This window comes from Herbaspirillum sp. BH-1 (assembly GCF_002870055.1).
In the GTDB taxonomy this organism is placed as follows: domain Bacteria; phylum Pseudomonadota; class Gammaproteobacteria; order Burkholderiales; family Burkholderiaceae_D; genus Herbaspirillum; species Herbaspirillum frisingense.
Map to the genome: position 1 here is coordinate 172,442 of NZ_PKOI01000001.1, position 57,333 is coordinate 229,774.

Here is a 57,333-nt window from a genome sequence, read left to right on the forward strand (position 1 = left end):
GACCGTGCAGCCCATCTCGCGCAGGGCATCGGCCAACACGCCCGGCCCCTGTACCACGGCGACCACCGGCATGACTTCCAGCAGCGCCGCTGCGCTGGCGGTGGCGACCATGCCGGGGCGGCCGTCGTGATGGACGAAGGGCTGCAGCAGCTTTTCCTCGCGGTCGTTGAAACGGCTGCCACGGCCGGCGGCCAGCAGTACGGCGATGGGGGAGCTTGATGGAATCATGCCGGCAGGGCCTTGGGAAATCGGATGGAGCCGCTATTGTGCCCAGGTTTGTCCTGCCGTTGCTGCAGTGATGCAGAAGCTGCCGGGGGAGGGGGAATTTACGTGATCCGAATGACAAGCTTGCCACGGGCCGGTCCTATGCCTTTCATGCTGGCCGCCACTTTGCGTCAGATCGTTGCCGTATCGGCATGGCAGGATTCTTAATTTTGATATGGTCGGCAACGCAGTGCGCTCCTAGAATCGGTTGCATGTCAGTAACGCAGGTACCGTACAGGGACGGTGTTGCGAAGTCGGCATCAGGGGGCAAGCCGGCTGGGATGGGGCGCAGCGAGGGTCCATCATCCGGGGCGCCGAGAACAACGCGCAGGGATGGAAACAAGAATGATCAAGAACAAACGTATCGGCTCACGCCTGGGTGCAGGCTTTGCCGTGGTGCTGGTATTTTCGATGCTGGTGGCGGCGGTGGGCATCTGGCGCCTGAAGACCGTGGCCCAGCAGACCCAACAGATGATGGACGTGCCGCTGCGCACCGAACGCCTGGTGTCGCAATGGAATACCTTGCTGCTGATCGCCATCCAGCGCACCACTACCGTCGTCAAGAGCCGCGATCCTGAACTCGAGGCCTTCCTCGCCAAGGAGGCGGCCGCGTCCAGCAAGGAATCGGCGCAGACCCTGAAGGACGTCGAAGCACTCCTGACCAGTGACGATGAAAAGAAGCTGTTCGCCGCCATCAATGTCGCCCGCAAGCAGTTCCTGACGGTGCGCGATGAAATCTACGCGGCCAAGAAGCAGGGTGATGCCGCCAAGGTGGAGCAGCTCTATCAGCAGCAGTACATGGGCATTGCCACCGGAACCCAGAACGCCATGCGGGCCTTGCTCGACTTCGAACGCGCCCGCATCGACGACATTTCCGCGCAGATCCAGCAGGATGCGGCCAGCAGCCAATGGCAGATCGCCGTGCTGGAAGGGGTGATCCTGCTGTGCGGCGTGGCTTTCGCGGTGCTGCTCACGCGCAGCATCACCCGACCTGTACATGCGGCGCTGGCGATCTCGCAGCGCGTGGCGGCCGGCGACCTGACTTCGCGCGCCGTGAGCGTGGGACAAGACGAACTGGGGCAACTGGTGGCCTCGCTGCAGGGCATGAGCGAGCGCCTGCACGGTGTGGTGTCCACGGTGCGCCACGGGGCCGACAGCATTGCGATCGCCTCCGGTGAAATCGCCAACGGCAACCTCGACCTATCGGCCCGTACCGAGGAACAGGCCGGTGCACTGGAAGAGACCGCCGCCTCCATCGAACAGCTGACCTCCAGCGTGCGTACCAATTCCGAGAACGCCGGCCAGGCCGACAATCTGGTGCGTTCGGCAGCATCGATCGCCGGTCAGGGCGGGGTGGTGATGGACGAACTGATCGCCACCATGGGCAACATCAACGAATCCTCGCGCAAGATCGTGGACATCATCGGTGTGATCGATGGCATCGCCTTCCAGACCAATATCCTGGCCTTGAATGCTGCTGTGGAAGCGGCTCGCGCCGGCGAGCAGGGACGCGGTTTCGCGGTGGTGGCCTCGGAAGTGCGCGCCCTGGCGCAACGTTCGGCCTCGGCGGCCAAGGAAATCAAGCAACTCATCGATGATTCGGTGGAGAAGGTCGGTGCCGGTAGCCAGCTGGTGGAGAAAGCCGGCAAGACCATGCAGGAAGTGGTGGACAGCGTGCGCGGCACGCACGCGCTGGTGGGCGAGATCAGCACCGCCAGCCGCGAACAGGCCGAAGGCATCCACCAGGTCAACCAGGCAGTGGGCCAGATGGATGGCGTGACCCAGCAGAATGCGGCGCTGGTGGAACAGGCCGCGGCCGCAGCCAAGTCGCTGGAAGACCAGGCGGCGCAATTGAAACGCGCGGTGGCCTTCTTCGCCCTGCAGGCGGCCTGACAAAAGATGGTCATCGCTGGCGGGTTCACGCCAGCGGTGAGTCTTTTACGCGGTAGTTCAGATCAATTTCAGATCATTCAGGGAGGCTCAGGCCGCCTTGAGAAATTCCGGCCCGAAATCCATCAGTACGTCGCGCACCAGCGTGGCAGTGCTCTGACAGCCCAGCTTGTCCTTGACGCTGGCGCGATGCACGTCCACCGTCTTGACACTGATGTTGAGGTCGCGCGCGATGAGCTTGCTGGATTGGCCCATGATGACCTTCTCCAGAATCTCGCGCTCACGCACGGTCAGGGTCTTCAGGCGCGCCTTCAGTTGCTGGCGGCGACCACGGGCCTGCATGTTGCCGGCCACGTTCTTCAGGGTGACCTGGATGCGTTCGAGCATCTGCTGGGAGTTGTAGGGCTTTTCCAGGAAATCGACGGCGCCATTGTGCAAGGCGCGCACCGACATGGGAATGTCGCCATGTCCGGATACGAAGATCACGGGAATGTCGGCACCGATTTCCTTCAGCCGATCCTGCAGCTGGAAGCCGCTGATCTCCGGCATGCGCACATCCAGGATCAGGCAGGACAGGCTATTGGCGTCGTAGGCCTTGAGAAAGGCTTCCGGACCATCGAAGCATTCGGTACGGATATTGACCGAGCTCAGCAGCCAGGCCAGCGACGTGCGAACGGCTTCGTCATCATCAACGATGTAGACCACCGGCGGGTTGGTTTCCATCATTACTCCTCGTCTCGTCAAAATGGTGCCGGCTTGCACCGGCGCTATTTCCGACCCTCTCGATTTCTTGCTGGGCTGGTCGGCACAAATCAAAACAGCACGCTTTGACTTATGCAAAAAACAGGCCTGAAATTCTTGGGATCAGCGACACTTTAACACCCCCTCCAGGGTGGCGATCTAGGTATTTTTACCTAGATGCTTAGCCGCAATCCCCTGTGGCGCGGGCATGTGGCACGAATTGTGTGCAACCGGGGCATGTCTTAACCTGCTGTCATAGAGCGCCGTGCATCATCGGCGTGCAAACCAGGGAGTTTCCATGAGCGCCAATGCTGTCCAACAAGAACCTTCGACCCCACCCACGTCCGCACCGACGGCCGCGACCCGTCCCGCGCTTGCGCCGGAGCAACTGGAATTCCGCAATGCCATGGCCCATCTGCCGGCAGCGGTGTCCATCATCACCACCGATGGCGAGGGCGGCCGTTGCGGCATCACTGCCAGCGCGGTCTGCTCGGTCACCGACACGCCACCGACCATCCTGGTCTGCATCAACCGCGGCAGTGCCATGCATGAGGTGTTCAGGAAGAACGGCCGGCTGTGCGTGAACGTGCTCTCGGATGAGCTGGAACAACTGGCCATGCATTTCTCGGGCGCCACCAAGGTGCCGATGGAGGAGCGCTTCGCCTGGGACATCTGGGAAGAGCAGGGTGAACTGGGGCAGCCGGTGCTGGCCGATGCGCTGGTGAAGCTGCAGGGCCGCATCCGCGAGTTCAAGGAGGTTGGCACCCACTCGGTGATGTTCGTCGAGCTGGCCGAGGTCAAGGTCAATGAAAAGAAGGACAGCCTGATCTATTTCAACCGGCTGTTCCACAAGGTCAAGCGCACGGCCTTGTAGGCCCGTCTTTTTGTCCCCGCCCACGAAATGATGCCGTCCGTGTTTGCACCGGACGGCATTTGTCTTTTCGGGGACCATGAAAAAAACCGTTCGGACTGAGTAGCCGCGTAGCGGCGTATCGAAGGCACGACTACCTCTGCGTCTTCGATACGCGGCGCTGCCGCTACTCAGTCCGAACGGGTGGAGGTGGTGTTAGGGCCTGTTCACAGCCCTAGTCCCGTCTCAAAGGTCGAGCACCGGCATTCCCGATTTGGCGCGTGAGACGCAGGTACATATCTGGTCGTTGGTAGCATTCTCTTCGGCATTCGTTTCTCCGGAAACCATAAGAAAACCGTTCGGACTGAGTAGCCGCGTAGCGGCGTATCGAAGGCGCGGCTACCTCTGCGTCTTCGATACGCGGCGCTGCCGCTACTCAGTCCGAACGGGTGGAGGTGGTGTTAGTCCCGTCTCAAAGGTCGAGCACCAGCATTCCCGATTTGGCGCGTGAGACGCAGGTACAGATCTGGTCATTGGCCGCCTTCTCCTTCTTGGAGAGGCAATTGTCGCGGTGATCCGGTTCGCCCTCCAGCAGCGGCACCACGCACGTCCCGCAGATGCCTTCGCGGCAGGAGGTATCGATGCTGATGCCTTCGCGCGCCAGGATGTCGACGATGGGGATGCCCACCGGAATCTGCACCACCTTGCCCGAGCTGGCCAGCTTCACCTCGAAGGCGCCATCGCCACCGGCAGCCGAGGCCGTGCCGGAGACCGGCGCGGCTACCGCCTGGAAGTGCTCCAGGTGGATCGCGTCGTCGCTGCGGCTGGCGGCGGCGCACTTGACCACCGCGTCCATGAAGGGTGCCGGGCCGCAGGTGTAGACGTGGGCTTGCGGGCTGCCGGCGTCCAGGCAGGCCTTGAGGTAGTGCTCCATCTGCGCCGGCATGACCGCGTAGTGGAAGCGCACGCGTGCCGCAAAGGGTGCTGTCTCCAGCAGATCGGCGAAGGCCGCATGCTCGCGGGCGCGCACGAAGTAGTGCAGGGTGAAGGGCTTTTGTTCTGCCCACAGGCGATAGGCCATCGCCAGCAGGGGGGTGACGCCGATGCCGGCGCCGAAGAGCAGGTGTTCGGGGGCGCCGGCATCCAGCGCGAAGAGGTTGCGCGGCGTACCCACTTCCAGTTCCATGCCCACTTGCACGGTATCGTGCAGGGCGGCCGAACCGCCCCGTGATGCCGGCTCGCGCTTGACGGCGATGGTGTAGCCGCACTGGTCTTCCAGGGGGCCGCACAGCGAGTATTGGCGCATGATCCCGGTCGGCCCGGTGATGTCGATGTGGGCCCCCGGCTCGTAGGACGGCAGCGGGGCGCCATCGGCACGCACCAGGCGGAAGGAACGGATATCACCGGTTTCATCGGTGAGACGGTCAACGATCAGTTTCATGTTTCAGTGCCAATACTCGGTTACCTGGAGACGATGTGCAATATGCGATATGCGATGCCTGCCCGGACTTACAGCAGGAAGCCCAGGGCGTTCAGGCTGTCCATCGAGTTGATCAGGCGGATCACCTTCTGCTCGATCTTCGGTCCCTGGGGCGTGAAGCGCAGCCGGTGCGTGACGTTGGCCACGAACAGGGTGTGCTGCTGGCGCTTGTAGCCCACCAGCACCTGGGCCGAGGTGATTTCCACCAGCTCGTCCGAGAGGTGCACCGGCACGAAGCGCGAGACCGTGCGCACGGTGGCGGCCGCATCCACCGCCGACATCGCGTGGCCCGAGGTCAGGCGCTCGATGCGGATCTTGCGCATGTGGGCATTGTCGTAGGCGTAGTTCAGCGTGGCCGCGAAATCGGTGGTCTCCTGGTCGATCGGCACCACGTAGTAGCCGTCGTCGGTCCACAGGGTCTGCCAGGTGGCGTAGTCCTTGCGGTCCAGCAGTTCGGCCTCTTTCCAGATGAAGGCGATGGCCCGGGCCATTTGCGCGGGGATGCCTTGCAGGTTGTCTTGTTGGCTCATGTTGATCACTTCTCCATCATCTTTTTCCACATGGCATAGGCTTCGCGCATGCCGGTTTCATCGGTCGAGTGCGACACCTTGTCGCCGTTGTCGTCCACCCATTCGCGGTTCAGGCCACGGTTGACCAGGATCGGTGCATTGCGACCGGCGTACGAGCCGCTCTGCACGCGCTCCCAGGCTTCGGCGTCGTCGGGGCTGCCGAAACCGAACGGGCCCTGGAAGTGTTCGTGGATGCGCAGGCGTTCGCGGTTGGCAATCTCGGGGCCGCCGTCCATGCCCAGGGCCACGTGGCGGATCTGGGTCTCGCCCACCGACACCGGATGCAGCACGCGGAAGAAGGACATCGACATCGCCACATTGGGGAACAGATTCAGGTTGAAGCCGGCGCCGTGCAGCGAACGCACGATGCGGCGCACCTGTTCCGGCGGCATGGTCCTGGACAGTTCCTCGACGACATGGGCGAAGCGCTCCTGCAGCTGTTCGCTGCCATCGTCGACATCCAGGTCCACGTGTTCCGGCACCATGATCATGACGCTGTGGCCATTGCCCAGCGAGCGGGTGATGGACTGATCGTCGGTCATGAAGGAGAGCATCTCGGAAGTCTCTTCATCCACCGAGGACAGGAAGGTCTTGTGCACCACCGGGAAGTGATAGCCGTCGGTGGTGTTTTCCAGCTGGATCTTCCAGTTGCCCTTGAAGCTGAACTTGTGCTCACCCTGCACCTTGATGGGGAAGCCGGCACCCTGCTTCATGAACAGGTCGATCCACTTCTTGGCATGGCCCAGGAAGTCCGACAGCGGTTCCACTTCCTGGTTGAAGGAGGCGAAGATCATGCCGTTGTAGCTGTCCACGCGCAGGCTCTGCAGCGGCAGGTCGGCCTTCTCGATGACGTCTTCATAGCCTTCCGGATAGGGCAGGCCGCGCAGCTTGCCGTCCAGGGCATAGGACCAGCTGTGATAGGGGCAGGTGAAGCCGGTGGCATTGCCCTTGTGCTTTTCGCAGACGGTGGCGCCGCGATGGCGGCAGCGGTTTTCCAGCACGTTGATCTTGCCGGTCTTGTCGCGCACCACGATCACCGGCTGGCGGCCGATCTGTGCGGTCTTGAAGTCGCCCGGGTTCTTGATCTCGCTTTCATGGCCGACCCAGATCCAGGTCTTGTAGAAGATCTTGTCCATCTCGGCTTCGAAGATGGCGGGGTCGGTATAGAGCGCCGGATCGACCATCGCATCCTGTACCAGATCGGCATGGGATGACTCGGTCTTGCGCGGGTGGAAGCGTAGTGGTGCGTTCATTGCGTTCTCCAGTGGCTTGCTTGCAGTCGTTGTCGGTGTTGATCGTCGCGGGCGCGGGTCTTGCTGCTCATGGTGTGTTCATGCGGTGACATGTCGTCGCAATACCTGTTCCAGGTGCAGGCCGAGGGCACAGATGCGTTCGTCCTCGCCCTTGCGGCCGACCAGTTGCAGGCCGGCCTTGAGCGGGCTGCCGGCAATCGGGACGGGAATCGTCAGTGCCGGATGGCCGGACAGGTTGAACGGGCGCACCAGCGAGGACAGCGTCAGCACCGAGGCACCTTGCGCAATGGCCTCCAGCGTCGGTGGCAGGGCCGGCAGGGTGGGCAGCAGCAGGGCGTCGGCATCGGCCAGGGCGGCGTCGACTTCGGTGCTGAAGGCGGCACGCACTTCTTCGGCATGGGCCACTGCGGCATCGCTGGTGGTGGCGGCGGCCGACAGGCGTTTCTCGATATCGGCCCCCAGTTTGCCGCGGCCCAGCAGGTGGCCGAAGGCGGCATGGGTCTCGCGGTTGATGAGGGTCATGCCGGCCTCGAAGGCGGCCTGCATATGCTGCGACGTCCAGGGTGTGCCGCGCCAGCCGCTGGCGGCAAAGGCGGCCTGCACGGCGGCGGCGATGTCGGCATCGGCCTGTACCGTCACCAGTCTCACGCGGGCATCGGCGGCCGGCGCCTGTGCCGCTTCACGGTCGAAGCCGGGGGCGATGCTGGCCATGGCGCTGATGATCAGGTCCATGCTGCGGGCAAATGGTCCCACGCAATCCAGGGTGCTGTGGACGGGATAGGCGCCGGCGCGGCTGACGCGGCCGAAGCTGGGTTTGAAACCGGTCACGCCGCAGCAGGCAGCGGGCAGGCGGATCGAGCCACCGGTGTCGCTACCGATGGACAGGTCCACCAGGCCGGCGCCGACCGCCGAGGCCGAACCGCTGGAAGAACCACCGGTCATGCGGGTCGCATCCTGCGGATTGACCGCTGTGCCGTTCCAGTCATTGATGCCGGTCATGCCATAGGCCAGCTCATGCATGTTGGCGCGGGCCGTGATCTGCCAGCCGTCGTCCAGCAGTCGCTGCACGACCTCGGCGTGGCGCGCCGCCGGCGGTGCGTCGGCCAGGGCGGCACTGCCGCCACAGGTGGGCTGGCCGGCGATGTCGATGCAATCCTTGATGGCGACCGTGGGGCCGCTGCCGCCCAGATGAAAGCGCGAGAGCAGGGCGTGGCCGGTGCCGGGTACGGTGCGCTCGCTCATCCCGCCGCTCCCAGGCAGGCAATGGCGGCCTGCTGCTGCAGGACCGCCAGGGCGGCATTGCCGGTGCGCTTGCGCAGGGGCTGGCATGCGGGCTGAGAAGCGGGCTGAGAAGCGGCTGGCTGAGGTGTCATGGTGCATCCATTCAAATGGTGCCGTGCAGGCTGACGATGGTCGTCGGGCGCTGGATGCAGGCGGTTTCCTTGGCTGATGCGATGCATTTTAAAAGTCGCCTTAAAATAGATCAAATTGATGTAAAATATTTTTCACATAAGTGGCATGGATATTTGTCGGTCGCCTGCCACTGCACGTTCATTCGCGTTTTTCTGCCCTCACGGGCTACACCGGAGACTGCCATGGCTACCTTCAACAACATGGACCTGAACCTGCTGCGGGTCTTCCAGGCCATCGCCGATGAGCGCAGCCTGACCCTGGCCGGCAATCGCCTGCACCTGTCGCAGCCGGCCGTGAGCTATGCGCTGGGGCGGCTGCGGCAGATCTTCGATGACCCGCTGTTCATCCGCACCAAGGAGGGCATGCAACCCACCCCGGCCGCGGTGGAACTGTCCAAGCCCATCAATCGCGCCCTGCAGGCGGTGCAGGATGCGCTGCGTTATACCGAGCGCTTCGATCCCGCCGCCAGCACCCGGGTGTTTCGCGCCTCCATGACCGACGTCGCCGAAATGATGTTCCTGCCGCAACTGTGCGAACTGTTGACGGCCCAGGCACCGCATACCCGGCTGCAGGTGGAGCAGGTGCCCCCGGCCCATCTGGAAGAGGCACTGCGTACCGGTCAGCTCGACTTCGCCTTCGGCAACCTGCCGGCCCTGAAGGCGGTGACCTGCCATGAACTGCTGTTCCGCGAAACCTATGTCTGCATGATGCGTCGGCGTGAAGGCCTGCCCGCACGCGATCATCTGGAGCTGGACGAATTCCTGGCGCTCTCGCACGTGCTGGTGGAGTCGGCCGAAAGCAGCCACCATCAGGTCGAGAATTCCTTCCGCACCCTGGGCGTGCAGCGCAAGATCAACCTGTCCATTCCGCACTTCACGGTGCTGCCGCGCATCCTCGGCAAATCCGATCTGGTGGCCACCGTGCCGGCGCGCATCGCCAAGCTGTTCCATAGCGAACATCCGGACGTCTTCCTCTCCTACGAACTGCCGGTGAAGCTGCCCACCGTGGACATCACCCTGCACTGGCACCAGGCCTTCGACGCCGATGCCGGCAACGGCTGGCTGCGCCAGATCGTCATCGACATGCTGCAGAGCTACGGCCGCAGCAGCTGAAGCTGCCGATACCGCGGATACCTCGGCATAACGCCGTAATGCAGAAGGCCCGCCAGAGCGACGGGCCGTTCTCTCCTGCGTGCGGGAGGACCGCCGGATGTCGGCAGCGGCCCTCCCTTCCTCAAGCCATCAATAGCGTGGCGTGACTCAGAAGCGATGACGCATGCCCAGTCGCACGCCGGTCTGGTTGCCGGTCGAGGACTGGATGCCGCCGCCGAAGACCGGATAGGCGTTGTAGCCCTTGTCGCGGTCATAGACAGCGCCCAGGTACAGGTCGGTACGCTTGGAGATCTTGTAGTCGACCGTGGCCACCAGCGCCTGGGCATTGCCCACGCCTTGGTTGCGTTTCTGGAACTGGTAGGCAGCCGCCAGGTCCCACAGCGCCGTCAATGCATAGACCGTACCCAGTTCATAGGTAGTGGCCTTGGCGTTGGTACCGGTGTTCTTGACCTGGGTGATCACGCCGAAGGGCGTGAAGGCGCCGATCTGGTAGCGCGCGCCGAGACCGTACATGCGAGTCGAGGCGGTGCCGGTGGCGTTCTTGATGTCGGTGTAGGCCAGGGCGCTGCTGAAGGGACCGTTGTCGTACTGGCCGGTGGCGCTCAGGGTGCGGTTGGCGGTGTTGTCGCCCGCCACTTCGCCGAAGCCGTACATGGCACCGAAGCTGAAGCCGCTGTACTTGGCGCTGTTGTACTTGATCGAGTTGTTGGTACGGTCACCGGCATAGATGTGGTTGTTCAATGCCGTGCCGTGCGCCGCATCGGCGTGCAGGCCCCAGCCGAAGGAACCGGCCGGCGACAGTGCGCCCATGGCGTACTGGCCGCCGAGGTTGGCCATGAAGTCGTATTGGCGACCCACGCTGACCGAGCCCCAGTCCTTGCTGCCCAGGCCGACGAAGGACTGGCGACCGAACAGCAGGCCGCCCTGGCCCAGGCTACCGTCATCGGCGCCGAAGCCGGTTTCCAGGGTGAAGAAGGCGTTGAGGCCACCACCCAGGTCTTCGGTCCCCTTGAAGCCGATGCGGCTGCCCTGGGCGATGCCGCTATCCATGCGCAGCAGCGAAGCGCCACCGCCGCCGGTCTTGACCGCGTTGGAGTAATAGGTCAGACCCAGATCGATCAGGCCGTAGATGGAGACGCTGCTCTGCGCATGCGCCATCCCCGTGCCGGCCGCGAGCATGGCGGCGACCAGTAGTTTCTTCTTCATGTGACAAGGCTCCCTGTGGTGTTGCTGTGTGATGTCGCGGTCTCGTCCCTGAACGAGGACCGGTGGAGTGCATGACATTTCGTCATGTGCCCCCATCATAGGAAGCGCTTTTGCGCGAGATCAAATTGATGCGCCGGATAGATGGAATAAGCCCGATTCATGCATGGCGCCGATAAGCGGTGCACTCTCGAATCCGGTGCATGAAATACCACTTTCATGGCCGATTCATGCATGGCCTCCCCATGCAAGTGCGCCCGATCACCAATGCGGCGCGCCGGTGGGCGGGCATAAAGGAATCTTTAGTTGTGGTGTTCGGCCAACGGAAGCGTGAAACAGAAGCGCGTCCCGCGCACTTCGCCGTCGACTTCCCCGGGCTGCGCCCAGATATCGCCGCGATGGCGGGCAATGATGTTCTTGCACAGCGCCAGGCCGATGCCATTGCCGCTGACCTTGGAGGAGAAGAAGCCATCGAACAGCCGCTCGCGATGGCCGGCATCGATGCCGCGCCCTTCGTCGGCCACCGTCAGCAGCGCATTGCCGGCGCTGCGCCGGGTACTGATGCGCACGTGCCTGGCACCTTCCGGAAACTCGACCATTTCTTCGATGGCATTGAAGGCCAGGTTCAGGACCACCTGGCCGATCAGGACCTTTTCGCAGCTGACCATCAGCGGCTCCTCGCAGGGCGCGAATTGCAGATGCACCTTGCCCTCGGCGGCCTTCATCTCGATGAACCAGCGCACTTCCTCCAGCACCGCGTTGAGGTCGATCAGGGCTTCGCTCTGTTCCAGCCGTACCACGTATTCGCGCACGCTCTTGATGATGGTGGCGGCGTGATCGACCTGGCGGCCGGCGCTCTCCAGGCCCCAGACGATCTGCCCGGCATGCGGGCGCAGGGCCTCGTTCTGCTGCAGGCGCAGCACCGAACCTTCGAGGAAGTTGCGGATCGCCGCCAGCGGCTGCGACAGTTCGTGGGCAATCGCGGTGGCCATCTCGCCCATGGCATTGTGCCGGGCCAGGTATTCCAGGGCGGCCTGGTCGCGCCGCCGGGCCTCCTCGGCCTCGACCTGCTCGGTGATGTCGCGAAAGTGCAGCAGATGGCCTTTGAGGTCGTTCTCGATCTCGATATAGCGGCATACCGCATGGTGCCAGCGCACCAGCCCATCCTTGCGCACCACCTGGTAGCGCAGCGGGAAGCTGATCGCGTCCGGCAGCGCCAGGGTCAGCAGTTCCAGCAGTTCATCGCGTGATTCCGGCAGGCACTGCTCGACAAAATTCTTGGGCGGGTTCTGGCCCGGTCGCACCCCCAGCAGCTTGCGCCCGGCATCGCTCAGGTATTCGATGCCACCATCGGCGCGCAGTACCGCCACCCCCTCGTCGGAATCCTGCATGAATTCCTTGAGACGGCTCTCCAGCTTCTTCATCTCGCGCCGTATCTGTTCCTCGCGGGCGATATCGCGGAACTGCACCATGATCACGTCACGCTCGTTCAGCGGCACCAGGGTGGCGATGGCCTCCGACATGATCTCGTCACCGTTCTTGGCGCGATAGCACCACTCGACCATGTTGCTGCCGTGGAGCACGGCGTCGTGCAGCCACTTGCGGCCGATCTCGCGGCGGTATTCGTGCGACTGGCGACTCATGTCGGGTGCCTTCAGCGGCAGCAGCTCTTCCAGCGTGAAGCCCAGCACCTTGCAGGCCGAGGGATTGGCCCAGAGGATGGACTTGGTCTGGGCGTCGTGCAGGATGATGCACATGGGCAGCGCATCCATCATGCGACGGAAGTCATCCAGGCCGAAGCGGATGGCGTCGTCCTGTGCGCTGTCCTGTGGCGTGGGAGCAGGGTGGTCTGGCATCGTTCTCTCGCTGGTCATCGGGGTGATCTCTAGGGGTTTTCTTTAGCGGCCTTCTCCTCATCCCCTAAAAAAGCTGCAGCGGTCCCGATTGAACCGGGAAACGCCGCTCCCTACACTCGACTTCATTCTGATGCAAGCCACCTGGAGAATGCAATGTCCGTGATGGAAAACCCGGCCGCGCTGGCGGCCCGTGAAGAAGACGCGCTCACGCCGCTGCTGGCGGAGATCCGCGCACGCCGCGATGAGTTCGCGGCCCAGCGTTTCGTGCCCAAGGATTTCATCGCGCAGTTGAAGAAGGTCGGTGTCTATCGCGCCGCCACCCCGCAATGCTTCGGTGGCAGCGGCATGACGCCGATGGCCTTCCTGCAGCTGGTGGAACGTATTTCCGAAGCCGATGGCTCGGTCGGCTGGGTCGCCAGCTTCGGCTCGGCCTCGGTCTATCTGGCGGCCCTGCCCAAGGACACCCAGGCCAAGCTCTACGCCAACAGCCCCGACCTGACCTTTGCCGGTGGCCTGTTTCCGATCCAGCCGGCGACCCAGGTCGAGGGCGGCTGGATGGTCAACGGCACCTGGAAGTTCGCCAGCGGCAGCAAGGGCGCCGACATGCTGGGCGTGGGCATCGGCGCGGCCGTCCCCGGCCAGGCCGGCTCCAAGCCGCGCACCGCGGTGCTGCCGCCGGACCAGGTCGAGATCGTCGACAACTGGGACGTCATGGGCCTGCTCGGCACCGGCAGCCACGACCTCAAGGTCAGCCAGCAATTCGTGCCGGAAGAGTGGACCTTCATCCGTGGCGGCGTGCCCACCATCGACGAGCCGCTGTACCGCTATCCCACCATCGCCTATGCCGCACAGGTGCTGGCAGTGGTCAACCTCGGCGTGGGCCGTGCCGCCATCGACGAGATCAACCAGATGTCCGGTGGCCGCGTGGCCATCACCGGCGCGCCCAAGCTGGCCGACCGTTCCTATGTGCGCATCGAGGTGGCCAAGGCCGAAGCCAGGCTGCGTTCGGCACGTGCCTTCCTGTATGACGCCACCAGCGAGGTGTGGGAATCCATCCTCGCCGGCAATCCCGTCACGCCCGAACAGGTGAGCCTGCTGCGCCTGACCGCAGTAGAGATCGCCAGGGTCGGCAATGAAGTGGTGCAAGCCATGTTCGGGCTGGCCGGGACCACCGCCATCTACAGCAACCATCCCTTGCAGCGTTACCTGCGCGACGCCGCCGTGGTCAAGCAGCACGCCTTCCTGGGCGAGGGCATCTATGACGGCGCCGGTGCGGTCACGCTGGGCGTGCCGCCGATGCCGGGTTTCCTGTGAAGCCCACCCTTGCCCCTGTTGCATACGCCATTTTTTGATCGCCAAGTTTTCAGCCCGGAGCCTCCATGAGCCAAATCCCAAGCAATGATAAAGAACCGCTGCGCGTCCTCTTCTGCGTCGGCGTGACGCAGAACTTCTTCGACCTGCCCGCCACCGATACCGGTCCGGTCTGGCAAGCCTATGGCCAGATGATGACCGCGCTGGCCACCATGGAGGGCATCAAGGTATTGGGCACCATGGATGACGACCGCCTCATGGTCGGCAAGTCCGACGACGCGCCCTGGACCTTCTACATCATGGCCGACGTGGCCGACCTGGATACGGTGGTGGCCGCCTGCAACCTGTTCCGCACCACCATGGTGGGTGAACATCGCCTCTGGAAGTACGGCAAGATCGAAGCCCGCGTGGGCCGTGCACTGATCATCCAGGGCGCCTGAGCATGGACAAGAAGATTGCCCTGGTCACCGGTGCCGCGCGCGGCCTCGGTGAAAGCATCGCCCGCAAGATGCACGCCGCCGGCTACAAGGTGGCGCTGTCGGATATCGATCTGGAGCACGTCTCGGCCGTGGCTGCCAGCCTGGACGCCAGCGGTGCCACGGCCATGCCGCTGGCGCTGGACGTGCGGCGCAAGCCCGACTTCATCGCTGCCTGCGACGCCATCGAATTGCGCTGGGGCGGCGCGGCGGTGCTGGTCAACAATGCCGGCCGCTCGCGCGTGGCGGCACTGATGGAGATCACTCCCGAGGAGTGGGACGAGGTCACCGCCATCAACATGAAGGGCACATTTCTTGCATGCCAGGTGTTCGGCAAGCGCTTCGCCGAGCGTGGCTACGGTCGCATCATCAACATCGCCTCGCTGGCCGGGCAGAACGGCGGTACCGCCACCGGCGCGCACTATGCGGCCGCCAAGGGCGCCGTGCTCACGCTGACCAAGGTGTTTGCACGTGAGCTGGCCGGGGCCGGCGTGACGGTGAACGCCATCTCGCCCGGTCCGCTGGACCTGCCCATCGTGCGTGAAATCGTCCCGGCCGACAAACTGGCTGCGACCATCGCCACCATCCCGGTCAAGACCCTCGGCGAACCGGATTTCATTGCCGATGCGGTGCTGCTGCTGGCCTCGCCCGAAGCAGGATCGGCCACCGGTGCCTGCCTCGATATCAACGGCGGTCTGTACATGCGTTGACAGACGTCGCCCCTGCTTTGATGTCACATTGCTGTCCTCAGATCGATGGCGGAGTGGGGAAGCCCGCCATCATCTCAACCACCAAGGGAGAAACACATGCTGCACAAACGCTTGATTGCCACGGCCGCGCTGGCCGCCTTCGGTACCATCGCCAGCCTCGCCGGCAATCCCGCTTTCGCACAGGTCAAGATCGGGGTCGTGACCTCCTCCACCGGGCCGGTCTCGCTGGTGGGTATTCCGCAGAAGAACACGGTGCCGCTGCTGCCCACCAAGATCGGCGACCTCAAGGTCGAGTACATCTCGCTGGACGACGCCAGTGATCCGACCAAGTCGGTCACCGAAATCAAGAAGCTCATTTCCGAATACAACGTCGATGCCATCATCGGCCCCAGCGGTTCGCCCAATGCCATGGGCGTGATCTCGTTTGTCGCCGAAGCCGGGGTGCCGATGCTGGCGCCGGTCGGCACGGCCGCCGTGGTGCTGCCGATGACCGAACCGAAGAAGTGGGTCTTCAAGACCACCCAGAACGATGACCTGATCGCCAAGGCCCTGGTGGACCAGATGGTCAAGACCAAGGTCAAGACCGCCGGCTTCATCGCCGTCAACGATCCCTTCGGCGAGAACTGGGCCAAGGTCTTCACCGAACTGGCCGGCAAGAATGGCATCAAGATCGTCGCCAACGAGCGCTACCAGCGCACCGACACCTCGGTCACCGCGCAGACCCTGAAGATCATCGCCGCCAATCCGGATGCCGTGCTGGTGGCCGCCCCGGGCGCTGCCACCGTGCTGCCGCAGACCACGCTGTTCGACCAGGGCTACAAGGGCCGGCTGTACCAGACCCACGGCGCGGCGCTGCCGGCCTTCCTGCAACTGGGCAAGAACAAGGTGGAAGGCACCATCCTCGCCGCCAGCCTGATGCTGGTGCTGCCGGAGATCGCCGACAGCAACCCGTCCAAGAAGGTCGCCACCGAATACATCGAGGCCTACAAGAAGATGTACAACACGGTACCCGCCACCTTCGGCGCCAACGTCTATGACGCCGGCCTGCTGCTGGAAAAGGCCATCCCCGTGGCCGCCAAGAAAGCCAAGCCGGGCAGCAAGGAATTCCGCGCCGCCCTGCGTGATGCACTGGAAAACACCAAGGAAGTGGTGGGTACCCAGGGCGTCTACAACATGAGCCCGGCCGACCATAGCGGCTTCGACGAACGCGGCCGCGAGCTGATCACCGTCAAGGGCGGCAACTGGACCCTGCTCAAATAATAATCACGTCGTACCTCCGCCTTCTGCCGCAAGCAGGAGGCGGAGTGCTCCACCTCCACACGCATCCCGAACCCGGCGCTTCATCCCTGGCCTGACCCCCACGCGCGCGCCGGCTCCACAAGGAAGTCGCAATGAATCTCCAAATCGTGGCGCTCCTGGGACAGGACGGCATCACCAACGGCGCCATCTATGCGCTGCTGGCGCTGTCCATCGTCCTGGTCTTCACCGTCACCCGCATCCTGCTGATACCGCAGGGCGAATTCGTCTCCTTCGGCGCGCTCACCATGGGCATGATGCAGAACGGCCAACCGCTGACGGTGGCCTGGCTGCTGGTGGCCATGTGCCTGGGCGCCTGTGTCTTCGATCTGTACGACATGTGGCGCAGCAGCCGTCGCCGCCCCAGCCTGTGGCTGCCGGCCAAGCTGGTCTATGCGGCCGTGGTGGCCGGCGTGGCGCTGTCGGTCAACTTCACCACCCTGCCCATGCTGGTGCAGGTCCTGATGACCCTGCTGCTGCTGGTACCGATGGGGCCGCTGATGTACCGCATGGCCTTCCAGCCCATCGCCAGCGCTTCGCCGCTGGTGTTGCTGATCGTCTCCATCGCCGTGCACGTGGCGCTGGTGGGCGTGGCGCTGCTGGTGTTCGGCCCCGAGGGTGCGCGTACAGCGCCCTTCACCGAGGCCGCGCTGGAGGTCGGCAGCTTCCGCTTCTCCAGCCAGGCGCTGTGGGTGATCTGCGTGTCGCTGCTGTTGATCGTGGGCCTGTTCCTGATGTTCGAACGCACCCTGTATGGCAAGGCCCTGCGCGCAGCCGCCCTCAATCGCATGGGCGCGCGGCTCATGGGCATCTCGCCGGTCTTCGCCGGCAAGGCCATGTTCCTGCTGGCCTCCTTGATCGGGGTGATGTCGGGCGTGCTGATCGCGCCCATCACCACGATCTACTATGACTCCGGTTTCCTGATCAGCCTCAAGGGCTTCGTCGGTTCCATCATCGGCGGACTGGTCAGCTATCCGGTCGCCGCGGTGGGTGCGCTGGCCATCGGCCTGATCGAATCCTTCTCCACCTTCTGGGCCAGCGCCTACAAGGAAATCATCGTCTTCGTGCTGATCATCCCCATCCTGTTATGGCGTTCCCTGTCCACCCGTCATGTGGAGGAAGAAGAATGAAAGCGACTTCCTCCCGCCTCTCTTCCAGGGCCGCATTGGCGATCTTCGTGGTCCTGATGGCAGTGGCGCCGTTCGTACTGCCACCGTTCTACATGACCCTGCTCAACAACATCGGCCTGGCCTCGCTGGTGGTGCTGGGACTGGTGCTGCTGACCGGCGTGGCCGGCCTGACCAGCTTCGGCCAGGCCGCCTTTGTCGGCCTGGGTGCCTATATCTCGGCTGCGTTGTCGGCCAAGGTGCTGCCGCTGCCTGATGCGCTGCTGTGGATGCAATCGCCCTGGGTGGCGCTGGTGGTGGCCCTGGTCCTGACGGCGCTGCTGGCGCTGGCGGTGGGCAGCGTCACGCTCAAGCTGTCCGGCCACTACCTGCCGCTGGGTACCATCGCCTGGGGTATCAGCCTGTACTTCATCTTCGGCACGCTGGAGAGCATGGGGGGGCAGACCGGCATGTCCGGCATCCCCTCCATCGCCCTGTTCGGTGTACCGCTGGCCTCGGACCGCGCCATGTTCGGCCTGATCTGGGTGGCCGTGCTGCTGGGCGTGGCGGCCCTGAACAACCTGCTGGATTCGCGCGAGGGACGCGCCATCCGTGCCCTCAAGGGCGGCATCGTCATGGCCGAAGCCATGGGCGTCAATACGGCCCGCATGCGCATCGTGGTGTTCGTCATCGCGGCCGTGCTGGCAGCACTCTCGGGCTGGCTGTACGTGCACATGCAGCGCTTCGTGAACCCGTCGCCGTTCGGTCTGGGCTTCGGCATCGATTACCTGTTCATGGCCGTGCTCGGTGGTGCCAGCCATGTGTGGGGCGCGGTGCTGGGTTCGGCCCTGATCGTAGTCCTCAAGGAATGGCTGCAGGGCATCCTGCCGGTGCTGCTGGGTCGCTCGGGCAACTTCGAGACCATCGTCTTCGGCCTCCTGATCGTGGTGCTGCTGCAGCGCTCGCGTGATGGCGTCTGGCCTTACCTGGCGCGCCTGGTGCCGGTGCGTACGCGCCGCCTGCAGATCGATCCCCAGGCCGAGGCGCTGCCGCGTCGTGCCATGCCGGCCACCCACGAGGTGGTGCTGGACGTGCGCAACGTCACCCGCAAGTTCGGCGGACTGGTGGCCAACAACGACATGAGCCTCAAGGTCATGGCCGGTGAAGTGCTGGCCCTGATCGGCCCCAATGGCGCCGGCAAATCGACCCTGTTCAACCAGATTTCCGGCGTGGATACGCCGACCTCGGGCAGCGTGCAGTTCCGTGGTCATGAAGTGACCGGTCGTGGCTCGCGCCACATCGCCGGGCTGGGCATGAGCCGCAGCTTCCAGCACGTACGACTGATGTCGCGCATGACGGTGCTGGAGAACGTGGCCATCGGTGCCTACCTGCGCGGCCAGCGCGGCGTGCTGGCCTCGATGCTGCGCCTGGACCGCCAGGAAGAAGCGCGCATCCTGGCCGAGGCGGCGCGCCAGATCGAACGCGTCGGTCTGAAGGCGCAGATGTACGAGCAGGCCGGCTCGCTCTCGCTGGGCCAGCAACGCATCCTCGAAATCGCCCGTGCCCTGGCGGCCGACCCTTGCCTGTTGCTGCTGGACGAACCGGCTGCCGGCCTGCGTCTGGGCGAGAAGCAGGCCCTGGGTGACCTGTTGCGCAAGCTGCGCAGCGAGGGCATGGCCATCCTGCTGGTGGAACACGACATGGACTTCGTCATGGAACTGGTGGACCGCATCGTGGTGATGGACTTCGGCCAGAAGATCGCCGAAGGCCTGCCCGAAGAGATCCAGAACAACCCCGCCGTGCTGGAAGCCTACCTGGGCGCGGCCGATGAAGAAGCGATTCCCGACACCGCGCTGGCGGCAGGAGCACACCATGGGCAATAAGGTATTGGAAGTCCGCGACCTGTCGGCCGCCTACGGGCGGGTGCAGGTCCTCTCCGGCATCGACCTGTCGGTGGAGCAGGGCAAGATCGTCACCGTCATCGGTCCCAATGGCGCCGGCAAGACCACGCTGCTTTCGGCCATCATGGGCGTGCTGCCTTCGCGCGGGGCGATGGCCTTCGATGGCGTGATCCGTCATTCTCCAGAAGTGGAGGACATGGTCGCTGCCGGCATGACCCTGGTACCGGAGAAGCGCGAACTCTTCGCCGAGATGAACATCGAGGACAACCTCATGCTGGGCGCCTTCCAGCGCTACCGCACGGGGCAGCGCGACCACGCGGCCACCCTGGAAGAGGTCTACACGCTCTTCCCCCGGCTGCGCGAACGGCGCACCCAGCACGCCGGCACGCTCTCCGGTGGCGAACGCCAGATGCTGGCGGTGGGCCGCGCCCTGATGGCCAAGCCGCGCCTGCTGATGCTGGATGAACCCAGCCTGGGACTGGCGCCACTGATCGTGCGCGAGATCTTCCGCATCATCGCCGAACTGCGCCGGCGCGGCGTTTCCATCCTGCTGGTGGAGCAGAACGCCCGCGCCGCCTTGCAGGTGGCCGACTATGGTTACGTGCTGGAAAACGGCGAAATCCGCATGCACGGCCCGGCCAGCCAGCTGGCCCATGACCGCCGTGTGATCGAGGCTTACCTGGGCTTGTCCGGCAAGCACCAGGACAAGCTGGCCGGTTGAAAATTCTTGTTGAGCCCATGCCATGAGTAACGACCCTGCAGACACCCCCGTTTCCACTTCCCCCGCGCCGCTGCGCATCTGCATCGCCGGTGCCGGCGCCATCGGCGGCACGCTGGCGGTGCGCCTGTCGGCGGCCGGCCACCAGGTCAGCGTGCTGGCCCGTGGCCAGACGCTGCAGGCCATCCGCGAGGGCGGTTTGACCCTGCACGACCTGCACGGCACTGCGCATGCCCGTCCGGCGGCCGATGATCAGCCGTCCTTCGGTATCCAGGACGTGATTTTCTTGTGCGCCAAGAGTCAGGACATGTCAGCCCTGTTGCCGCAGATCGCGCCGCTGGTCGGCAGCCAGACGATGGTGATCCCTACCAACAATGGCGTGCCGTGGTGGTATTTCCACCGCGAGGGCGGGCGTTTCGATGGCGAGACCGTCAAGGCGGTCGATCCGGATGGTGCGCTGTCCCGCGCCGTGCCGCTGGCACAACTGATCGGCAGCGTGCTCTTCATCACGGCCGAGGTGGAGAGCCCGGGCGTGATCCGTTCGGTCAACCCCCACCTGATGGTGTTGGGCGAGCCCTCCGGCGAGATGAGCGAGCGCCTGCTGCGGGTAAGGGCGGCCGTCGAGGCAGCCGGCATCGAGGCCCGCGCCACCGACCGCATCCGCGACAAGCTGTGGACCAAGATCATCGCCAATATCAGTACCAATCCGCTGTCGGTCATCACACAAGGCACGCTGGAGCAGTTGTATGGCCTGCCGGAGCTACGCGAGGTGGTCAGCCAGATCATGCGCGAGACGCTGCTGGTGGCCTCCAGTTACGGAGCGCGGGTGGATATCGATCCGCTCACCTTCCTGCAACTGGGCGAAGCCATGGGCGCCTTCCGCACCTCCATGCTGCAGGACCTGGAACGCGGCCGACCGCTGGAACTGGCGGCCATCGGCGATGCGGTGCTGGAGATGGCCGATCGTTTTGCCATCCCCATGCCGATCACCAGCGCCATCGTGTCGCTGGCGCGGTTCCGGGGCGAGGCGGCGCGGCGGCAGAGAGAGCACAAAGAGCAGAAAGAACAGAGAGAGCAGCAGACACAACAAACGCAGCCGGCGGCGCGGGCCGCCTGAGCGCGATTACCTCATCCACAGGATTCAGGAGTCAGATCGATGAATATCATGCAATACAGCTACGGCGCAGATAAGCCGGCCCACTGCAGCGACCAGGAATGGGCGCTGCGCATCCAGCTAGCCCACTGCTATCGCCTGGTCGATTACCTGGGCTGGACCGAGATGATCTTCAACCACATCTCGGTGCGGGTACCGGGGCCGGAGCATCACTACCTGGTCAACCCCTTCGCCCTGAACTACAACGAAGTCACCCCGGCCAACCTGTTGAAGGTCGGTCTGGACGGGCAACTGGCCGAGCCCTCCGACTACAAGGCCAATCCGGCCGGATTCGCCCTGCACAGCGCCATCCACGGTGCGCGCGACGACCTGCGCTGCGTGATCCACACGCACACCACACCGATCTCGGCGGTGACCATGAAGAAGAGCGCCTTTGAGCACAACGACTTCTACGGCGCGCAATTGTTCGGCCGCATCGGTTATCACGAGTTCGAAGGCATCACGCTCTTCGCGGAAGAGAAGGAGCGCATGCTGCAAAGCCTGGGCCAGAAGCACATCCTGGTCTTGCGCAACCACGGCGTGGCAGTGTGCGAGAGCGATATCGAACGCGCCTTCTTCCTGCTGTGGACGGTGCAGCGCGCCGCCGAAATCCAGGTGGCGGGCCGTGCCATGAGCGGCGAAGACCAGCAGTTGCCGGACGACGTACGCCAGAAGTGCGCCGACCTGACCCAGCAACTGATCCGCAATGACGGGTTTGCGGTGATCTTCTTCGAGGCTATCGTGCGCAAGATGTTGAAGGCGGTCTATGCGGTGAAGTGACGGCAGCCTGAACATTCATCAATGCGATCGATCAATGAAAATCGCGCCGGTCCGGGAGGACGGCGCGATTTTTTTACAGCGACAACAGGGCAGGGATCAGCGCGTGCCGGTCTTGTCCCAGTCGGCGGCACGGTCGGCGGCCGCACCTGCTACCGAATACAGCGCCCCCGGCGCATTGCGGGTCTTCTGGAAGTCTTCCAGCGACTGGCCGCGCATGGCCGCATAGATGTGCAGGTTGGACACGCCCACCACCGCACCCAACTTCTCCAGCAGGAAGAAGATCACGCCATAGCGGATCATGGCCCGCCAGTCGCGGCGGCCGATCATGTCCCGTTCCTCGACCGACAGGCCGGCCTCTTCGAAGGTGGCCTCAGGATCGGCCAGGAAGCGTTCACGGAAGGCCGGCTGGATCAACTGGTGCAGATAGCGGTTGATGCGATAGCGCCGGTTGCTGGTCTCCAGGGTGAAGGGATAGGTGCCGGCCAGTTTCTCGATGCCGTCCAGCTGGGTGGCGATATGACTGCGGTGGCGCTCCATCTCGGCAGCTTGCAGGGCGGCGTCGGCCGTCACGGCGGGCTCATAGACTGCGACGGCGATGCCGGTCATCGAGGGCAGGTAGTACTCACGGTGCAGGCAGTTCACACCAGCCGGCATGGCGCCGCGCATGATGAGCCACATGATGACTTCGGCGCTTTCCAGTCCGCCCAGGGTGGCCAGTTCGGCGTGGGTCAGGCGGGTCAGTGCCTCGGGATCGTGCTGCAGCAGGTCCAGGAACTGGTGGTCCCAGGGCGTGTTGTTGAAGCCGGCACGTTCGCCATGCACCTGGTGCGACAAGCCACCGGTGGCAACGATGACCACGTCCAGGTCTTCCGGATAGCTTTCGATGGCGCGACGCAGGCCCTGGCCCAGCTTGTAGCAGCGACGCGCGGTCGGTACCGGGAACTGCAGCACGCCCACCTGCAGCGGGATGATCTGGCCGGGCCAGCCGTCCTGGTGTTCCCACAGCATCGACAGCGGCGAGAAGCAGCCATGATCCAGCGGCTTTTGCTGGAAGAAGGACATGTCGAATTCATCGGCCATGAGCGAGCTGCCGATGTGGCGTGCCAGTGCCGCATGGCCGCCCACTGGTGGCAGCTTGCGGGCGCCGCCGCCTTCATCGGCGACCTGATACTGGTCGCCCACGCCCAGTGCAAAGGCCGAATAGTGGTCGAAGAAGAAGGAGGTCACATGGTCGTTGTAGACCACCAGCAACACATCCGGCTGCTTTTCCTTGAGCCACTGCTGTACCGGTTCGTAGGCCTTGAAGATGGGTGCCCAGACCTGATCGTGCTGCTTGTTGGCATCGAGCGCGAAGCCGATGGTGGGGGTATGCGAGGTGGCGATGGCGCCGACGATGTTGGCCATGAAATCTCTTCCTGTTTCAGATGAATCCGGTATGTCTTGTCGAGCAAACTGATCAGACTGCGGCGGCCGGGCGCTGGCCCAGCTGGATGAACACGATGATGAGCGCCGCCAGCGTGGCCGGCACCGCCAGGATGGCGATCACCGCACCGAAGCCCCAACCCATGGACAGCAGCACGCCGCCGGCAAACGAGCCCAGGATGCTGCCGAAGCGACCCACGCCCAGCATCCACGACACCCCGGTGGCCCGCACCACGGTCGGGTAGCAGGAAGGGGCGAAGGCGTTCAGGCCGGTCTGCGCACCGCTCATGCAAAAGCCCGCCAGCAACACATAGGCCGCGAACATGCCTGACTGCACGCTGCCCGACGCCAGCAGCAGGATGAACACCGCGCCCGAGATGTAGGCCGCCGCGATGGCACGACTGGGCGACCAGCGGTCCATGAGGTAGCCTACCACCAGCGCGCCGACGGTGCCGCCGAGCTGGAACAGGGCGGTGATGCTGGCGGCCTTCTCGATGGGCAGGCCGGCGTCCTTGATCAGGGTGGGCAGCCAGCCGGACAGCAGATAGATCACCAGCAGGCCCATGAAGTAGGTACCCCACAGCGACAGTGTGGTCTTGCGATAATGATCCGAGAGCAGCACCTTGCCCGGCTGGGTGCTCTTGACCTGCGGTTCGCTCACGCAGAAGCTCTGGCCGGCGGCGAACTCACCGCCGCAGACACGCGCCAGGGTGCGGGCGATGCGATCAGCGGGGTAGTTGCGGACCACCATGAAGCGCGCCGACTCCGGCACCAGCCACAGGTAGAAGGGCAGGCACACCAGCGGGATGGCGCCGCCCACCATGAGTACGGTGCGCCAGCCATGGTCGGGCAGCAAGGCCGCCGCCAGGAAGCCGACCAGGGCCGAACCCAGGTTGAAGCCGGTGAACATGATCGCCAGCAAGGTGCTGCGCGAGCGCTCCGGGACGTATTCCGAGAGCAGGGTGGTGGCATTGGGCATGGCCGCACCCAGACCCAGTCCGGTCAGGAAGCGCAGCGCCGACAGCGTCACCACATCCTGCGCGGCGGCACAGGCCAGGCTGCACACGCCGAACCAGGCCACCGCCGTCATCAACAGCTTCTTGCGGCCGTAGCGGTCCGACAGCGGACCCACCAGCAGCGCGCCGATGGCCAGGCCAATGGGCGCGGCACTCATGACCACACCGAAGGCGGCTCGCGAGATGCCCCATTCCTTGGTGATGCCCGGGGCCAGGAACCCCATGATGGCCACGTCCATGCCGTCGGTGGCCACGATCAGGAAGCAAAGCACCAGCAAGAGCCATTGGTAGCCGGACATCTTGCGTGCATTGATGTGCGAACGCACGTCCAGCGATTGTGCTGTATTCATTAAGTCTCCGTCGTAATGTCAAATTATTGGAAAGTGCCGGTTTATGGTTACGCGGCTGGAATGAGGCGGGTCGAAGCGCAACAAGCCTGCCTCGACATGGCAAGCAGTGTACGGCCGGGCGTTTGTACGAGTATTGCTTTCGGCTACCTGAGCGTTGCCATTTGCTAATCGCGGTGGATTACCACGGAATCAGCGCCAGGCTGCCGCCACTGCCTCGATCTCCTGTTGCAGAGCGCGTGAGCCGGGAGAGAGGTGGGTGCCACGGCGTTGCATCAGTCCGATCTGGCGCTGCATGCCTTGCATGGTCAGGGGCAGGGTGGTCAGCTGGCCGGTGGCGATTTCATGGTGCAGCTGCTTGGCCGAGATCACGGTGAGCATGTCGCTGCCCACCAGCAGGCCGCGCAGCAGCGCCAGGTCGCCGGTTTCCACGGCCGGGCGCGGGGCCGGCCAGTGGCTGTCGCGGAAGAATTGCTCGATGGAATCGCGCAGCGGCGTGCCGGCCCGCGACAACACCCAGGGATAGCCGTCCAGGTCGGCCAGGGCCAGTTTCCGGCGCTGCGCCAGCGGATGGCCGGCGCGGGCGATCAGGGCGGCGCTGTCGTCCACCAGTGCGCGCATGTCGAAGGTATCGGTGGAGAAGGCGCGCAGGGCGCCGACGATGAAGTCGATGCGCCCGCTCATGAGGCCGGCCGCCAGCTCTTCATAGGGGCTCTCCAGCGAGCGGATCTGCAGGCGCGGATGGCGCGCCAGCACCCGCGTGAGCGCGGTGGGCAAGAGTTGCGAGCGCGCCAGCGGCAGCGCGCCGATGGTTACCGTGCCTTGCACGATACCGTCCAGGGCGGCGATATCTGCGGGGATGTGGCGCAGCTCGGCCAGGGCCCGGCCGAAGCGCTCAGTCCAGCGGCGTCCGGCGTCGGTGGGCAGCATGCCATGGGCGGTGCGGAAGAACAGCGGTTGTCCCAGGATGCCCTCCAGCAGTGCCAGCGACTGGCTCACCGCCGAAGGCGAGACGTCCATCAGGCGCGCCACGCTGGGCATGTGGTGGGTCTCGGCCAGCAGGGCAGCGGCCTGCAGGCGGCGTTCATTGAAGAGTGCATCCAGGTTGGCCACCTGGCTGCCGGTGCGTTCGCGCAGGCGCAGGGCGTCGTCGCGCACCTCGCGCAGCTCCGCCTCGATGCGCTCCACCCGCAGTCGCACGGCCTCGCCGGCGGCGGTGAGCAGCATGCCGCGACCACGCCGCTCGAACAGTTGCGTCTCCAGGCTCTGCTCCAGCGCGGCCACCGACCGCGCCACCGCCGATGAAGCGCGCAGCAGCGTATCGGAAGAACGGCGCACGCCGCCAGTGGTGGCGACGACGTTGAAGACATGCAGGTGGCGCAGGTTGAGCAAGGACATGGTGGTGGACCGGCGGTTTGCCGGTTTCTGAACCCGATTAGAAAATTAGAACAGAGGAAGGCCCACAACGCAACCAAGGCCGGCCCTCGCTCACGCATACTCGGCGCCATCATTTTCAGAGGTAAAGAGCGTGCCGACCACCGACAGCCCGGATTTCCTGCCCCTTGCCTGCACCCTGATGCGGGGTGGCACCTCGCGCGGTCCCTTCTTCGTGGCCAGCGACCTGCCGGCCGATGTGGCCGCACGCGACCGCGTGCTGCTGGCGGCTCTGGGCTCGCCCGACCGGCGCCAGATCGATGGCCTGGGCGGCGCCCATCCGCTGACTAGCAAGGCCGGCATCGTCAGCCGCAGCAGTGTGCCGGGGGTGGATCTGGATTTCCTTTTTGCCCAGCTGCAGCCGGACTCCGACCGGGTCGATACCACGCCCAATTGCGGCAACATGCTGGCCGCCGTGCTGCCCTTCGCCATCGAGCGCGGGCTGGTGACGGCCGGTGAACAGACCACCACCGCCCGCGTACTCACGCTCAACACCGGCATGCAATGCGATATCACCATGCAGACCCCGGGCGGGCGCCTGCGTTATAACGGCGACACCCGCATCGATGGCGTGCCAGGCAGTGCCGCGCCGGTCAGCATCAGCTTCCTCGAAACGGCGGGCTCGGTCTGTCCGGAACTCTTGCCCAGCGGCAGCGTACTGGACCGCGTGCGCTTCAATGGCGGCGATGGCGTGGCCCATGAGATTGCCGCCACCCTGATCGACAACGGCATGCCCATGGTGTTGGTGCGCGCCCACGACCTTGGCCTGCGCGGCGACGAGAGCGTGGCCACCCTCAACGCCGACGGCATGTTGAAGGAGAAGCTGGAGGCTCTGCGTCTGGCCTGCGGCCCGCTGATGGGGCTGGGCGATGTGGCCACTAGGAACTACCCCAAGATGTGCCTGCTCTCCGCGCCCCGGGAGGGCGGCAGCATTGCCACCCGCTGCTTCATCCCGCATGTCTGCCACGACGCTATCGGCGTGCTGGCAGCCGTTACCGTGGCGACCGCCTGCGTGCTGGAGGGCTCGGCGGCGCAGGGCCTGGCCCGTACCGCAGGCGGCTTGCACCCTACCGTATCGGTGGAGCATCCCAGCGGTGAATTCAGCGTGGCGCTGGAGCTAGATGCCCGCGACCCGCAACAGATCCTGCGCGCCGCGCTGCTGCGCACGGCGCGTCCCATCATGCGCGGGGACGTCATGATCCCCGCCCACCTCTTCAACGAAACGGACTGAGTCACCATGCGAGAGAGCCTCATCATCGATTGCCACGGCCACTACACCACCGCCCCCAAGGCACTGGAAGACTGGCGCAAGCGGCAGATCGCCAACCTGAAGACGCCTGAGCTCGGCCCCAAGGTGGCAGAACTGAAGATCAGCGACGACGAACTGCGCGACTCCATCGAGACCAATCAGTTGCGGCTGATGAAGGAGCGCGGCGCGGACCTGACCATCTTTTCGCCGCGTGCATCCTTCATGGCGCATCACATCGGCGACCTCAACACCAGCCAGACCTGGGCGGCGCTCTGCAACGAGCTGTGCTACCGCGTCTCGCAACTGTTCCCCGACCACTTCATCGGCGCGGCCATGCTGCCGCAGTCGCCAGGCGCCGATATCCGTACGTCCATCGCGGAGATGGAAAAGTGCGTGAAGGAGTATGGCTTTGTCGGCATCAACCTCAATCCCGATCCCTCGGGTGGTCACTGGACCTCGCCGCCGCTGTCGGACCGCAGCTGGTATCCCCTCTACGAAAAGATGGTGGAGCTGGACGTGCCAGCTATGATCCATGTGAGCACCAGCTGCAATGCCTGCTTCCACACCACCGGCTCGCACTACCTCAATGCCGATACCACGGCCTTCATGCAGTGCCTGACGTCGGATCTGTTTACGGATTTCCCGACGTTGAAGTTCCTGATCCCGCACGGCGGCGGCGCGGTGCCGTATCACTGGGGTCGCTTCCGTGGGCTGGCGCAGGAGCTGAAGAAGCCACTGCTCAAGGACCATCTGCTGAACAACATCTTCTTCGATACCTGCGTCTACCACCAGCCCGGCATCGATCTGCTGACCCGGGTGATCCCGGTGGAGAACGTGCTGTTCGCCTCCGAGATGATCGGCGCGGTACGTGGTATCGACCCCGAGACCGGCCACTACTACGACGACACCAAACGCTACATTGAGGCCGCGAACCTGAGCGCCGCAGAGCGCCATCAGATCTACGAAGGCAATGCCCGCCGCGTCTTCCCGCGCCTGGATGCCGCCCTGACACAGAAAGGACTGTAAGCATGAGTACACCGATGATGAATCAACTGGGCGTGGTCAAGCGCCATATCGTGCGCGCCGATGCTGGTGCGGCAGAGCAACTGGGTCGCTACGGTGTGGCCACCGTGCATGAGGCCCAGGGCCGCACCGGGCTGCTCAAGCCTTACATGCGCCCGATCTATGCGGGGGCATCGGTCTCGGGTACTGCCGTGACGGTACTGCTGCACCCGGGCGACAACTGGATGATGCATGTGGTGGCCGAGCAGATCCAGCCCGGCGACATCGTGGTGGCGGCGGTGACCGCCGAGTGCACCGATGGCTACTTCGGCGACCTGCTGGCCACCAGTTTCATGGCGCGCGGGGCGAAGGCCCTGATCATCGACGCAGGCGTGCGCGACGTGAAGGTACTGAAGGAAATGGGCTTCCCCGTCTGGAGCCGCGCGATCAGTGCCAAGGGCACCATCAAGGCCACGCTGGGCTCGGTCAATATTCCGGTGATCTGTGCCGGTGCGCTGGTCAACCCCGGTGACGTGATCGTGGCCGATGACGATGGCGTGGTCGCCGTGCCGGCCGCCGATGCCGTGCGCGTGGCGCAGGTGGCCCAGCAGCGCGAAGCCCTGGAAGGGCAGAAGCGTGCCCAGCTCGCTGCCGGCGTGCTGGGACTGGACATGTACAAGATGCGCGGCCCGCTGGAGGCGGCCGGGCTCAGGTATATCGACTAAGGCAGAACCGACCAGAGGAGGAGACCACAACAGACAGAAAACCGACTGCCATCGATCGGACAGTCAGGCAAGACAAAAACAAGAGCAAGAACGCGCGCAAGCGGCCGAAGAGCCGTAGCACCGGGTCGTAACCCGTAACACACAGCGGAGCCGGCACATCAAGCCAGCCCCATCGCCAATCCAAGGAGAAGGAAGACACCATGCAAACCGCATCCCACCCGGCCACGCTCACAACGGCCACCCCCTCGTCAGGCTGGAAAGACCGCGCTACGCTGGTCAAGGCCGGCATCATCGGCGGCCTCACCGGCGGCATCATCATCTGGATCTATGAAGCGCTGGTCTGGGTCGGCGCGCAGCACATGATGCCGCTGGCAGGCATCCCGCGCAACGCCACCGGCCTGGTGTTCGGCCGCGAGGTACAGGAGTCGCTGGGGCTGCTGGCCTACTTCGTGGGGACCGGCATCCACTTCTTCTTCACCCTGGTATGGGGCATCCTGTTCGCGGCGCTCTGGCCGCATTTCCGCCGTCGCGGCTACGAGGCAAGCTTCGTGGCGCTGTTCTATGCGGTGGTGGCGTGGATCCTGATGCACGTGGCCATCATGATCGCCTCCGACAACCATCCCAACTACTACGACCCGGCCGTGATCATCGGCGGCTTCATGTCGCACCTGTTCTTTACCGTGCCGCTGGCCCTGATTGTCAAGAAACACTTCGAACGACAGGCCTGAGTTTTCCCGTCCGCCTCTGCGACGCCTGCCGCCCGCTCTTGTGTGGGCGGCAGGGAGCCGTGCGCGCCCATGCGGGCTACCTTGGCCGCATCCACAACACCAACAACACCGATTTACCCACAGGAGGAGAATCCCCCATGCAGTTCAAGAACCCCACCCGATTGCTGCCGGCAGCCTTGCTGCTGGCAGCCAGCCCCGTTGTCCTGGCCCAGAGCTCGGTGACCATCTATGGCGTGATGGACGTCTATACGGCCTACCAGAAGAGTACCGTGGGCGGCAAGGATACCTCGCTCTGGGCCATGGGCAACAATGGCGAGATGACCAGCCGCATAGGCTTCAAGGGCAGCGAAGACCTGGGTGGCGGATATCGCGCCACCTTCAATCTGGAGACCGGTTTCGATTCCAGTACCGGCGCGCTGCAGAACAGCTATCGCCTGTTTGACCGCCAGTCCTGGGTAGGCCTGGGTGGCGGCTTCGGCGAGGTGCGCGTGGGCCGGCAGAACAGTGTCATGTTCCTCTACTCGGGCAACATGGATGCCTTCGGCGCGGCCACCTACGGCTCGGCCTACAACAACTTCGCCAACTGGCTGGCGCGGGTGGATAACGATATCAGCTACATCTCGCCGAAATTTGCCAACTCCAACCTGGAACTGCATTACTCGGTAGGAGAACGTGTCGGCAGCACGCCCTCCAATGCGGTCTACCAGATCGGCGCGCAGACCCAGCAGGGGCCGCTCTATGTGGGGAGTGCCTTCCTGAACGCCAACAACGGCACCAATACCAATAGCGTCAAGCAGTTCATGTTGGGGGGCAACTACGACTACGGAAACGGCAAGGTCTATCTGGCCTTCTTCCGCACCAATGAAGTGATCTCGGCCACTACCGGCAATGTCTTTACCAATCCGGCCGGCAAGTACGACCCGAGCGGCAACGTGGTCGGCAATACGCCGGGCAACTATCACAACACCTATAGTCTCTCGGCCGACTACCGCCTCAACGCCCGGACCACCATCGGCGCCGGTGGCGGTTATGTCAAGGACAGTTCCAGCTACAACAACAACGCGCGCCAGTTCAGCCTGATCGTGAATTATGACCTCTCCAAGCGCACCCGCCTGTATGCCGTGGCCTCGCGCCTGATCAACCAGAACACGGCGGCCTACAAGATGACCGGCGCCAGTTATACCGCTGGCCAGGCCCTGGTGCCGGATGCGGGTGCCAGCGAGACTGGCGTGCAGCTGGGCATTCGCCACACCTTCTGACGGGTCCTGCAGGCTGCTTCAGTGGGGGGCGTAGGCGGCCAGGAAGGTCTCTACCGCCCGCCCGACCATGCGTTTGATGCGGGGCTTCGAGATGGAGGTCTCCAGCCCCAGCATCATCGGCCTGACCGTCTCGCAATCCAGCAGGGCGCATAGCTGCAGCGTCGCCAGCATGGGGTCGGCCTGCTTCAGGCGGCCGGCCGCCATCTGTTTCTGCATGAAGGCCGCAATGCGCTGCATGCCCAGCTTCGGGCCGTCTTCATGGAAGCGCCGGCCAATGTCGCTGCGACCGGCTTCTGCCAGGATCATGCGCTGCGTCTGCAAGGTGCTCTCCTGGCACAGGAAACTGACCGCCTTTTCTCCAAACACGCGCAAAGTGGCCTCCAGGTCTTCCGTTTCCTGGTCCAGCGTCTCCAGCGCCGGTTCTATCTGCTTCTTCGCGACGGCGTGCGTCACCGCCACGAAGAGCTCTTCCTTCGATTTGAAATAGGCATACAGCGTGCCCTTGGAGCCGCCGATGCGCGCCGAGATCTCGGCCATCGACGCCCCTTCAAAGCCCGATTCCTTGAATACGTCAGCCGCCGCCGCCAGGATGGCGTCGCGCTTTTCCTCCGTCTTTACCCGCATTTGCAAATTCCCCCGTTGTAATGTCGTTGACATCTCTTTTTCGTACACATGTGTTCAGTATTGCTTGACTCGCCGAATGGTGTCAACCAATAATACCGTACAGTTCGGTATGGTTATAAATCATTCTTCCCTTTCGGAGAGTTCCTCATGCGCACTTCCCCCATCGTAAAACCCTTCACCGTGCTGGCGATCATCAGTGTGCTCAGTGCCTGCGGCAAGCCGCCGGGCGGTGCACCGCCAGCCGCCGGCACGCCGGTGCTGGGGGTGATGACTGTACATGCCCAGCCGGTGGAGTTGCAGACCGAGCTGCCGGGGCGTACCTCGCCCTACCAGATCGCCGACGTGCGGCCGCAGGTCAATGGCATCATCAAGGCGCGCAATTTCCGGGAGGGCAGCGACGTCAAGTCCGGCCAGGTCTTGTACCAGATCAATCCGGCCAGCTACCAGGCCGCGTATGACAGCAGCGTGGCCGCGCTGGCCAAGGCCGAGGCCTCGGTCCGCACGGCGCGTCTGAAGGCCAGTCGCTACAAGGAGCTGATGGCCATCAAGGCGGTCAGTCAGCAGGATTACGATGACGCGGTGGCTTCGCTGGGCGAAGCCGAGGCCGATGTCGGTTCGGCGCGCGCCAACGTGCAGACCAGCCGCATCAATCTGGACTATGCCAAGGTCGATGCCCCGATCTCGGGCCGCATCGGCAAGTCCAGCGTGACGGCGGGGGCGCTGGTGACGGCCAGCCAGACCACGGCGCTGACCACCATCCAGCAGCTTGATCCCATCTATGTCGATGTCACCCAGTCCAGCACCGCCTGGCTGAACCTGAAGGAAGCCCTGACCAACGGCGAGCTGCAGAAGTCCGGCAATGGCGCCAAGGTACGGCTGATTCTGGAAAACGGCCGTACCTACGCCCAGGAAGGGACGCTGCAATTCTCGGATGTGACCGTCAACCAGGACACTGGCGCCATCACCTTGCGCGCGGTGTTCCCCAATCCGGGTACGGTCCTGCTGCCAGGCATGTATGTGCGTGCGGTGTTGCAGGAGGGGGTACGCCAGCAGGGCCTGCTGGTGCCGCAGCAGGCGGTCAGTCGCGACGGTGCCGGCAAGCCGCAGGCGCTGGTGGTCAATGCCCAGGGCGTGGTGGAGCTGCGAGCACTGGTGACCGACCGCGCCATCGGTGACCAATGGCTGGTCAGCAGCGGTCTCAAGGAAGGCGATCAACTGGTGGTCGATGGCGTGCAGCGGGCCACCCCCGGTGCCAAGGTGAAGGTGGTGCCGTGGTCGCCCAAGACCGCCGTGGCCAGCGCCACTGCACCCAACTGAGAAACGAGGACACATCATGGCTCGCTTCTTCATTGACCGCCCCATCTTCGCCTGGGTACTCGCCATCATCGTCATGCTGGCCGGCGCCGTCTCGGTGCTGACCCTGCCGATTGCGCAGTACCCGGCCATCGCGCCTCCTGCCATCGCCATTACGGCCAACTATCCCGGCGCCTCGGCCAAGACGCTGGAAGACACCGTGACCCAGATCATCGAACAGAAGATGAAGGGTCTGGATCGTCTGAGCTACATGGCCTCCACCAGCGAGTCCTCCGGCACCGTGACCATCACGCTGACCTTCGAGAACGGCACCAACCCGGACACCGCCCAGGTGCAGGTACAGAACAAGCTGTCGCTGGCCACGCCCTTGCTGCCCTCCGAAGTGCAGCAGCAGGGCATCACGGTGACCAAGTCCGCCACCAACTTCCTCAATGTGCTGGCCTTCACCTCCGAAGACGGCAGCATGAGCGGCTCGGACCTGTCGGACTATGTAGCGGCCAACATCCAGGACGCCCTCAGCCGGGTCGACGGCGTGGGGGACACCACCTTGTTCGGCTCACAGTATGCGATGCGGATCTGGCTCGATCCCAACAAGCTCAACAGCTACGGGCTCACCCCGCTGGATGTGAAGAATGCCATCCAGGCGCAGAACGTGCAGGTGTCTTCTGGCCAGCTGGGCGGTCTGCCGGCTGCCGAGAACCAGCAGATCAACGCCACCATCACCGCCCAGACCCGCCTGCGTACGGCCGAGCAGTTCCAGAACATCGTGCTGCGCACCCTCACCGATGGCGCCCGGGTCAAGTTGCGTGACGTGGCCCGCATCGAACTCGGGAGCGAGAGCTATACCTCGGTGGGGCGTTACAACGGCAAGCCGGCGGCCGGCCTGGCCATCAAGCTGGCCACCGGCGCCAATGCGCTCGATACGGTCAAGGCCATCGACGCCCGGGTGGCCCAGCTGGAAAAGTTCTTCCCTGCCGGGATGAAGGTGCAGAAGCCCTATGACACCACGCCCTTCGTGCGTATCTCCATCGAGGAAGTGGTGCGCACCCTGATCGAAGCCGTGGTGCTGGTGTTCCTGGTGATGTACCTGTTCCTGCAGAATTTCCGTGCCACGCTGATCCCCACCATCGCCGTGCCGGTGGTGCTGCTGGGGACCTTCGGTGTGCTGGCCGCGTTCGGTTTCACCATCAACACCCTGACCATGTTTGCGATGGTGCTGGCCATCGGTCTGTTGGTGGACGATGCCATCGTGGTGGTGGAAAACGTCGAGCGGGTGATGTCCGAGGAGGGCTTGCCGCCCAAGGAGGCGACCCGCAAGTCGATGGGCCAGATCACCGGTGCGCTGGTGGGCGTGGCCTTGGTGCTGGCCGCGGTGTTCGTGCCGATGGCCTTCTTTAGTGGCTCGACCGGCGTGATCTATCGCCAGTTCTCCATCACCATCGTCTCGGCCATGACACTGTCCGTGCTGGTGGCCATCGTGCTTACTCCGGCCCTGTGCGCGACCTTGCTCAAGCCGGCCGCCAAAGGCCATGCGCTGGCCACCAGCGGCTTCTTCGGCTGGTTCAACCGCCAGTTCGATCGCGGCAACCATCGTTACCAGGGCATCGTGCGTCACATGCTGGCGCGCGGCTGGCGTTACATGGCTGGCTACGCCGTGCTGCTGGCGCTGGTCGTGACGGGCTTCATGAAGCTGCCGGTGGGCTTCCTGCCCGATGAGGATCAGGGAACGCTGTTCGCCATCCTGCAATTGCCCTCCGGTGCGACCAAGGCGCGCACCGACGAAGTCATCCGTCAGGTCGAGCAGCATTTCCTGGTGGACCAGAAGGATGCGGTCTCGGGTGTCTTTGCGGTCTCCGGTTTCAGCTTCGCGGGCAGCGGCCAGAACATGGGCTTTGCCTTCATCAAGCTCAAGCCATGGGATGAGCGCAAGGGGCCAGGACTGTCCGTGACCGATGTGGCCGCCAAGGCCGGCGCCGCGTTTGCCGGCATGCGCGACGCCAAGGTGTTCGCCTTCGCGCCGCCGGCGGTGTCCGAACTGGGTAATGCGACCGGTTTCGACCTGATGTTGAAGGACGAGGCCAACCTCGGCCATGCGGCGCTGATGCAGGCACGCAACCAGCTGCTGGCCACCTTGGCGCAGGACAAGCGACTGGTCGCGGTGCGCCCCAACGGGCTGGAGGATACGCCCGAGTTCCGCCTGCAGGTCGATACCGACAAGGCCGGTGCGTTGGGCGTGGCGATGTCGGACATCAATGACACCATCGCCACGGCCTGGGGCAGCAGCTATGTCAACGACTTCATCGACAAGGGCCGGGTCAAGAAGGTGATGCTGCAGGGCGATGCGCAATACCGCATGCTGCCCTCGGACATCGACCGCTGGTATGTACGCAACAGCGCCGGCACCATGGTCCCGTTCAGCGCCTTCTCCACGGCCAGCTGGACTTCCGGTTCGCCGCGTCTGGAACGCTACAACGGCGTGCCATCCATGGAAATACTGGGGATGGCCCTGCCGGGGGCAGCCTCCAGCGGCCAGGCCATGGCCATCGTCGAGGCGGCACTGGCCAAGATGCCGCCCGGCATCGGCTACGAGTGGACCGGCCTGTCGCTGCAAGAGAAGGCATCCAGTGGCAAGACCGGCATCCTCTATGCGATCTCGATCCTGATCGTGTTCCTGGCGCTGGCGGCGCTCTACGAGAGCTGGGCGGTGCCTTTCTCGGTGATCCTGGTGGTGCCGCTGGGGGTGTTCGGCGCGCTGCTGGGCGCCATCCTGACCTGGAAGATGAACGATGTCTATTTCCAGGTCGGCCTGTTGACCACCATCGGCCTCGCCTGCAAGAACGCCATCCTGATCGTGGAGTTTGCCAAGGACCTGTACGAGAGCGGCAAGGACCTGGTCGAGGCCACCCTGGAAGCGGTACGCATGCGCCTGCGGCCGATCCTGATGACCTCGATGGCCTTCATCCTGGGCGTGCTGCCGCTGGTGCTGGGCAGTGGCGCCGGTGCCGGCGCACAGCATGCGCTGGGTACGGCCGTGATCGGGGGCATGCTCTCCGGCACGGTACTGGCGATCTTCTTCGTGCCGCTGTTCTTCGTGATCATCATGAAGCTGTTCGCCCGCAAGCCTTCCCCCGCATCGCAGGCCCAGGCCGCGATTTCTCCGGAGCACTGACATGACACCTTCCCTGACCCCGGGCACCGCACGTCCTTTCCGCTTGCTGATGACGCCTTTGCTGGTGGCCATGCTGCTGGGCGGCTGCACCCTGATGCCGGACTACCAGCGGCCGGCAGCACCGGTGGCCGCGCACTTCTCGGGTGATACCGGCGGGGCCGCCACCGCCACCACCACCGCCGTGGCCGATATCGGCTGGCGTGACGTCTTCACCGATCCCGCGTTGCAAGAGGTGATCGCACTGGCCCTGGCCAACAACCGTGACCTGCGCGTGGCGGTGCTCAATATCGAAAAGGCCCGTGCGCAATATGGTGTGGAGCGGGCGGCGCTGTTCCCGACCATCAATGCCGCCACCAGCGAATCGGCCAGCCGCACGCCAGCCGATCTTTCCGCTACCGGCCGCGCGCTGACGGCGCGCAGCTATACCGCCACGCTGGGCTTCAGTGCCTATGAGCTGGACCTGTTCGGACGCGTGCGCAGCCTCAAGGAGCAGGCGCTGCAATCTTTCCTGTCCACCGCCGAAGCGCGCCGCAGTACCCAGATCAGCCTGATCGCCGAAGTCGCCACGGCCTGGCTGACACTGGCGTCCGACCAGGACCGGCTGCGCCTGGCCAGGGACACGCTGTCCAGCCAGAGCAGCAGCTATGCGCTCACGCAGCGCAGTGCCGAACTGGGCTCGGCCTCGGCGTTGACCTTGCGCCAGGCGCAGACCAGTGTGGAGAGTGCGCGGGTCGACATGGAAAGCTACACCGCCCAGGTCGATCAGGACCGTAATGCCCTGGTGCTGCTGGTCGGCAAGGACCTGCCGCAACGCCTGCTGCCCAATGGCTTGCCGGATACGGCACTGGCCGCCGCCAGTCCTCTGGCGACCATCCCGCCGGGGCTGCCCTCCGAACTGTTGCAGCGGCGGGCCGACATCGTCGAAGCCGAGCGCAACCTGCGTGCGGCCAATGCCAATATCGGCGCTGCGCGCGCGGCCTTCTATCCCAGCATCAGCCTGACTGCCGACGCCGGCACCGCCAGCGCGCGCCTGGCAGGGCTGTTCAAGGGCGGTTCGGGTTCCTGGAGTTTCGTGCCGCAGATTTCGTTGCCGATCTTCGATGGGGGCGCCAACCAGGCCAACCTCGACATCGCCACCGTCAGCCGCGATATCAGCGTGGCGCAATACGAGAAAGCCATCCAGACTGCGTTCCAGGAAGTCTCCGACGCCCTGGCCCAGCGCAATACCCTGGGTCGCCAGCTGCAGGCCCAGGAAGCGCTGGTAGAAGCCAGCGGGGAGGCGTATCGGCTCTCGCAGGCGCGCTTCAACAGCGGGGTGGATAGCTACCTGACCTTGCTGGATTCACAGCGCACGCTGTATTCGGCGCAGAAGACCCTGATCGGCACGCAGCTATCGCGCTGGACCAACCTGGTGACCTTCTACAAGACCCTGGGCGGCGGCTGGATAGAGCGCACAGGAACGCCGGTGACCGGCGACCTTGCCACCGCTGCGCCATGACCTCGCGTGCCGACCGGACCCGCGCCATCCTGCTCGACGCCGCGCTGGCGGCGTTCGCCCGGCGCGGCGTACGGGCCACCACGCTGGAACACGTAGCCGCCAGCGCGGCCTTCACCCGCGGGGCGGTGTACTGGCACTTTCCCGACAAGACGGCGTTGGTCAAGGCGGTCTTCGAAGACATGGTCTGGCCTTTCGACATCGGCGGCGAGCTGGCGGTCTATCGCCAGAGCGACCAGCCGCTGCTCCTGCTGCGCGAGGTGCTGTGGCTGAAGATGCTGGATTGCCTGCGTGATGTCCGCCAGCGGCGGCGCATGGAAGTCGTGTTGCGTTATCGCGGCACGCCCGAATTGCCCGAGGAACTGGGTGACCGTCTGGAAATCCTGAGCCTGCGGGCGCTGGATCACCTCACTTCAGTGCTCAATATCGCCTACGAGAGGGGCGAGCTGCGGCGCGGATTGACGCCCATCGATGTGGCGCATTGCCTGGTGGCGGCCTGCATGGGCGTCGTCGCCGAGCACATGGAAGATCCTCAGGCACGCCTGGAGCGCTCCTTCCATCTGGCGCCGCTGCTGGTGCTGCAAGGTGCCAGTGCCCTGGAGCCGGAAGAAGCCTAGGCTACCGGCCAGGAAGCGGCATGCGGGGTGCTGGCACGCGCAATCAGGGTATTGAGGAAGGCCCGGGCCGCATCGGGCAGAGTGCGTCCGGCCAGGGACTGGATTTCCAGTTGCAGGGTGTTCATGTCCTTGTCTCGGATCGGTCGTGCCACCAGTTGTCCCTCGCGCACCAGCCTGCGGATGGGCAGCGCCGCCGAGAAGCCGATGCCATTGCCCGACATCACGAAGCACAGCAGGGCGCTGATGGAATCGGCCGCCATGGTCGGTTCCAGCAGCACGTTGCGACGGCTGCAGCAGGCGTCGATCAGACGGCGCATGGTGATGTTCTTCTGCGGCATGGCCAGCGGGTAGGGCGCCAGTTCCGAGAGCGTGACCTGGCGCCGATGGGCCAGTTCGTGGTCTGGTCGCATCACCGCCATGATCGGCGCGCGCTGGGCGAACTCGACCTTGATGTCGGGGTCCGGTGCCATGGTGAAGGTCAGGCCCAGATCGACCGCGCCTTCGCGGATCTGCTGCGCCACATGCACCGCATTGCCCACCGTCAGCTGGAAGCGTATGCCCTTGTGCTGGCGGCAGAAATGTTCGATGGCGGCCGGCACGAACTCCAGCGCAAAACCCTCGGTGGTGGCCAGCTTGACCTCGCCGCGCCGCAATCCCTTCAGGGCCGCCAGTTCATTGCCGATGCGGTCGGCCTCCAGCTGCATGCGCAAGGCATGTGCGGCCAGCAATTCGCCGGCGGCATTGGGGCGCATGCCGCGTGAAACGCGCTCGAACAGGGGCGTGTCCAGCTCCGCCTCCAGCCGTGCAATCTGGCGGCTGATGGCCGAGGAGGCGACATTGAGCGTGTTGGCGGCCTCGGTGATGGAGCCGCGCCGCACGACTTCGAGGAAGTAGCGCACCGCAGTCTCCTGCAACACGCGGGTATGGATGATGGACATGCCACGATTGTAGATCGGTTTGCCGATTCGGCAATCAGTTATTCGAAAACTTGTACTTGTGGCAAACCATGGGCCGGCTTAGGATGAATCCACGAATCGACGGCGTGCGACCGTCGTCATGCCGGAAGGGAATGCTTCATGGATACTGCGGTAACGAAGGGCAAGTACAAATACCTGGTGCTGGTCTTGCTGTATCTGGGCTGGTGCGTCTCCTACATCGACCGGGCGGCGATCACCTTCGCAGCCACCCAGATCGCCAGTGAGTTCCAGCTGAAGCCGGCCGAACTGGGCGTGCTGCTGTCGAGTTTCTTCCTCGGTTATTCATTGCTGCAACTGCCGGGCGGCTGGCTGGCCGACCGCTTTGGTTCGCGCCCGGTCATCGTCATCTCCATCCTGCTGTGGTCTGTCTTCACGGGCGTGACCGGCATGGCCTGGTCCATCACCAGCCTGGTGGTGATCCGCTTCGTGTTCGGCATGGGCGAGGGGGCCTTCCCGGCGGCCAGCGTGAAGGGTGTGGCCGAACATTTCACCCGCGAGGAACGGCCCAAGATGTCTTCGCTGCTGATGTCGTCCAACTATGTGGGCAGCATGCTGGCGCCGCTGCTGATTGCGCCGCTGATCCTGCATTTCGGCTGGCGCGCGGTGTTCCATACCATCGGCATCGCCGGTCTGGTGTTTGCGCTGGTGTACTGGTTCTGCGTGCGTCCGGTGCGCCATGGCGTGGCGGGCAGCAAGGCCATCAACAAGGCCGCCTTCAAGGCGCTGCTGCAGATGCCGCTGATGTGGCAGATCGTGGCGGTGTGGTTTGGCCTGTCCATCATCAACAAGGGCCTGGACAGCTGGATGCCGACCTACCTGATGACCGTGCGCGGCCTGAACCTGAAGGCGGTCGGCCTGCTGCTGCCCTTGCCCTACATCATGGCCGGCCTGTCTACCGCCATCGGCGGCTGGGTGATGGTGCGCTTCTTCGACGGCCGCGAGAAGATCCTGCTGATCGCCAGTTCCCTGCTGACGGCGGTGTTCGTCTATTGCATGTACACCGCGGCCACGGTCGAGGGTGTGATCGCCTGGCAATGCCTGGCCTACTTCTTCAAGTCCTTCGTGCTGGCCACCTGCATCGCGCTGCCGACCAAGATGCTGCAGGCGCAACTGGTGGGCAGCGGCGTGGGCATGGTCAATCTGGGTGGTCAACTGGCCGGCTTCATCTCGCCGCTGGTGATCGGCTTCCTGGTCAGCGCCTTCGCCAACTATGACTACGCCTTCGGCTTCCTGATCGCGGCGGCCCTGTTCTCGGTGCTGGTGAGCCTGTTCATCCGCACCACCAAGACCGCCGGCCAGATGCAGCCGGCCTGAACCAAACCAAGGGAAAAGCATGCAAGAAAACATCGTCGAAAAAAGCGCGGTCGAACTGCGCCGGCTGATCGGCAGCCGGCAATTGTCCCCGGTCGAATTGCTGGAAGCCTGCATCGCCCGCATCGAGACCATCAATCCGCACATCAATGCGGTCACGGCCACCTGCTTCGAGCGCGCCCGCGTCGAAGCACGCGCCGCCGAGCAGGCCGTCATGGCCGGCCTGCCGCTGGGCCTGCTGCACGGTCTGCCGATCGGTATCAAGGACCTGGAGGAGACTGCAGGCCTGTTGACCACCTACGGTTCGCCGCTCTATCGCGGCAATGTGCCGGAGCGCGATAACGCACTGGTGGCACGCCTGCGTGCAGCCGGGGCGATCGTCGCCGGCAAGACCAACGTGCCGGAGATGGGGGCCGGTGCCAACAGTCGCAATACGGTGTGGGGCGCCACCGGCAACCCCTTCAATCCGCTGTTGAATGCCGGTGGTTCCTCAGGCGGTTCGGCGGCGGCGCTGGCGACCGATCTGCTGCCGCTGTGCTCGGGTTCGGATACCGGTGGCTCGCTGCGCATTCCGGCGGCCAAGTGCGGTGTGGTGGGCTTCCGTCCCTCGCCGGGACTGGTGCCGAGCGAGCGCAAGACCCTGGGCTGGACGCCGATCTCGGTGGTCGGTCCCATGGGCCGTGACGTGGCCGATACGGTCCTGCAACTGCGCGCTACCATCGGTCTGCATGCCAGCGATCCGCTGGGCTATGCGGTCAGCGATAGCGAATTCGCAGCCTTGCCGGAGATCGACCTGGCGCAATTGCGGATCGGCTACACCGAGGACTTCGGCGTGTGCGCGGTCGATGACGGCATCCGCCAGGTATTCCGCGACAAGATCGCCGCCATCGCCGGTCTGGTGAAGGTGTGCGAGCCGGTGCAGGTGGACATGGGCGAAGCGCATCGCGCCTTCGACGTGATCCGGGCCGAGGCCTTCGTGGCCGGCTTCGAGGCCGCCTACCGGCGCGACCCGTCCTCGCTGGGACCCAATACCCGCGCCAACTACGAGATGGGCGCGGCCATGAGCCTGTCCGACTGCGCCTGGGCGCAGGGCGAGCAGACCCGTATCTTCCGGCGCTTCCAGCAGCTCTACGAGCGCTACGACCTGATCGTCTCACCGACCACGCCGGTGTCGCCCTTCCCGTGGAGCGAGCTGTACCTGAAGGAGGTCAATGGCGTCGCCCTGGAAAACTATTACCGCTGGCTGGCCCTGACCTACGTGGTCACGCTGGCGACCAATCCCTCGATCTCGCTACCGTGCGGACGCGACCATCGCGGCATGCCCTTCGGCTTGCAGGTCACCGGCCCGTTCCGGGGCGATGCGCGCCTGCTGGGCTGTGCGGCGGCGCTGGAGCAGGCCTTCGACGGCGACGTCGCGCTGCGCCGGCCACGTCCCGATATCGCCCAACTGAAGACGGTGCAGGCGCCGCTGAAGTCCATCGTCACGCATCCGCCTATCTTCGAGGGGCAGGCAGCCGGCGCGGCGGGTGGCCCTGCCGTTTGAGCTGCAGTGACCCATCAATCTGAACCCGTTCGGACTGAGTAGGCCCGTCAGGGCCGTATCGAAGGCGCTACCCAGCACGAACGGTGAGCGTCTTTCTGATCTTGGTGAATACTTATTTTTTATTCGATTAGCGCAAACATGAACCCTATCCAACGCTTCAACACCAATGCCCGCATGAGCCAGCTGGTGGTGGCCAACGGCTTTGCCTTCGTCTCCGGCCAGGTGCCTGACAACGCCGGCGCACCCATCCCGCAGCAGGCCAGCGAAGTGCTGGCCAAGATCGATGCGCAGTTGCAGGCGCAGGGCATCTCTCGCGAGCAGATCGTCTCGGCCAATGTGTGGCTGTCCAGCCCGGAGCATTTCGCCGCCTTCAATGCGGTGTGGGAAGCCTGGGTGCCGACCGGCCATGCGCCCACGCGGGCCTGCGTGCAGGCACTGCTGATGCTGCCGGGGCTGGATGTGGAAGTGGCCGTCGTGGCCGCGCTCTGATCGACCACCGGGAGCATGAGCATGAGCGCAGCAGAGCGGGTGGACTACCTCATCATCGGCGCCGGCATTGCCGGCGCTTCCATCGCCTACTGGCTGGCGCCGCATGGCAGCGTGCTGCTGCTGGAGCGCGAGTCCCAGCCGGGCTATCACAGTACCGGCCGCTCGGCCGCGCTCTACATGGAAAGCTACGGGCCGCCGCAGGTGCGGGCGCTGACCTGCGCCAGTCGCGCCTTCTTCGACCATCCGCCCGAGGGCTTTGCCGAACATCCCTTGCTCACGCCGCGTGGTGCGCTGTTCTATGCCGGTGCGGCCTTGCGGGCCGAGCTGGATGAGCACGAAGCGCTGGTGCGCTCGGTATCGGACAAGGTGCAGCGCCTGGACCGCGAGCAGACCCTGGCGATGGTGCCAGTGCTGCGCGGGGAAGACCTGATCGGCGCGGTCTATGAGGAAGAAGCCAGCGACATCGACGTGCATGCCCTGCACCAGGGTTTCCTGCGCGGTGCGCGCGCGGCCGGTGCCCGGCTGCTGTGCCATGCCGAGGTGCAGGCCATCGTGCGTGACGAGGCTGCACAGGAGTGGCAGGTCGGCACCTCCCAGGGGCCGTTGCGCGCCGGGGTGGTCATCAATGCCGCCGGTGCCTGGGCCGATCAGATCGGCAGCCTGGCCGGAGCCGCCAGCATCGGTCTGCAACCCTGCCGTCGTTCTGCCTTTACCTTTGCGGCGCCACCTGACAGCGCCCACTGGCCGATGTTCATGCCGGTGGACCAGGCGTTCTACATCAAGCCCGACGCCGGCCTGCTGCTGGGGTCCCCGGCCAATGCCGATCCGGTGCCGCCGCAGGATGTGCAGGCCGAGGAACTGGATATCGCCATTGCCATCGACCATATCCAGAACGGCACCACCCTGGAAATCCGCCGGCCTGCGCATATCTGGGCCGGTCTGCGTTCCTTTGTGGCCGATGGCAGCTTCGTCGGTGGCTACGATGCACAACTGCCGGGCTTCTTCTGGGCGGCCGGGCAGGGCGGCTATGGCATCCAGTCCGCCCCCGCAGCCGGCGAGGCCTATGCGGCGCTGGTGCGCGGCCAGTCGATACCGGAGCATATCGCCCGCTTCGGCGTGCAGGCCGACGCCCTGAGTCCGGCCCGGATCGGCTGAGGCCGCGGCCTTTGCTGATGCCTGTGCCGATCGCCTTGCCATCGACGTCAGGCATCAGGCCGAGGCATCCCCGGACCGCCCATCCTGCCCGGCCTTGCCACTGACCACCGTGTGGGGCGGCTGGTAATCCGCAACGCGGTCGCGTCCGTCGTCCTTGGCCCGGTATAGCGCGCGGTCGGCGCCGGCAAAGATGTCCTCGATGCGGGTCTCCGGACGCGGCGCGCAGGTGTATACCCCCGCACTGATGGTGACCACGCCATGGGCGTTGCCTTCATGCGGGATCGCCAGCGCCCGGACAGCGTCCACCACCTTCTGCGCAATCCTGTGCGCCCCGGCCAGGTCGGTATCGGGCAGCAGAATCGCAAACTCTTCTCCGCCGTAGCGCGCCGCCAGGTCGCCTTGCCGGCGCTGCACCATCTGCAGCGTGCGGGCAATGTCCTGCAGGCAGTAGTCGCCCTGGATGTGGCCATAGAGGTCGTTGTATTTCTTGAAGTAATCCACATCCAGCATCACCAGTGACAGCGCGCTCTTGCTGCGGCTGGCGTTCTGCATCACCAGTTGCAGTTGTTCATCCAGGTAGCGCCGGTTGGGAATGCCGGTCATGCCATCCAGCATGGCCTGGGCGCGCAGGTTCTCGGTGAGCAGCTTGAGGGACAGGTTCTTCTTTTCGATTTCATCCTCGGCACGATCGCGCATGCGGACCACGCGCAGCAGGTAGGCGGTCAGCAGACCGATGATCAGGGCCGCGGCGACGATCACCAGCAGTTGTGAAGCCTGGGCGGCGTGCCAGTCGGCCAGCATCTCGTCGTGGGCCAGGGCGGCGCTGACGAAGAGCGGATAGTCCGGCACCCCCGTGACGTAGTGCAGCCGTCGTATGCCGTCCTGCATCGAGTTGATGTCGGCCCAACCGGAGGAGCGTTGGCGTACGTGATCCCGGTAGAGCGGCAACTCCACCATGTTCTTGCCGAGGAACTGTTCGCCAAAGGGACGGCGCAGCAGCATCACGCCGTCGCGGCTACCCAGCAGCAGCGAACCTTGCGCCCCGATATTCACCTCGTCGAAGAGACGCTGGAAATGCTCCAGACTCACGCCCAGCCGGAATTCTCCGGCCGGCTTGCCCTGGCGCATGCGCGTGCGGGCCAGTGGGATCACCCAGTGACCGGTGACGCGGCTGATCATCGGCGCGCCGATCTTCAATCCGCCTTCCGAGGTGGATGCCGGCCCGTCGGGACTGGTGGAGAGGGTGGTGGTGGACATATTGCTGCCAGCCGGCCAGCGTTGCAGGATGCGGCCCTGCTCGTCGATGACCAGCAGGGTGTCCATCTCGGGAAAGAGCCGGCTCTGTCGATTGAGCAATTCCTCCACCAGCTTGCGCATGTCACGCCGATCCAGCGGATTGTTGTTGTCCAGTGCGGCGATTTCCTGCAACAGCAGGTCGGCTGCGCGAAAACTGAGATTGACCTGGGTGGCCAGACCGGTGGCGATATTCATGGTGGCCGTCTGCCCCGACTTCAGCGCTGCCTGGCGTCCGGCCAGGCTGCCGTTGAGCAGGGCATAGCCGAACATGGCACTGCCCAGGATGGCCAGCACGATGGACGTGATCCTGACCTTGTTGTTGAGACGTTTGAGGGGCATGGCGTTTCTCCGCGGTGACAACGAGGCTATCATGTCAACTTGAAATCAAATTAATCAAATTAACCAATTGTATTTTAGCGCATCCGTGCTTTTATTTCCTTTGTTGCAATGCTTTGTGCGCGGGAAAGACGGGCGCATTTGATGTGCATTAAATGCCCTGTTGTTTTGTTGGCGCGAATGCTTATCGCTTAGATAGCGGGTTTGCGGCTTGTTGTGACGGGTCTCGGCGGGAAAAGATCATCGTTCCTCGCAGCATCGATGTCATCTTTTCATGACATGAGAGTCGCATGAGGTCAAAATCCAACGCTATTACCGTATTTGTCGAATTTAATAAATAAATCGTTTATAGTCGGGGAATTCCGGATGCGGGAGTGAGCCCGGATAAGCGGATTCAGGGTGGTTTGGGAGCTGAAGTATTCATACAAGGGGGAGTCAACATGAAAATCACGGATATCAGGATCAGCGTTCGGCTCGGTGCCTGCTTTGCGGCGCTGATCGTGGTGATGTGCGTCATCGCCGGAGTGGGCATCAAGAACCTGTGGACGGTGAGTGCCGCCACCGAGGAGATCGTCAACGACCGCTACGTCAAGGTCGCCATCGGCGCCCAGATGAGCGACAAGATCAATACCGCCGCACGCAGCCTGCGCAATGCCATCCTGGCGCGCAACCCGGAGGAGGCCAGGAAATACCTCGATCGGGTCGAGCTCAATACGGCTGAAGTCGGCCAGCACCTGGCGCAGATGGACAAGCTGATCAACACGCCGCGTGGGCGTGAATTGATGGATGCGCTCAAGCAGTCGCGCGACGATTACACCCGCGAGCGCAAGAAGGTGGTCGAGCTGATCCAGCAACAGAAGAGGGACGAGGCAACCACCCAGCTGTTCGATCAGACCATCGCGGTGCAGGACAAGTATTTCGCCGCGCTCAAGGCCATGACCACTTTCCAGTCCGAGCTCATGGACAAGAGCGTGGAGCGTGCCAACGCCGCCTCCGCTATGGCGGTCAACATCATGCTGTTGCTGTCGGTGGCCGCCGTCATCCTGTCGGTGCTGTGTGCGGTGCTGATCACCCGTTCCATCACGCGGCCGCTCAATGAGGCCGTGGAAGTGGCCACCGCAGTGGCGGCCGGCGACCTGACGGTGCAGATCCACGCCACCTCCCGCGATGAGACCGGTGCGCTGCTGGCGTCACTGAAGGCTATGAATGACAACCTGCATCGCATCGTCACCGAAGTGCGGCAGGGTAGCGACACCATCAATACCGCTTCGGCCGAGATTGCCACTGGCAACTTCGATTTGTCCTCGCGCACCGAGCAGCAGGCCGGTGCACTGGAAGAGACGGCCTCGGCCATGGAGGAACTGACTTCTACCGTCCGCCAGAACGCCGACAATGCACGCCAGGCCAATACGCTGGCAGAGACCGCGTCGGCCGTGGCGATCCAGGGTGGCAGTGTGGTGGGCGAGGTGGTGCAGACCATGGGCGAGATCAACGATGCCTCGCGCAAGATCGTGGACATCATCAGCGTGATCGATGGCATTGCTTTCCAGACCAATATCCTGGCCTTGAATGCGGCGGTGGAAGCGGCGCGGGCCGGTGAGCAGGGGCGCGGTTTTGCGGTGGTGGCTTCGGAAGTGCGCACGCTGGCCCAGCGCAGCGCGGCGGCGGCCAAGGAGATCAAGGGCCTCATCGACGCATCGGTGGAGCGCGTGGAAAGCGGCAGTCGTCTGGTGGAGCAGGCCGGTTCGACCATGAGCGAGGTGGTCGCCAGCGTCAAGCGGGTGACCGACGTGGTGGCCGAAATCAGCGCCGCCAGCGGTGAACAGAGCGACGGCATCGAGCAGATCAACCAGGCCATCGTCCAGATGGATGAAACGACCCAGCAGAACGCGGCCCTGGTGGAGCAGGCAGCTGCGGCGGCGCAATCGCTGCAGGAGCAGTCCGGCCGTCTGTGCGAGACCGTCAGCATCTTCCGGTTGAGCAGTGGCGAAGTGGCACGTAGTCCAGCCGCCGGTGCGGTCAATATGGCGCCGGCGCGCAGCGTGGATATCTCGCCGCATGCGCCGGCCTTGCCGCGCAAGCCGCAGGCCAGGAGCATTCCGGCCGTGGCCAAGGCCTTGCCGGCGGCACCGGCACCGGCCAGGGGTGCAGCGGTGGCTGCGACAGAAGGGGATTGGGAGCAGTTCTGATCCCTGAGCGTTCAGTGCCTTGCAGTGTCGACAGCGCGCCCATCGGGCGCGCTTTTTTTTGTCAGCGCCGGGTACTACGGCAGGGTGATGCCCTTTACCTGGGTCAGGCGCTGCAGGGCTTCTTCCAGTGGCAGACGGGCGCGTCCGGCGGCAATGCAGAGCGACCGGTGCAGCGCTGCTTCTTCTGTCGATTCATCTTCGCACTGGCGGCTGTAGCGCTCGAAACCGGCCAGGGCGGTCAACAGCTCGGCCAGGTGGCGCGGGCATTCGCACTGCATGCGGTCGGATGCCTCGGAGATCAGGGCCAGGTCGCTCTCGCTGAAACGCGGCAGCGGTACGCTGGCTTCATCCTCCGATGAGGTGGCCGTGGCCGACAGTTCGATGCGCTGGATATGGTTGCCCAGCCAGTCGGCGTCCAGGCCATCCATGGGTTTGCGCAGCAGTCGATGACCGGCCTGTTCCAGGCGCGCCACCACCTCCGCCGAGCCGAAGCGGTACAGGATCAATACCGGTACCTGGGCCAGGGCGTGCCGCAGCTCGTTCAGCCGCAGGTCCAGGTCGCTCTCCAGCACCGCGCTCTCCAGCACCAGCATGTCGCTCTCCACGCCGCGCAGGTCCAGTTGATCCAGCGACTCGACGGCGACGGTGATCCTGAAATGCTGTCGCACCAGTGCCTCTCTGCCAGCCTTGGTGGAAATCCAGGGGCCGACCACGGCCAGTCGCTTCGACGCCGACATCGCTGCGCCCTGGTCGCTCGCGGGTGTCTCCGTACCCGGCAAGCTCAGGGTCAGCGACTCCAGCTCCTGTGGTGACAGGGCGGCCAGCTTGCCGATCCGGTGTCCGGCGTCGACCAGCCGTTTGATCCAGCCCAGTCGCTGCAGGTCGTCCTGCGAATAGGCGCGCTGGCCACCGCCGCTGTGCTGCGAGGAGGTAATGCCGTAGCGATGCTCCCAGGCGCGCAGGGTCTCCACTGACATGCCCAATTGTCGCGCCACGGCGCCGGGCCGTAGCAGGGGGAGATCGGTCAGGTCGTCGGGTTGAGGGGTGACATGATCCATTGTTTTTTTGGCAATTAAAAATAATTTGAAGAAATACGGATATTTTTCCTATTTATCCGTTCAAATCCGTTGCATTTTGAATTTAAGCACAAATGCACCGAAAAGATGCGTGTTTGTTTTAGTGATTTTTATCAGTATGTCACGCATTTGCAAGATTGTGAACGTGAAAAATAAAAAAGCAAGCGGCGCCCGCGGTGTGCGGGGCGCCGTCTCTCCAGGAACCTTGTCTGTCTCAACGGAAAAATAATCATGAAACTCTCTGACCTGAAAATCGGCACCCGCCTGTATATCGGTTTCGGCATGGTGGCCGCCATCCTGGTGATCCTGGTCAGTGTGGCCTACGCCAACTTCGCTCGCCTGGGGGCCGCCAATGAATGGAACGTGCATACCTACGATGTGCGCGACCAGGTGCAAGGCATGCTAGAGAGCCTGGTCAACATCGAGACCGGCCAGCGTGGCTTTTCCCTGACCGGCAATGACGCCTCGCTGGAGCCCTACCAGCTGGGCAACGCCAGCTTCAAGCAGTATCTGGCCAAGGCCCGTGAGCTGACCGCCGACAATGCGGCCCAGCAGCAGCGCCTGCAGCAGATCAGTGAGGCCGAGGCACGCTGGCTGGCCTCGGCCATCGACCCGGCCATCGCGCTGCGGCGCGCGGTGCGTGACGGCCGTGAACAGATGGCCGCCGTGGTGAACTTTGAGCAGGCCGGCAAGGGCAAGACCGAGATGGACCGCATGCGCGCCCTGCTGGGCGAGATGGATCGCGCCGAATCGTCCCTGCTGAGTACCCGCGCCGAGGAAGCTGCCAGCCTGAAGTCGGTGACCGGCAACACCCTCATCGGTGGCGGCGTCATTTCGGTGGTGCTGGCGATGCTGCTGGCCTGGTGGTTGTCCAACAACATCACCCGCCCGCTGGCTACGGCCGTGCGCCTGGCACGTCAGGTGGCCGGTGGCGATCTGACGGCGCGCATCCAGGTGAGCTCGCGGGATGAAACCGGCGAACTGCTGGCTGCCCTCAAGGAGATGAACGCCAGTCTGGTGGGCATCGTCTCCGGTGTGCGCCGGGGGACCGACATGATCGCCACTGCATCCTCGCAGATCGCAAGCGGCAACCTGGACCTGTCCTCGCGCACCGAGCAGCAGGCCAGCTCGCTGGAGGAAACCGCTTCCTCGATGGAAGAACTGACCTCCACGGTGCAGCAGAACACGGCCAATGCCCGCGAGGCCAACCGCATGGCGCAGGCGGCGTCGGATATCGCCAGCAGCGGCGGTGGCGTGGTCAGCCGGGTGGTGGAGACGATGGAAGATATCAATGCCTCTTCGCGCAAGATCGTCGACATCATCAGCGTGATCGATGGTATCGCTTTCCAGACCAATATCCTGGCGTTGAATGCCGCCGTGGAAGCGGCGCGCGCTGGCGAGCAGGGGCGCGGCTTTGCCGTGGTGGCCACCGAGGTGCGCAGCCTGGCGCAGCGTTCGGCCGCAGCGGCCAAGGAGATCAAGGCCCTCATCAGTGATTCGGTCGCCAAGGTCGAATCCGGCAGTGTGCTGGTCAACGAGGCCGGCGACACCATGCGCGAGATCGTCCAGAGCGTGCAGCGGGTGAGCAACATGATCAGCGAGATCAGCGCCGCCGGTGAAGAGCAGCGTTCCGGCATCGAGCAGGTCAGCCAGGCGGTGGGGCAGATGGACCAGGTGACGCAGCAGAATGCGGCACTGGTGGAAGAGGCGGCAGCGGCTTCGCAATCGCTGCAACAGCAGGCCCAGGAGCTGGCGCAGGCGGTGAGTGTGTTCCGTATCGATGCCGCCCAGGTGCAGGAAGAGGCAGCGCCCTTGGTGGCGAAGGATACGGTTGCGGCCCCGCGCAGCGTGGGCAATACTGCAGGGCGTACTGCCAGCCACACTGCGCCGCGCACCCCGCGTGAACCGCGCCTGAGCACACCGCTGCCCGCCCGCCAGCTGGCTGGCGGCACCGATGAATGGGTCACCTTCTAAGCCTGCCATGCATGCCGACATCCTGAGACTGGACAGCGCACTGTGCGTGCCGTCCGAAAAAGAACAGCGGCGCCTGGCCGTGCTGGACAGCTACTGCCTGCTCGACAGCCAGCCCGATGCGCTGTGCGACCTGGTCACCGACCTGGCCGCCAGGCTGTTCCAGACCGAGATCGCGCTGGTCTCGCTGGTGGCGGAGAACCGTCAGTGGTTCAAGTCCCGGCACGGGCTGCAGGCGCAGTCCACGCCGCGTTCGCAATCCTTCTGCAGCCACGTCATCGAGCAGGACCAGGTGATGGTGGTGCTGGATGCCTGCCAGGACCCACGCTTTGCAGACAACCCGCTGGTCACCGGCGAGCCGGGCATCCGCTTCTATGCGGGGGCTTCGCTGCAGACCAGGGAAGGCCTGTACCTGGGGACGCTGTGCGTGATCGGCAAGTCGCCGCGTCAGCAGTTCAGCGACGAGGAAGCGGCCACCCTGCAGCGGCTGGCGGCCATCGTGATGGCGCGGCTGGAAATCCTGCGCGACGCCAGCTATGTCGACAGCCTGACATCGCTGCCCAATCGTAGCCGCCTGGTAGGCGACCTGCAGACGCTGCGCAGCGTCGACGGCCGGCTCGACAAGCTCACGGCGGTGGCGGTGGCGGTGGAGGTGTGCGAGCACGTCTATCTGGCCGACATGATCAAGGCGCTCGGCTGGGATTACGTGGAAGGCTTCCTGATCGAAGCCAAGGAACGCCTGCGCCAGGCACTGGGAGGCATCGCGCTCTATCGCATCGGCACCACCAGCTTTGCCTATCTAGAGCGGCGCGACGTCTGGCAGGCCCAGGCCGAGCAGATCAAGGAGGCCTTCGCGGCGACCGTGGCGTATCAGGGGATTCCGCATCATCTGGACATCTCGGTGGGGATCGTGCCGATGTCGCAGTGCGCGGACGACAATGAACTGGTACCGGCGCTGCTGACCGCCATCGACGTGGCGCGGGAATGCGGCAGCCTGCAGTGTCATTACGAACAGCCGCTGGGGCGCATGCAGAAGCATTCCTTCGAATTGCTGTCGGCCATCCCCGGGGCACTGCTGGCCACCGATGAACTGTGGCTGGAGTTCCAGCCCAAGGTGGCGCTGATGTCAGGCCAGTGTGCAGGGGTGGAGGCGCTGCTGCGCTGGCGCCACCCGGTGCATGGGCCGATCTCGCCGGGCCTGTTCATCCCGCTGGCGGAAAAGACCGCCCTGATCCGCCAGGTCACGCTGTGGGTCCTGCAGCACGGCATTGAGCAGGCTGCTGCCTGGATGCGCCAGGGCCGTGCCATTGCAGTGGCCATCAACGTGTCGGCACGCGACTTCGACAACGACGATCTGGTACATGCGCTGGCCACGCAATTGCAGCGGCACCGTCTGCCGGCCGGGCTGATCGAGATCGAGTTCACGGAGAGCGCGATGAGCAAGAATCCGGAAAAGCTCTACGGCAAGATCCAGGAAATCAAGCGACTGGGAGTGAAGGTGGCCATCGACGATTTCGGCGCCGGCTTCAGCAACCTGAGCTATCTCAAGAACATTCCTGCCGATTATCTCAAGATCGACCAGTCCTTCATCCGCACCATGGAGAGCAACTACTCCGACCAGCAGATCGTGCCGTCGATGATCCATCTGGGCCAGAAGCTGGGATTTGCGGTGGTGGCCGAAGGCCTGGAGACCGAGAAATGCCGGCGCATCCTGCAGCACCTGGGCTGCGAATACGGGCAGGGCTATGGCATCGCCCGACCCATGGCGGCCGCCGATACCTGGGACTGGATCGCGGCCCGGGATTGAAGCGAACGGCCGGTCGCTTACGGCCGCGCTTGCGATGAGGATTGGTGAGGAGTATATTGCCGGGCAGAAATATAACGATGGAGACTATCCACATGCCCCGTCCTGCCCCCCTCCTGCTGCTTCTCCTGAGCGCCTCGGTGTTGATGCTGGGCGGCTGCAGCCGCTCGCCCAAGGAACAACTGGCCTATGAACACGCCGAGCTGCAGTACCAGATCAATGTGCGCAATGCCGAACGGGCGCGTAGCGGCGACCAGCCTGCCGTGCCGGTGGAGGCGGGTAGCGCGGGTGGCGGCGAATGAGCGGACCTGCGTAAGCGCATCCCGGCGCGGGCTCAAGACACATCCTCACTCCCCGGCCCTCTCTGCTGGTCGAGCGCTGCATTGACCAGGGCTTCCACGGCGAACAGGTCACCCTCACGCAGCAATTGACCCACCCTGGATTGGAACCCGGCACACTGCGGATGCTGCTGCAGTAGCGCATCGCACCAGTCCAGCAAATCCGAGACCGCACCACTGTCGATCAATACGCGTGCCTGCTGCAGGCTTTCCTGCGGCGGCAGTGGCCTCGGTCCGGCAGTATCCTCGGCCGCCTCGCTGGCGGCTGGAACGGCTGCGACCGTCCCGACCGCTGCGACCGTTCCTGCCAGCGCCGCGCCCAGCTGCGGCAGCGGCAGGCCCAGCAGGCGTGCCAGGGTTTCCTGCAATTCCATGAAGTTGACCGGCTTGAGCAGGCAGGCATCGAATGCCAGGTCATCGGGTCGGTCTGTTGGCGGCCGCAGGGTTGCCGACAGCAACAGCACCGGCACGCCCGGCAGATGCTGGCGGGTGGCCCGCAGGACCTCGCCTCCCTTTGCCGCGGGGAGCAGGTAGTCGGTCAGCACCAGCGCCGGAGCGGGTTTGTCGGTCTGCGTGATGCGTGCGATGGCGGTTTCGCCGTCTGCATACCGTTCCACCTCGAAGGCCAGCATTTCCAGTTGCTCTACCAGCAGGTCGGCGATGTCGGGACTGTCCTCCACCACCAGTAGCCGGCGACCAGTTCCATCGATGAGGGGATGCGTGTTGCTGTCTTCGCGACAGTCGTCACGGGCAATGTCCTGTTCGTCCGCCATGGCGACCGGCAGCTGCAAGGTCAGGACAGTGCCTTGACCTGGCTGGCTGTGCAGGGCGATCTGCCCGTCCATCTGCTGTATCCATTGACGTACCAGGGCCAGCCCCATGCCCAGGCCAGGTTGCGTGCGGTCGGCCCCGGCCCGTTCGAAAGGCTCGAACACGCTTGCCTGGTAGTGTAAGGGAATGCCGCTCCCCGTATCGCTGACCCGCATTTCCATGACACCCATGCCGGAGCGCACGGCCGCCGCCTGCCAGCCGACTTCCAGCCTGATACTGCCCTCGCGGGTGTACTTGGCAGCATTGTCGAGCAGGTTGCCCAGGAGGCGGCGCAGCCGGGGGGCGTCGATCCTGAGCACCGGTGGCAGGGCCGGCGAGACCTCAAGGCTGAAAGCATTGTGCTGCCGTCGGGCCAGGGCCGCGCCTTCCTGGCCGATGGTCTGCAGCAACCCATGCACATACAGGGGCCTGGGTTGCGACAGGTCCATGCGGTCGCCGTGGGCGTAGTCGATGAGGTCATTGATCATGGACAGCATGTGGCGGGCGCTGCGCACGATGATGCGTCCATACCGCCCTTGTTCGCCACCGGCGGCCTGTAGCATGTCGGCAAAGCCGAGGATGGAGGTCAGCGGGGTGCGCAGATCATGGCTGATGCTGGTGAAAAAGCCATTCTTGGAATGACGGGCCTGATCGGCAACCTCCAGGGCGGCGCGCAATTCACTGGTGCGATGGTTGACCTCCTGTTCCAGCTTGAATTGTTCGCGCACGCGCAGGGAGAGCACGGACCACTGCATCTGCTCGAACTTGTGATGCAGTTGCAGGGCGCGCCCGACGACCATCGTAGAGGCCACGCCGAGCAGGCCGAGCTGGAACAGGGTGGCGAACTGCCAGTCCGGCAGGATGCCGTGTGCAATCAGGCCGTTGAGCTCCAGCATCTTCAGCCACATCGCCGACCAAGCCAGGCCAAAGGAGATGGCCAGCAAGCGCGCATTGTCCAGCCCGTGGCGCCAGCCATGCAGCATCGATGCGGCCCACATCAGATAGCAGGTGGCGGCGATGGCATTGGCCACTGGGGCGGTGGCGCGGAAGTCGCCTGCTGCGATCCATGTGGTCACCACGATGAGCACCACGCTCATGACGTCGTAGATCCGCTTCCAGCGCCTTTCCCAGCGCGGCAGCTGATCCAGGCTGACCAGCACGTAGCTCATCCTGAGATGGAGCAGGGTGGTCAGGCAGCCCAGCGTGACGGGGAGGCGTACCAGCCAGCTGCCACCTCCGGGTAGCAGGTAGAGGTAGAGATAGCCCTGGAAGCTGAGGATGAAGAGCAGCGCCGAGCAGATCCACACTGCCATCAGCACGGAACCGCGATCGCGCCACTCCACGCCCTGGATCAACGCGTACGTCACCAGCACCAAGGCGATGCCGATGACGAAGGCCTGGATGGCCAGTTCGCGACCTTCTTCCTCCCGGAACACGGCGGGTTCCCACAGCGCCACACCCAGTTCGATCACCGAGCTGCCGGCCACCCGCAGCACCATCGTGCGTTGCTCGCCCGCTGCCAGCGTCAGCGCAAACAGGGCAGTGCGACCCTGCACCTCGCGGCGCGCAGAGGTGTACTTCGTGCCGGCGAACTGCGGCGGCTGCCAGCGTAGTCCGGCCCCGGGGACACCGGTCGTGAGCGGTTCCGAGAGATGCAGTTGCACCTCCTGCAGGCGCGCCGATCCCATGGCCAGCCAGCGTGTGACGGGGACGGGACTGTCGTTGCGCAGTTGCCCACGCAACCAGAAGGCCCCTTCGCGATAGCCCTCCTGCAGGACGGAGACGTTGATGTTCTCCCACTCCGTGCGCTGCATGGCGGAAGACAACTGCTCCGTGGCCCCCTCATCGCGCAGCAATTGCAGATACTGGGTGATGGACTCGCTGTACTGCAACCGGGACAGATCGATGGCCTGCGCCGAGCAGGCTGCTGTGGGCCACACCAATGCGACCCACAGGACAGGCAACAAACACCAGCGTGACGCCCACATCATCGCAATGGCTAGCGGCGGAACTGGCTGGGCGGCATGCCGAAGCGATCCCGGAATGCCGTGGAGAAGTTGGCGGTGTTGCTGTAGCCGATCGCCAGCGCAATGGCACCGATGTCCAGCGTACTTTCGGAGAGCAGGCGCCTGGCTTCCTTCATGCGCTCTTCGCGCAGGAAATCAAAGACCGTCACGCCGCAGCAATGCTTGAAGGCGACGGAGAGGCGACGCGCATTGGTCCCCACGGAGGCGGCCAGGACATGCAGACCCATCGGCTGGTCGATTTTTTCCAGTATCAATCGGCGCGCCGCCTCGAACAGTACGACATCGAAAGTGCTGTTGTTGACGGAAGTCCCCACCGTTGCCGGTGAGACGTCTGCGGCGCTGCTGCCGGACGTGTTTGGCAGGGGCGCCAGCTCCTGGTGCACCGGTGAGCGCAGATGCACGCACAGGCGCAGTCGCACTTCCTCGAAATCGAACGGTTTGGTCACGTAATCCACCGCACCTGCCCGTAGACCCGAGATCTTTTCTTCACTGGCATCGGCTGCCGAAAGGAAGATCAGCGGGATGTTGCGGGTGACCGAATTGGCCTTGAGCAGGCGGCAGCTCGTGAGCCCATCATAGACCGGCATGCGGATGTCCATCAGGATCAGATCGGGCCGCACAGTCTGCGCCTTGTGGTAGCCGTCCTGCCCGTCCCGTGCGACATACAGTCGCGCCCGTGGCGCAGCAGGAAACCGGAGAGCTGCATGCGGTCCTCCTCGGAGTCATCGACAAGCAGGATGCGCTGTCCGGCCAACAGGCCGGTGTGTGCGGTATGTGTGGCGTGTGTGTTGAGTTTGGTTCTGTGGCTCATGTTCACCTCGTGAAGAATGTTCGGAAGTTACGACGGGAAGTTACCCCGAAATGGAGGCGAAGCGACGCAATAATTCCGTTTGGGAACATATTTTTCCCGCTATCAAAACATTGAGGGCAACCAGCAAAATAACGACGAGGGGAGACCGGATTTTTTTCGGTATGCATCGCGTTCATGCTGCCGAATGCGTCGTGGCCATAGCAAATTTCGGCAATGCCTTCCATGATCAGACTGGCAGAATCGACCGAAAGATGTCGGCGAAAAATATTTTTCCTTCATCAATAAAAATCCGTGAAAGACGCAAAAGCCGACGCGTGAAAATCTAAGTTTTCTTCTATAAATTCCTTCATCGCCAAGTCTGGAACCGCGATTGGAAAAGGGGAAGGACGCATTGGCAGTTTTTGGCTGATCGGATTCCCTTATTTTTTTCGATCAGGCCGCTCAAGAATGAATGCGAGTAGTAAGGAGAAAACGAAATGGCCAATATCTTGTTGATCGAAGAAATTCAGCCGAGCCGGCCTCGCCGCGGCAGACGCGTCATACGCAAGCTGATGGAGCAACAGGGACACAAGGTGCTGAGCGTGATGGCGGATGGCGAAAAGCTGTTGATGCCGACGCAGGATTGCGACATCGCCGTCGTTGACGTCGGACAGGCCAGCGGGACCGGCTACACGGTGACCGAACAACTCCGCGCCGCGCATGGCAGTATGGGCATCC

General features: G+C 64.2%; 47 protein-coding genes and 1 pseudogene (2 of these 48 only partly in view). 30 read left to right on the top strand and 18 right to left on the bottom strand.

Features of this window, described 5'->3' with window-relative positions; genetic code table 11:
- A protein-coding gene (locus tag HBH1_RS00825; RefSeq protein ID WP_102661214.1) for a nucleotidyltransferase family protein crosses the window boundary here: on the bottom strand, positions 1-228 show its 5' end (the start). Its footprint begins 378 nt before the window's first position; only the first 228 of its 606 coding nucleotides appear in the window; it begins with the start codon at positions 226-228; its stop codon lies beyond the left edge, outside the window.
- A gap of 381 nt (positions 229-609) precedes the next feature.
- Between HBH1_RS00825 and HBH1_RS00830 the strand changes: the two genes are divergently transcribed.
- Positions 610-2,157 carry a methyl-accepting chemotaxis protein gene (locus HBH1_RS00830; RefSeq protein ID WP_077237744.1) on the top strand — a complete coding sequence of 516 codons (1,548 nt, stop codon included), beginning with the start codon at positions 610-612 and terminating at the stop codon, positions 2,155-2,157.
- Between the two features lie 87 nt (positions 2,158-2,244).
- Here HBH1_RS00830 and HBH1_RS00835 read toward each other — a convergent pair whose 3' ends face one another.
- Entirely contained in the window at positions 2,245-2,877 is a 633-nt protein-coding gene (locus HBH1_RS00835) for a response regulator transcription factor (protein ID WP_180670179.1), read from the bottom strand.
- 316 nt (positions 2,878-3,193) lie between these two features.
- On the opposite strand from HBH1_RS00835, the gene hpaC reads away from it, so the two are divergent.
- Positions 3,194-3,769 (top strand): 4-hydroxyphenylacetate 3-monooxygenase, reductase component, encoded by a 576-nt coding sequence (gene hpaC / locus HBH1_RS00840; protein ID WP_102661215.1) that lies wholly within the window; start codon positions 3,194-3,196, stop codon positions 3,767-3,769.
- A gap of 448 nt (positions 3,770-4,217) precedes the next feature.
- Here hpaC and HBH1_RS00845 read toward each other — a convergent pair whose 3' ends face one another.
- The 5 genes from HBH1_RS00845 to HBH1_RS25540 form a co-directional block, all read right to left on the bottom strand.
- On the bottom strand, positions 4,218-5,186 hold the full coding sequence (locus HBH1_RS00845) for a PDR/VanB family oxidoreductase (protein ID WP_102661216.1): 969 nt from the start codon (positions 5,184-5,186) through the stop codon (positions 4,218-4,220).
- A gap of 68 nt (positions 5,187-5,254) precedes the next feature.
- Complete coding sequence (locus tag HBH1_RS00850) at positions 5,255-5,755, bottom strand: aromatic-ring-hydroxylating dioxygenase subunit beta (protein ID WP_102661550.1); 501 nt, start codon at positions 5,753-5,755, stop codon at positions 5,255-5,257.
- Between the two features lie 5 nt (positions 5,756-5,760).
- Positions 5,761-7,047 carry an aromatic ring-hydroxylating oxygenase subunit alpha gene (locus HBH1_RS00855; RefSeq protein ID WP_102661217.1) on the bottom strand — a complete coding sequence of 429 codons (1,287 nt, stop codon included), beginning with the start codon at positions 7,045-7,047 and terminating at the stop codon, positions 5,761-5,763.
- Between the two features lie 78 nt (positions 7,048-7,125).
- Positions 7,126-8,289, bottom strand: a complete 1,164-nt coding sequence (locus tag HBH1_RS00860; protein WP_102661218.1) for an amidase family protein — start codon at positions 8,287-8,289, stop codon at positions 7,126-7,128.
- Positions 8,286-8,420 (bottom strand): hypothetical protein, encoded by a 135-nt coding sequence (locus HBH1_RS25540; protein WP_255411855.1) that lies wholly within the window; start codon positions 8,418-8,420, stop codon positions 8,286-8,288. Before HBH1_RS25540 ends, HBH1_RS00860 begins: the two co-directional genes overlap by 4 nt.
- A 222-nt stretch (positions 8,421-8,642) precedes the next feature.
- Here HBH1_RS25540 and HBH1_RS00865 point away from each other — a divergent pair, with 222 nt between their 5' ends.
- Complete coding sequence (locus tag HBH1_RS00865; RefSeq protein ID WP_006463247.1) at positions 8,643-9,572, top strand: LysR family transcriptional regulator; 930 nt, start codon at positions 8,643-8,645, stop codon at positions 9,570-9,572.
- Between the two features lie 147 nt (positions 9,573-9,719).
- On the opposite strand, the gene HBH1_RS00870 is transcribed toward HBH1_RS00865, so the two are convergent.
- On the bottom strand, positions 9,720-10,778 hold the full coding sequence (locus HBH1_RS00870; protein WP_102661219.1) for a porin: 1,059 nt from the start codon (positions 10,776-10,778) through the stop codon (positions 9,720-9,722).
- Between the two features lie 299 nt (positions 10,779-11,077).
- Complete coding sequence (locus HBH1_RS00875; protein WP_102661220.1) at positions 11,078-12,631, bottom strand: PAS domain-containing sensor histidine kinase; 1,554 nt, start codon at positions 12,629-12,631, stop codon at positions 11,078-11,080.
- Positions 12,632-12,784: 153 nt separating this feature from the next.
- Between HBH1_RS00875 and HBH1_RS00880 the strand changes: the two genes are divergently transcribed.
- From HBH1_RS00880 to HBH1_RS00920, 9 genes are all read left to right on the top strand, one after another.
- On the top strand, positions 12,785-13,945 hold the full coding sequence (locus HBH1_RS00880; protein ID WP_102661221.1) for an acyl-CoA dehydrogenase family protein: 1,161 nt from the start codon (positions 12,785-12,787) through the stop codon (positions 13,943-13,945).
- Positions 13,946-14,010: 65 nt separating this feature from the next.
- Positions 14,011-14,382 carry a hypothetical protein gene (locus tag HBH1_RS00885; protein WP_077237752.1) on the top strand — a complete coding sequence of 124 codons (372 nt, stop codon included), beginning with the start codon at positions 14,011-14,013 and terminating at the stop codon, positions 14,380-14,382.
- Between the two features lie 2 nt (positions 14,383-14,384).
- Positions 14,385-15,128: an SDR family NAD(P)-dependent oxidoreductase gene (locus tag HBH1_RS00890; RefSeq protein ID WP_102661222.1), complete on the top strand. Its 744-nt coding sequence runs from the start codon at positions 14,385-14,387 to the stop codon at positions 15,126-15,128.
- A gap of 96 nt (positions 15,129-15,224) precedes the next feature.
- Positions 15,225-16,388, top strand: a complete 1,164-nt coding sequence (locus HBH1_RS00895) for an ABC transporter substrate-binding protein (RefSeq protein WP_102661223.1) — start codon at positions 15,225-15,227, stop codon at positions 16,386-16,388.
- A 131-nt stretch (positions 16,389-16,519) separates the two neighbouring features.
- Complete coding sequence (locus tag HBH1_RS00900) at positions 16,520-17,554, top strand: branched-chain amino acid ABC transporter permease (protein ID WP_102661224.1); 1,035 nt, start codon at positions 16,520-16,522, stop codon at positions 17,552-17,554.
- Positions 17,551-19,413 (top strand): branched-chain amino acid ABC transporter ATP-binding protein/permease, encoded by a 1,863-nt coding sequence (locus tag HBH1_RS00905; protein WP_102661225.1) that lies wholly within the window; start codon positions 17,551-17,553, stop codon positions 19,411-19,413. The genes HBH1_RS00900 and HBH1_RS00905 overlap by 4 nt, the downstream gene beginning before the upstream one ends.
- Entirely contained in the window at positions 19,403-20,152 is a 750-nt protein-coding gene (locus HBH1_RS00910) for an ABC transporter ATP-binding protein (protein ID WP_102661226.1), read from the top strand. Before HBH1_RS00905 ends, HBH1_RS00910 begins: the two co-directional genes overlap by 11 nt.
- Positions 20,153-20,174: 22 nt before the next feature.
- A complete protein-coding gene (locus HBH1_RS00915) occupies positions 20,175-21,266 on the top strand; it encodes a ketopantoate reductase family protein (protein ID WP_102661227.1) in 1,092 nt (363 codons plus the stop codon).
- A 39-nt stretch (positions 21,267-21,305) separates the two neighbouring features.
- A complete protein-coding gene (locus tag HBH1_RS00920) occupies positions 21,306-22,082 on the top strand; it encodes a class II aldolase/adducin family protein (protein WP_102661228.1) in 777 nt (258 codons plus the stop codon).
- Positions 22,083-22,178: 96 nt separating this feature from the next.
- Here the strand turns inward: HBH1_RS00920 and HBH1_RS00925 are convergent, their stop codons facing one another.
- The 3 genes from HBH1_RS00925 to HBH1_RS00935 all read right to left on the bottom strand — a co-directional run bounded on the left by HBH1_RS00925 (position 22,179) and on the right by HBH1_RS00935 (position 26,265).
- Entirely contained in the window at positions 22,179-23,486 is a 1,308-nt protein-coding gene (locus HBH1_RS00925) for a gallate dioxygenase (protein ID WP_102661229.1), read from the bottom strand.
- Positions 23,487-23,538: 52 nt separating this feature from the next.
- Positions 23,539-24,870, bottom strand: coding sequence for an MFS transporter (locus HBH1_RS00930; protein ID WP_077237757.1), 1,332 nt, complete (start codon positions 24,868-24,870; stop codon positions 23,539-23,541).
- Positions 24,871-25,059: 189 nt separating this feature from the next.
- Positions 25,060-26,265, bottom strand: coding sequence for a LysR family transcriptional regulator (locus HBH1_RS00935; protein WP_102661230.1), 1,206 nt, complete (start codon positions 26,263-26,265; stop codon positions 25,060-25,062).
- 178 nt (positions 26,266-26,443) lie between these two features.
- On the opposite strand from HBH1_RS00935, the gene HBH1_RS00940 reads away from it, so the two are divergent.
- From HBH1_RS00940 to HBH1_RS00960, 5 genes are all read left to right on the top strand, one after another.
- A complete protein-coding gene (locus HBH1_RS00940; RefSeq protein ID WP_102661551.1) occupies positions 26,444-27,532 on the top strand; it encodes a 4-oxalomesaconate tautomerase in 1,089 nt (362 codons plus the stop codon).
- A 6-nt stretch (positions 27,533-27,538) separates the two neighbouring features.
- A complete protein-coding gene (locus HBH1_RS00945) occupies positions 27,539-28,576 on the top strand; it encodes an amidohydrolase family protein (protein WP_102661231.1) in 1,038 nt (345 codons plus the stop codon).
- Between the two features lie 17 nt (positions 28,577-28,593).
- Entirely contained in the window at positions 28,594-29,277 is a 684-nt protein-coding gene (gene ligK, locus HBH1_RS00950) for a 4-carboxy-4-hydroxy-2-oxoadipate aldolase/oxaloacetate decarboxylase (protein WP_102661552.1), read from the top strand.
- Positions 29,278-29,477: 200 nt separating this feature from the next.
- On the top strand, positions 29,478-30,005 hold the full coding sequence (locus HBH1_RS00955; RefSeq protein ID WP_102661232.1) for a hypothetical protein: 528 nt from the start codon (positions 29,478-29,480) through the stop codon (positions 30,003-30,005).
- A 137-nt stretch (positions 30,006-30,142) separates the two neighbouring features.
- Positions 30,143-31,264, top strand: coding sequence for a porin (locus HBH1_RS00960; RefSeq protein ID WP_102661233.1), 1,122 nt, complete (start codon positions 30,143-30,145; stop codon positions 31,262-31,264).
- Between the two features lie 18 nt (positions 31,265-31,282).
- On the opposite strand, the gene HBH1_RS00965 is transcribed toward HBH1_RS00960, so the two are convergent.
- Entirely contained in the window at positions 31,283-31,888 is a 606-nt protein-coding gene (locus HBH1_RS00965; RefSeq protein ID WP_102661234.1) for a TetR/AcrR family transcriptional regulator, read from the bottom strand.
- Between the two features lie 147 nt (positions 31,889-32,035).
- Between HBH1_RS00965 and HBH1_RS00970 the strand changes: the two genes are divergently transcribed.
- From HBH1_RS00970 to HBH1_RS00985, 4 genes are read left to right on the top strand one after another with little or no spacing between them, the layout of a single operon-like run.
- Complete coding sequence (locus HBH1_RS00970; protein WP_102661235.1) at positions 32,036-33,205, top strand: efflux RND transporter periplasmic adaptor subunit; 1,170 nt, start codon at positions 32,036-32,038, stop codon at positions 33,203-33,205.
- Between the two features lie 16 nt (positions 33,206-33,221).
- Entirely contained in the window at positions 33,222-36,371 is a 3,150-nt protein-coding gene (locus tag HBH1_RS00975) for an efflux RND transporter permease subunit (RefSeq protein WP_102661236.1), read from the top strand.
- Between the two features lies 1 nt (position 36,372).
- Positions 36,373-37,869: an AdeC/AdeK/OprM family multidrug efflux complex outer membrane factor gene (gene adeC, locus HBH1_RS00980; protein ID WP_102661237.1), complete on the top strand. Its 1,497-nt coding sequence runs from the start codon at positions 36,373-36,375 to the stop codon at positions 37,867-37,869.
- Positions 37,866-38,483 carry a TetR/AcrR family transcriptional regulator gene (locus HBH1_RS00985; protein ID WP_102661238.1) on the top strand — a complete coding sequence of 206 codons (618 nt, stop codon included), beginning with the start codon at positions 37,866-37,868 and terminating at the stop codon, positions 38,481-38,483. The genes adeC and HBH1_RS00985 overlap by 4 nt, the downstream gene beginning before the upstream one ends.
- Here the strand turns inward: HBH1_RS00985 and HBH1_RS00990 are convergent.
- The gene (locus tag HBH1_RS00990) at positions 38,480-39,421 is read right to left on the bottom strand and encodes a LysR family transcriptional regulator (RefSeq protein ID WP_102661239.1); all 942 of its coding nucleotides are present in this window, start codon (positions 39,419-39,421) and stop codon (positions 38,480-38,482) included. The two genes, HBH1_RS00985 and HBH1_RS00990, sit on opposite strands and share 4 nt — an antisense overlap.
- A gap of 138 nt (positions 39,422-39,559) precedes the next feature.
- On the opposite strand from HBH1_RS00990, the gene HBH1_RS00995 reads away from it, so the two are divergent.
- The 4 genes from HBH1_RS00995 to HBH1_RS01010 all read left to right on the top strand — a co-directional run bounded on the left by HBH1_RS00995 (position 39,560) and on the right by HBH1_RS01010 (position 43,958).
- Complete coding sequence (locus HBH1_RS00995; protein WP_102661240.1) at positions 39,560-40,774, top strand: MFS transporter; 1,215 nt, start codon at positions 39,560-39,562, stop codon at positions 40,772-40,774.
- A 19-nt stretch (positions 40,775-40,793) separates the two neighbouring features.
- The gene (locus tag HBH1_RS01000) at positions 40,794-42,314 is read left to right on the top strand and encodes an amidase (RefSeq protein ID WP_102661241.1); all 1,521 of its coding nucleotides are present in this window, start codon (positions 40,794-40,796) and stop codon (positions 42,312-42,314) included.
- 138 nt (positions 42,315-42,452) lie between these two features.
- Positions 42,453-42,803, top strand: a complete 351-nt coding sequence (locus HBH1_RS01005) for a RidA family protein (RefSeq protein ID WP_102661242.1) — start codon at positions 42,453-42,455, stop codon at positions 42,801-42,803.
- Between the two features lie 21 nt (positions 42,804-42,824).
- Entirely contained in the window at positions 42,825-43,958 is a 1,134-nt protein-coding gene (locus HBH1_RS01010; protein WP_102661243.1) for an NAD(P)/FAD-dependent oxidoreductase, read from the top strand.
- A gap of 54 nt (positions 43,959-44,012) precedes the next feature.
- On the opposite strand, the gene HBH1_RS01015 is transcribed toward HBH1_RS01010, so the two are convergent.
- On the bottom strand, positions 44,013-45,593 hold the full coding sequence (locus HBH1_RS01015) for a GGDEF domain-containing protein (protein WP_102661244.1): 1,581 nt from the start codon (positions 45,591-45,593) through the stop codon (positions 44,013-44,015).
- A 437-nt stretch (positions 45,594-46,030) separates the two neighbouring features.
- Between HBH1_RS01015 and HBH1_RS01020 the strand changes: the two genes are divergently transcribed.
- Positions 46,031-47,779, top strand: a complete 1,749-nt coding sequence (locus HBH1_RS01020) for a methyl-accepting chemotaxis protein (RefSeq protein WP_102661245.1) — start codon at positions 46,031-46,033, stop codon at positions 47,777-47,779.
- A gap of 74 nt (positions 47,780-47,853) precedes the next feature.
- Here HBH1_RS01020 and HBH1_RS01025 read toward each other — a convergent pair whose 3' ends face one another.
- Positions 47,854-48,837 (bottom strand): MerR family transcriptional regulator, encoded by a 984-nt coding sequence (locus tag HBH1_RS01025; RefSeq protein WP_102661246.1) that lies wholly within the window; start codon positions 48,835-48,837, stop codon positions 47,854-47,856.
- Positions 48,838-49,086: 249 nt separating this feature from the next.
- Between HBH1_RS01025 and HBH1_RS01030 the strand changes: the two genes are divergently transcribed.
- From HBH1_RS01030 to HBH1_RS01040, 3 genes are all read left to right on the top strand, one after another.
- Entirely contained in the window at positions 49,087-50,829 is a 1,743-nt protein-coding gene (locus HBH1_RS01030) for a methyl-accepting chemotaxis protein (protein WP_102661247.1), read from the top strand.
- 7 nt (positions 50,830-50,836) lie between these two features.
- The gene (locus tag HBH1_RS01035; protein ID WP_102661248.1) at positions 50,837-52,633 is read left to right on the top strand and encodes a sensor domain-containing phosphodiesterase; all 1,797 of its coding nucleotides are present in this window, start codon (positions 50,837-50,839) and stop codon (positions 52,631-52,633) included.
- 92 nt (positions 52,634-52,725) lie between these two features.
- Entirely contained in the window at positions 52,726-52,932 is a 207-nt protein-coding gene (locus HBH1_RS01040; protein WP_233207482.1) for a hypothetical protein, read from the top strand.
- Between the two features lie 32 nt (positions 52,933-52,964).
- Here HBH1_RS01040 and HBH1_RS01045 read toward each other — a convergent pair whose 3' ends face one another.
- Together HBH1_RS01045 and HBH1_RS01050 are read right to left on the bottom strand one after the other, a co-directional pair.
- Positions 52,965-55,718 (bottom strand): hybrid sensor histidine kinase/response regulator, encoded by a 2,754-nt coding sequence (locus HBH1_RS01045; protein ID WP_233207483.1) that lies wholly within the window; start codon positions 55,716-55,718, stop codon positions 52,965-52,967.
- Between the two features lie 59 nt (positions 55,719-55,777).
- Positions 55,778-56,616: pseudogene (locus HBH1_RS01050) on the bottom strand (response regulator).
- 476 nt (positions 56,617-57,092) lie between these two features.
- Between HBH1_RS01050 and HBH1_RS01055 the strand changes: the two are divergent.
- Positions 57,093-57,333: the start of a response regulator transcription factor gene (locus HBH1_RS01055; protein ID WP_102661250.1), read on the top strand. 443 nt of this gene lie beyond the right edge of the window; the window shows 241 of its 684 coding nt (coding positions 1-241); its start codon is at positions 57,093-57,095; its stop codon lies off the right edge, out of view.

What these genes read in the sequence shown, in the direction of transcription:
- HBH1_RS00830 (WP_077237744.1), top strand. Translation starts at nt 610, where the DNA reads ATGATCAAGAACAAACGTATCGGCTCACGCCTGGGTGCAGGCTTTGCC.
- hpaC (WP_102661215.1), top strand. Translation starts at nt 3,194, where the DNA reads ATGAGCGCCAATGCTGTCCAACAAGAACCTTCGACCCCACCCACGTCC.
- HBH1_RS01025 (WP_102661246.1), bottom strand. Translation starts at nt 48,837, where the DNA reads ATGGATCATGTCACCCCTCAACCCGACGACCTGACCGATCTCCCCCTG.
- HBH1_RS00895 (WP_102661223.1), top strand. Translation starts at nt 15,225, where the DNA reads ATGCTGCACAAACGCTTGATTGCCACGGCCGCGCTGGCCGCCTTCGGT.
- HBH1_RS01015 (WP_102661244.1), bottom strand. Translation starts at nt 45,593, where the DNA reads ATGCCCCTCAAACGTCTCAACAACAAGGTCAGGATCACGTCCATCGTG.
- HBH1_RS00935 (WP_102661230.1), bottom strand. Translation starts at nt 26,265, where the DNA reads ATGTCCTTGCTCAACCTGCGCCACCTGCATGTCTTCAACGTCGTCGCC.
- HBH1_RS00855 (WP_102661217.1), bottom strand. Translation starts at nt 7,047, where the DNA reads ATGAACGCACCACTACGCTTCCACCCGCGCAAGACCGAGTCATCCCAT.
- HBH1_RS00940 (WP_102661551.1), top strand. Translation starts at nt 26,444, where the DNA reads ATGCGGGGTGGCACCTCGCGCGGTCCCTTCTTCGTGGCCAGCGACCTG.
- HBH1_RS01010 (WP_102661243.1), top strand. Translation starts at nt 42,825, where the DNA reads ATGAGCGCAGCAGAGCGGGTGGACTACCTCATCATCGGCGCCGGCATT.
- HBH1_RS00880 (WP_102661221.1), top strand. Translation starts at nt 12,785, where the DNA reads ATGTCCGTGATGGAAAACCCGGCCGCGCTGGCGGCCCGTGAAGAAGAC.
- HBH1_RS00865 (WP_006463247.1), top strand. Translation starts at nt 8,643, where the DNA reads ATGGCTACCTTCAACAACATGGACCTGAACCTGCTGCGGGTCTTCCAG.
- HBH1_RS01005 (WP_102661242.1), top strand. Translation starts at nt 42,453, where the DNA reads ATGAACCCTATCCAACGCTTCAACACCAATGCCCGCATGAGCCAGCTG.
- HBH1_RS00905 (WP_102661225.1), top strand. Translation starts at nt 17,551, where the DNA reads ATGAAAGCGACTTCCTCCCGCCTCTCTTCCAGGGCCGCATTGGCGATC.
- ligK (WP_102661552.1), top strand. Translation starts at nt 28,594, where the DNA reads ATGAATCAACTGGGCGTGGTCAAGCGCCATATCGTGCGCGCCGATGCT.
- HBH1_RS01020 (WP_102661245.1), top strand. Translation starts at nt 46,031, where the DNA reads ATGAAAATCACGGATATCAGGATCAGCGTTCGGCTCGGTGCCTGCTTT.
- HBH1_RS00870 (WP_102661219.1), bottom strand. Translation starts at nt 10,778, where the DNA reads ATGAAGAAGAAACTACTGGTCGCCGCCATGCTCGCGGCCGGCACGGGG.
- HBH1_RS00850 (WP_102661550.1), bottom strand. Translation starts at nt 5,755, where the DNA reads ATGAGCCAACAAGACAACCTGCAAGGCATCCCCGCGCAAATGGCCCGG.
- HBH1_RS00945 (WP_102661231.1), top strand. Translation starts at nt 27,539, where the DNA reads ATGCGAGAGAGCCTCATCATCGATTGCCACGGCCACTACACCACCGCC.
- HBH1_RS00860 (WP_102661218.1), bottom strand. Translation starts at nt 8,289, where the DNA reads ATGAGCGAGCGCACCGTACCCGGCACCGGCCACGCCCTGCTCTCGCGC.
- HBH1_RS25540 (WP_255411855.1), bottom strand. Translation starts at nt 8,420, where the DNA reads ATGACACCTCAGCCAGCCGCTTCTCAGCCCGCTTCTCAGCCCGCATGC.
- HBH1_RS00900 (WP_102661224.1), top strand. Translation starts at nt 16,520, where the DNA reads ATGAATCTCCAAATCGTGGCGCTCCTGGGACAGGACGGCATCACCAAC.
- HBH1_RS01040 (WP_233207482.1), top strand. Translation starts at nt 52,726, where the DNA reads ATGCCCCGTCCTGCCCCCCTCCTGCTGCTTCTCCTGAGCGCCTCGGTG.
- HBH1_RS00990 (WP_102661239.1), bottom strand. Translation starts at nt 39,421, where the DNA reads ATGTCCATCATCCATACCCGCGTGTTGCAGGAGACTGCGGTGCGCTAC.
- HBH1_RS00845 (WP_102661216.1), bottom strand. Translation starts at nt 5,186, where the DNA reads ATGAAACTGATCGTTGACCGTCTCACCGATGAAACCGGTGATATCCGT.
- HBH1_RS00890 (WP_102661222.1), top strand. Translation starts at nt 14,385, where the DNA reads ATGGACAAGAAGATTGCCCTGGTCACCGGTGCCGCGCGCGGCCTCGGT.
- HBH1_RS00925 (WP_102661229.1), bottom strand. Translation starts at nt 23,486, where the DNA reads ATGGCCAACATCGTCGGCGCCATCGCCACCTCGCATACCCCCACCATC.
- HBH1_RS00930 (WP_077237757.1), bottom strand. Translation starts at nt 24,870, where the DNA reads ATGAATACAGCACAATCGCTGGACGTGCGTTCGCACATCAATGCACGC.
- HBH1_RS00885 (WP_077237752.1), top strand. Translation starts at nt 14,011, where the DNA reads ATGAGCCAAATCCCAAGCAATGATAAAGAACCGCTGCGCGTCCTCTTC.
- HBH1_RS00915 (WP_102661227.1), top strand. Translation starts at nt 20,175, where the DNA reads ATGAGTAACGACCCTGCAGACACCCCCGTTTCCACTTCCCCCGCGCCG.
- HBH1_RS01035 (WP_102661248.1), top strand. Translation starts at nt 50,837, where the DNA reads ATGCATGCCGACATCCTGAGACTGGACAGCGCACTGTGCGTGCCGTCC.
- HBH1_RS00875 (WP_102661220.1), bottom strand. Translation starts at nt 12,631, where the DNA reads ATGCCAGACCACCCTGCTCCCACGCCACAGGACAGCGCACAGGACGAC.
- HBH1_RS01000 (WP_102661241.1), top strand. Translation starts at nt 40,794, where the DNA reads ATGCAAGAAAACATCGTCGAAAAAAGCGCGGTCGAACTGCGCCGGCTG.
- HBH1_RS00965 (WP_102661234.1), bottom strand. Translation starts at nt 31,888, where the DNA reads ATGCGGGTAAAGACGGAGGAAAAGCGCGACGCCATCCTGGCGGCGGCG.
- HBH1_RS00960 (WP_102661233.1), top strand. Translation starts at nt 30,143, where the DNA reads ATGCAGTTCAAGAACCCCACCCGATTGCTGCCGGCAGCCTTGCTGCTG.
- HBH1_RS00995 (WP_102661240.1), top strand. Translation starts at nt 39,560, where the DNA reads ATGGATACTGCGGTAACGAAGGGCAAGTACAAATACCTGGTGCTGGTC.
- HBH1_RS00985 (WP_102661238.1), top strand. Translation starts at nt 37,866, where the DNA reads ATGACCTCGCGTGCCGACCGGACCCGCGCCATCCTGCTCGACGCCGCG.
- adeC (WP_102661237.1), top strand. Translation starts at nt 36,373, where the DNA reads ATGACACCTTCCCTGACCCCGGGCACCGCACGTCCTTTCCGCTTGCTG.
- HBH1_RS00910 (WP_102661226.1), top strand. Translation starts at nt 19,403, where the DNA reads ATGGGCAATAAGGTATTGGAAGTCCGCGACCTGTCGGCCGCCTACGGG.
- HBH1_RS00955 (WP_102661232.1), top strand. Translation starts at nt 29,478, where the DNA reads ATGCAAACCGCATCCCACCCGGCCACGCTCACAACGGCCACCCCCTCG.
- HBH1_RS00970 (WP_102661235.1), top strand. Translation starts at nt 32,036, where the DNA reads ATGCGCACTTCCCCCATCGTAAAACCCTTCACCGTGCTGGCGATCATC.
- HBH1_RS00835 (WP_180670179.1), bottom strand. Translation starts at nt 2,877, where the DNA reads ATGGAAACCAACCCGCCGGTGGTCTACATCGTTGATGATGACGAAGCC.
- HBH1_RS00920 (WP_102661228.1), top strand. Translation starts at nt 21,306, where the DNA reads ATGAATATCATGCAATACAGCTACGGCGCAGATAAGCCGGCCCACTGC.
- HBH1_RS01030 (WP_102661247.1), top strand. Translation starts at nt 49,087, where the DNA reads ATGAAACTCTCTGACCTGAAAATCGGCACCCGCCTGTATATCGGTTTC.
- HBH1_RS00975 (WP_102661236.1), top strand. Translation starts at nt 33,222, where the DNA reads ATGGCTCGCTTCTTCATTGACCGCCCCATCTTCGCCTGGGTACTCGCC.